Raw genomic sequence first — 57,671 nt, 5'->3', positions numbered from 1 at the left:
CAGTGCGTGCGCCAGCCCCCGCTCCTCCCGGTCCAGCAGCCCCCGCAGCGCCCGCAGCCCCCGGCCCTGGAGCTGGCGCACCCGCTCCAGCTCCTCCCCGACGTCCGGGACGACCTTCTTCGCCGCGTCCGTGGGCGTCGAGGCCCGCAGGTCCGCGACCAGGTCCAGCAGCGGGGAGTCCGGCTCGTGCCCGATCGCCGAGACCACCGGCGTACGGGCCGCCGCGACGGTCCGTACGACCTCCTCGTCGGAGAACGGCAGCAGGTCCTCCACGCTGCCCCCGCCGCGCGCCACGATGATCACGTCCACCCCGGGCAGCGCGTCCAGCTCCTTGACCGCCCGCACCACCTGGGGCACCGCGTGCACCCCCTGCACGGCGACGTTGCGGACCTCGAAGCGGACCGCCGGCCAGCGCCGCCGGGCGTTCTCCAGCACGTCCCGCTCGGCCGCCGACGCGCGCCCCACGACCAGCCCGATCAGCTGAGGCAGGAACGGCAGCGGCTTCTTGCGGTCCAGCGCGAACAGCCCCTCCGAGGCCAGGGACCGCTTGAGCCGCTCCAGCCGCGCCAGCAGCTCCCCGATGCCGACCGGCCGGATCTCCGTCACCCGCAGGGACAGCTGCCCGCGCGGGGCGTACCACTCCGGCTTCGCCAGGACGACGACCCGCGCGCCCTCCGTCACCGCGTCCGCGACCTCCTCGTAGACCTGGCGGAAGCAGGTCACGCTCACGGAGATGTCGTGCGACGGGTCGCGCAGCGTCAGGAAGACCACCCCCGCACCCGGCCGCCGGGACAGCTGCGTGATCTGCCCCTCCACCCACACCTGACCGAGCCGGTCGATCCAGCCCCCGATGAGCCGGGACACCTGACCGACCGGCAGCGGCGCATCAGCCGACGTATTCAGAGCCATGCACGCAGGCTAGCCGCCGGGGCCGACACCGGTACCGGGCCCGTCGGACCGGTCCGCGGCGCGTCGGCCACGCTGGGCCACCAGCACGCACAGCCCCACCACCAGCCACACGGCCCCCACGACCTGAGCCTCCCACGAGGCCTCGACGATCACCGCCACGGTCACCGCCGCCCCCAGCACCGGCGCCACCAGGTGCTTCCACCAGTTCGGCGGGCCCTCCGCGCGCCGCACCACGAACCAGCCGACCACCGAGGCGTGCAGCAGGGTGAACGCCACCAGCGCCCCCACGTCCACCACCGACACCAGGTGGTCGAGCCCGTCGTCGCGCCGGGCCGCCCACACCGCCGCCACCAGCGTCACCGTCGCCGCCACCAGCAGCGCGGCCCGCGGAGTGCCGTCCGAGGTGCGCGCCAGGAACCGCGGCAGCCGCCGCTCCCGGGCCATCGCGAACAGCAGCCGCCCGGCCGCCGCCTGCCCGGCGAGCGCCGCGAAGGCCGCCCCGATCGCCTTGCTGACCGCCACCAGGTCGTGCAGCCACGTCCCGGTCGAGGACTCGACGGTGTCGTAGAACGCGGGCCCCTGGAGCGCCGGGTCCGCGGCCAGCTCCGCCGAGGACACCGGCGCCAGCAGCGCCGCCAGATAGGTCTGCGCGACGAACAGCACCCCGGTCAGCGCCAGACAGAACAACACCGCCCGCGCCACCCGCGCCGAGCCGCCCGTCACCTCCTCGGCGAACGAGGCGATCGCGTCGAAGCCCAGGTACGACAGCACCGCCACCGACACCGCGCCCAGCACGGCCGCCGCCGAGAAGCCGAGCGGGCCGTCACCGGTCAGCGGCGAGAGCCAGCCGCGCCGTGCCCCGCCGTCCGCCAGCGCCACCACCGCCGCGACCAGGAACACGAGCAGGACCACGATCTCCATCGCCAGCACGGCGAACCCCACCCGCGCGGCCGCCCGTACGCCCCACAGGTTCAGCAGGGTCGTGATCACGACGGCGAGGGCCGTCCACACCCACCGCGACACCTCCGGGACCAGCGCGTTCATCGCGATCCCGGAGAACAGGTACGCCACGGCCGGGATCAGCAGGTAGTCGAGCATCGCCATCCACCCGGCGATCAGCCCCGGCCCCTCCCCGAGCCCCTTGCGGGCGTACGTGAACACCGAACCGGCCTGCGGGGCCACCCGCACCATCTGGGCGTAGCTGAAGGCCGTGAAGGCCATCGCGACCGTCGCGACGAGGTAGACGAGCGCGACCGCCCCCTGCGACTTCGCGTCCAGGGTCCCGAAGACCCCGACCGGCGCCATCGGGGCGATGAAGAGCAGACCGTAGACGACCAGGTCCCGGAAGCCGAGGCTCCGCCGCAGGGCGGTGGGCGCGGGCGTACCGGAATCCGTGACGGACGCCATCCGTCCTCCGAGGGATAGGCGGGACAGGCTTTCGGGCAAGTGTGTGCCGGACGGGGGACGTACGGCCTGCTGGAGCCCCCCGTACGATGGAGGACATGACTGCACCCGCCCCCGCTCCCGCATCCCGCCGCGTCCTGCTCGCCGCCCCCCGCGGCTACTGCGCGGGCGTGGACCGAGCCGTGATCGCCGTCGAGAAGGCCCTGGAGCAGTACGGTGCGCCGGTCTACGTACGCCACGAGATCGTGCACAACAAGTACGTCGTCCAGACCCTGGAGAAGAAGGGCGCCATCTTCGTCGAGCGGACGGAGGAGGTCCCCGAGGGCTCCATCGTGATGTTCTCCGCGCACGGCGTGGCCCCCGTCGTCCACGAGGAGGCGGCGCGCGGCAAGCTCGCGACGATCGACGCGACGTGCCCCCTGGTCACCAAGGTGCACAAGGAAGCCATCCGCTACGCGAACGAGGACTTCGACATCCTCCTCATCGGCCACGAGGGCCACGAGGAGGTCATCGGCACCTCCGGCGAGGCACCGGACCACATCACCATCGTGGACGGCCCCGACGACGTCGCGAACGTGACGGTGCGGGACGAGTCGAAGGTCGTCTGGCTGTCGCAGACCACCCTCTCCGTCGACGAGACGATGGAGACGGTCGACGCCCTGAAGACCAAGTTCCCGCTCCTCGTCTCCCCGCCGAGCGACGACATCTGCTACGCCACCTCCAACCGCCAGGCCGCCGTCAAGGTGATGGGCGCCGACTCCGACCTCGTCATCGTCGTCGGGTCGAAGAACTCCTCGAACTCCATCCGCCTCGTCGAGGTCGCCCTCGACGCGGGCGCGCGCGCCGCCCACCTGGTCGACTTCGCGAGCGAGATCGACGAGGCCTGGCTGGAGGGCGTCAGCACCGTCGGCCTCACCTCGGGCGCCTCCGTGCCGGAGGTCCTGGTCGAGGAGGTCCTGGAGTGGCTGACCCAGCGCGGCTACGCGGACGTCGAGATCGTCAAGACCGCCGAGGAGTCGATCGTCTTCTCGCTCCCGAAGGAACTGCGCCGCGACCTGCGCGCCGAGGCGGCGGGGCTGGTGGCCGGCGGGCCGGACGCCTGACGGCCTGACCCTGACGGCCGGGAGCCGGACCGACTGACGGCCTCGCCCCGGCTCGCGTGGTCCCGGCCCCGGCCACTGGCTCGCGCGGCGGCTCGTTCGTTTCGTACGGTGATTCCATGCAGATCTTCGGTGTGGACATCGGCGGTTCCGGGATCAAGGGCGCTCCCGTGGACCTGGACCGCGGCGAGCTGGCGCAGGAGCGCCACAAAGTACTGACACCGCAACCGGCCACCCCCGAGGGGGTGGCCGACTGCGTTGCCGAGGTGGTCGGCGCCTTCTCGTGGACGGGGCCGATCGGGGTCACCTTCCCCGGCGTGGTCACGCACGGCATCACCCGGACGGCCGCCAACGTGGACAAGGGATGGGTCGGCCTCGACGCGGCGGCCCTGCTGTCCTCCCGGCTCGACGGCCGCAAGGTCACCGTCCTCAACGACGCCGACGCGGCCGGGATCGCGGAGATCACCTACGGGGCGGGGCGCGGGGTCGCCGGCACGGTCATCCTGCTCACCCTCGGCACGGGCATCGGCAGCGCCGTCTTCCGGGACGGGCGGCTCGTACCGAACACCGAGCTCGGCCACCTCGAACTGAAGGGCCACGACGCGGAGACCCGCGCCTCCGTCAAGGCCAAGGAGGACGAGGACCTCAGCTGGCACCACTGGGCGCGGCGGCTGGAGAAGTACCTGGCCCACGTCGAGATGCTGTTCTCCCCGGACCTCTTCGTCCTCGGCGGCGGCGTCAGCCGCAAGCCCGAGAAGTTCCTCCCGCTGATCGAGGGCGTCCGGGCGGAGATCGTCCCGGCGAAGCTCCAGAACGACGCCGGGATCGTCGGGGCGGCCATGGCGGCCCGCGACGACCAGGCGGGGTAGCCCCCGCGCACTCGGGGGAGCGGCTAGTACGCCGCCGTGCTGCGGCGGGCGGCGCGCCGGCGTCCGCTCAGCGCGGCGCGCCGCGCCAGCGCGATGAGGGCGGCGACCAGGGTGCCCGCGTAGAGCCACCCGGCGTGCAGGGAGAGCGCGGAGACCACCCCCATGAGCTGCCCGGCGAAGCCGCTGGAGCCGCCCGAGACGGGCCACACCCCGGCGGCGAAGGCGATGGGGACGGAGACCGGCGCCGTGATCAGGTCGGCGGGCCGCACCCACAGGGCCGTCGCGGCGGCGACCGGCAGGAAGAGCAGCCCGTACACGAAGAGCGAGGAGCCGAAGAGCAGCCAGGAGATCCCGGCGGCCAGCAGCATGCCGGTGCACGCGAGCAGCCCGCCGCCCAGCCCGGTCAGCCGGGGCCGGGGCATCCGGCGGGCCATCGGCGGGCGGGGCCGGGGCCGCTGGGCCTGTGCGGGTACGCCGCCGCCCGGGACCGGGCGGCGGGGCGCCTGGGGCGACTGGGGCGCCTGAGGGTGACGTACCGAACGCATCCTGTATTGCTCCACCCCACCAAACTAGGCGGGAGGCCCCCCGTACGGGGCCCTGGACACGCGTACATCCAGTGCCACTCATCTGAAAGTAAACTGTCCGGTGGCCCACTCCGGGCCGCCGCCCCCTCCAGCTACGGGAAGTCGCCAACGTGTCGCTCACGATCGGAATCGTCGGCCTGCCGAATGTCGGCAAGTCGACCCTGTTCAACGCCCTGACCAAGAACGACGTGCTGGCGGCCAACTACCCGTTCGCCACCATCGAGCCGAACGTCGGCGTCGTCGGCGTCCCGGACCCGCGCCTGGCCGTCCTCGCCGGCATCTTCGGTTCGCAGAAGGTCCTCCCGGCGACGGTCGACTTCGTCGACATCGCGGGCATCGTGCGCGGCGCCTCCGAGGGCGAGGGCCTGGGCAACAAGTTCCTCGCGAACATCCGCGAGTCGGACGCGATCTGCCAGGTCATCCGTGCCTTCAAGGACGAGAACGTCGTCCACGTCGACGGCAAGGTCTCGCCGAAGGACGACATCGAGACGATCAACACCGAGCTGATCCTCGCCGACCTCCAGTCCATCGAGAAGGCGGAGCCGCGCCTGACGAAGGAGTCCCGCCTCCAGAAGGAGAAGGTCGCGGTCCTCGCGGCCGTCGTCGAGGCGAAGAAGATCCTCGAAGCCGGCGACACCCTCTTCTCGAAGGGCATCACCAAGGGCACCGAGCGCGGCGACCTCCTGCACGAGCTGCACCTCCTCACCACGAAGCCGTTCCTGTACGTCTTCAACGTGGACGAGGACGAGCTCACGGACGAGGCCTTCAAGGACGAGCAGCGCGCGCTGGTCGCCCCCGCCGAGGCGATCTTCCTGAACGCCAAGCTGGAGCAGGAGCTCATCGAGCTGGAGGACGACGAGGCCCTCGAACTCCTCCAGTCGGTCGGCCAGGAGGAGCCCGGCATGGCCACCCTCGGCCGCGTCGGCTTCACGACCCTCGGCCTCCAGACGTACCTGACGGCCGGCCCGAAGGAAACCCGCGCCTGGACCATCAAGAAGGGCGCCACCGCCCCCGAGGCCGCGGGCGTCATCCACACCGACTTCCAGCGCGGCTTCATCAAGGCCGAGGTCATCTCCTTCGCCGACCTGGTCGAGTGCGGCTCGGTCGCCGAAGCCCGCGCGAAGGGCAAGGCCCGCATGGAGGGCAAGGAGTACGTCATGCAGGACGGCGACGTGGTGGAATTCCGCTTCAACGTGTAGTCGATTCGTTACTGCATGTTAGCCAAGTTCGTCAAACGTGCAGGTCAGAAGGGGTCGGACTCGTCAGAGTCCGACCCCTTCCGCATTCCCGTGCTGACTTGGTGCTGACTTTCAGCCGCTTCGGGGCGGCGTGAGCTTGTCGAGGTCCAGGTTGATCGCGAAGGGCACCGGGCGCTGGAGGGTGCCGCGAAAGATTCCGGTGGGGGCGTAGGCGCCGGTGGGTTCGTCGAGCTCGTAGACGTGGACGACGGGTGCCCCGTCCTCGTCCTCGATGCGCCAGTAGTGCGGGATGCCGGCCTCCGCGTACTTGCGGAGCTTCACTGTGCGATCGCGATGGGCGGACTCGGGTGACACCGCCTCCACAACGAGCTTCACGTCCTCCGGGGCGTACCAGGTGCGGTCGGGGTCGTAGGGCAGGTTCGTCAGCAGGAGGTCCGGCTCGGGGCGGTTGCGGGCGTCGAGGCGGATCGTCATCTCGCGCTCAACCTCGAAGCCGGCCGGTGCCTGCGCCATGAGCGTGGTGGTCAGGGCGGTGACGAGGCGGCCGTGCCACGACCGCTGGGGCGACATCATGAAGACGAGGGCTCCGTCGATCAGCTCGGTGTGGCGGGGCGCCTCGGGGAGGCGGTCGAGGTCCTCCGCGAACCAGCCTTCCGCGCGCGGCGGGCGCATCCAGTCGGGCAGTGCGGTCATGGCTTCACGGTAGCGCCTGTTGCGGCCCAAGTCGGTGGACCGGTGTCCGGCATGAACGACCCAGACCGCCATCTCTCCGTTGTCGAAGGTGTAGACGACGCGGTCACCTGCCTGGCGTGTGGTCGCGGCGGATCGACGACGAGCAGCGCCTCGTCTACCTGGTGACAGAGAAGGAGATGGTCGTTCTCGCGGCTCGGTACCGCGTCGTCACCGGCCACCCGCCTGGCATCCGGCCGTGGGCGGCTCATCGGTCTCGGGGCCGGGCGGGCCGCGGCGCCGGGCTGCTCGACGGGTGGTGGATGTCCGCGTGCCCTTTCCGGTGGGGGGTGGGGGAGGATGTGCGTACCGAAAGGGCCGCCGGTCGGGGGTGGTTGGCAAGGGTGGAGGGGGGAGCGCGGTGTCGGGAACGTCCGTGTCGCGACGTGCGGTCAAGAAGTGCGAGCAGGCTTGGTCGGAGGGCGTGGAGTACCTGAGGCGGGGGAACCGGCCCGCCGCGGCCGGGGCCTTCGACGCGGCCGTCGGGCACAACCCGCTGGAGGCCGACGCCTGGCTGGGTCTCCATGCCGTCGGCCGGCGCCAGGGCGAGGCAGTCGAGGCGATGTACGGGGACTCGCGCTCCTTCGGGGCCCTGCGCACGAGGCTCCGGACGCCCTTGGCCTCCCGCTTCCAGATCGGCGGGTACGTGAACTTCCGCCTGGAGTCGTCCCGGGACCTGTGGCTGGCGAAGGCGGCGAAGCTGCTGGACGAGGACCGGCCCGACGAGGCGTGGCGCATGCTGTCCTCCGCCGTGCTCGACTGCGACGAGACCCGGTTCGTCCTGGCGCGGTACGCCTTCACGAAGCGGGACTGGCCCCTCCTCCTGCGGTTCGCCCAGGGCATCGGCGACGCCTTCCTGCTGGACGAGTCGCAGCTCTACGTGGCCGCCGGCCTGGTGGCGCAGGGCGTGTGCCACGAGGCGCTCAACGTGCTGCACCCACTGCCGCACGCGCTCCGGGACAACGCGGGCTTCCTCGGCGAGGTCGCCTACCTCCGCGGGCGTGCGTACGAGGAGACCGGTCGGGCCGAGGAGGCCCTCAAGCAGTTCCAGCGGGCCTTCCGGTACAGCCCGGGGCTGGTCGACGTCGCCGAGCGGGCCGGGGCGGCTGTCCCGGCCGGTGCTTCCGTGCCGGCCCAGGCGACCGCCGCTCCGGACCGGGTGCGGCAGCAGGCGGCAGAGGACGCCCCGGGCGGCGCCGCGGGTCTCAGCGACGACGAACGTACGGCGATGCTCGATGCGGCGATGGCGGAGCTGGACGGCATGGTGGGCCTGGCGCCGGTGAAGCGCCAGGTGCGCACCCTGTCCGCGCAGCTGCGCATGGCCGCCGCGCGCCGGGCGCAGGGGCTCGGGGCGGCGCCGTCCCCGGTCCACCTGGTGTTCGCGGGGCCTCCCGGTACCGGGAAGACGACGGTCGCGAGGATCGTCGGCCAGGTCTTCGCCGGGCTCGGCCTGCTGGAGCGGGGGCACGTCGTCGAGGTCCAGCGGGCCGACCTCGTGGGACAGCACCTCGGCTCCACGGGCCTGAAGACGACCGAGGCCGTCAACAGGGCACTGGACGGGGTCCTCTTCGTCGACGAGGCGTACGCCCTGGTCAACGCGGGGTACTCGGGCGGGGACGCCTTCGGGCAGGAGGCCCTCCAGGTGCTGCTGAAGCGGGCCGAAGACGACCGGCACCGCCTGGTAGTCGTCCTCGCCGGGTACCCGGAGGAGATGCGCGACCTCCTCTCCGCCAATCCCGGTCTCGCCTCCCGGTTCAACACGCGGGTGGACTTTCCGGCCTACTCGCCCGACGAGCTGATGCTCATCGCCCGGTCGTTCCTCCGGGTCCAGGGCGATGTCCTCACCGAGGACGCGGAGGCCGGGCTCCGGGCGGCGTGCGGACGCGGCGTGGCCGACGGGACGGTCGAACGGCTCGGCAACGGCCGCTTCGCCCGGGAGGTCGTCCGGAAGGCGGCTGCCCTCCGGGACCTGCGGATCTCCGAGCTGCTCGGTGGCCTGGACCCTTCTCCGGACGAGTTGACCACGATTCACGTGGCCGACATCACGGACGCCTACCGGGACCTGACGGAGGGGCTCCCGCTCACCCCGTGACGCCGGGAGGCCGGGCCGGCGGTGGCAGGAGTGCAGCTCACCCGGTCGGCCCCCGGTGTCAGAGGCCGCGGACCGAGGCCACCGTGAAGGTGGTCGGGGTGCCCGTGGAGGGGGTCAGGGGGCCGCCCTTGTCGAACTGGGAGCGGACCACCAGGGTGCGGCCCGGGCGGTGGGTCAGGGTGGTGGGGATCTGGAGGGACGGGTCCGTCAGGGTGCGGGTCAGACGGGCGCGGGTGCCGTCCGGGGTGAGCTGCCAGCGCGTCAGGGTGTTCGGGGTGTTGTGGGCCACCCGCAGGGCGCCGTCGGCGGAGAGGTCGAGCCCGTCGGCGGCCTTGAGGTCCCCGCCGGTCAGGGTGACGCGGCTGACGGCTCCGCCGCGCAGGTCGACGCGGTAGAGGTCGCCCTCCGGCATGTCGACGGCGAGGAGGTAGCGCCCGGCCGGGTCCGACACGATGCCGTTGAGGCTGAAGGCGCCCGCCGGACGGGGGCGCAGGGCGGGCGTCAGGTCGTACGCGGTGAGCAGCGGGCCGTCGCCGGCGGCCAGCTGGGCGGGGGTGACGCGGTAGATCACCCCGCGCACGCTGTCCGTCAGGTAGGCGGTGCCGTCGGGGGTGACGGTCAGGTCGTTGACGAAGCGCGGGGCGTCGCCCGGGATCTCGAACCGGGCCAGGCGGGAGCCGGTCCGGGTGTCGTACACCGTGACGCCCTTGGTGGAGTCGGTGACCCACAGGCGGCCCCGGGCGTCGACGCGCAGGCCGTTCGCGGTGGTGCGGCCGTCGGCGCCGGCCGGCAGGAAGACCTCGGCCGTACGGGCGCCGGGGCGGGCGCGGTAGACGGTGCCGTCCGCGTACGAGCCCACGTAGACCGTGCCGGTACGGGCGTCGGCGGCTATGCCCTCGGGGTAGACCTTCGCGCCGGGCAGCGTGAAGGCGGTCGCGACGCGGGCGTCCGTGCCGGGCTGTGCGGCGCCCAGCGACAGTGCCGCCGCGGTCAGCGTCAGGGTGAGGGGCAGGAGCTTCGACAGCTTCGGCATGGGTGTTCCCTTTCGATCAGGTGTAGGCGAAGAGTAGTTAGAGCTCTAATGATTGGCAAGGGTCGTAGGATGCCCGCATGACCTCCATGCCCGCCGAGGAGCGCATCGGCTCGCACATCAAGCGCGCCGAGCAGGCGCTCCTCGCGGCGAAGAACACCGCCTGCAAACCGGCCGCAGTAACGGTTCCGCAGTACGCCGCCCTGCTCTGGCTCGGCGAGAAGCCGGGCATTTCGGCGGCTGCCCTCTCCCGGCTCTGCGGGGTCACCCCGCCGACCATGAACACCGTGCTGAAGAACCTCCAGGAGCGCGGGCTCATCGAACGGACGCCGCACGAGTGGCACCGCAACGTCCTGGAGACCCGCCTCACCGAGGAGGGCCGGGCCGTGATGGAGCAGGCCGACGCCGGCGCCGTACGCGTCGAGCGGGCGCTCGCCGCCGCCTTCTCCGCGGAGGAACGGGAGCGGCTCATCGAGCTGCTGGGGCGCTGCGCGGAGGTGCTCGACGCCCTGAAGTGACCGCCCGCGGCCGCGGGGCGCCCGGGGGCGGTCCGCGTGGGCGTCCGGGAGGCGTCCGGGCCGGCACCAGAGGTTCAGCGCAAGTTTTTGCCGTGTTTTGGAACTCCCCGGGGCGTTCGCCCATCAGGACTAAGGGGATGTCCAGCCGTTCTGTCCCGCCCGGGACAGGCATGACCGTTCGGAGCGAAGTCCGTGCACCAGTACCCGCAGCAGCCGTCCAGCCGCGAGCCCGGGCGCGCGCCCAGGCGGTCCCGGCGCGCGGTGTGGATCAGCGCGGGCGTCGCCTGCGCGCTGCTCGCCGGCGGCGGTGGCTTCGCCGCCTGGAAGTACGAGTGGTTCTCCGGGAACGGGGAGGCCGTCAGCTTCGGCAAGAACCCGGCGCCCGCCGCCGACACCGGGGCCAAGAAGAAGTCCCCGGAGACCGCGGCCACGCCCACTCCGAGCGGCGACCCGGACGTGCTCATGCCCTCCGGACCGAAGTCCGCCTTCAAGCAGACCGCCAAGCTCGACGACGGCACGGTCATCGCCAAGACCCGGCTGACCGGCGCCAAGTCGGGCTTCGAGGGGGACGTCTGGGTGTGGGCCCCCAAGGAGTACGACGACCCCAAGTACGCCAAGAGCGCCTTCCCGGTCCTCATCGCGCTCCCCGGCGGCAACGGCTACCCGGCGAACTACTGGTCCGACCGCAGCCTGGGCCTCCAGAAGGCCGTCAGCGAAGGCGTCAAGGCCGGCACCAGCCTGCCGTTCATCCTGGTCATGCCCGTCCTGAACCCGGACGCCAAGTACTACTACGACGGCTCCGACATACCCGGCCAGGCCAAGATGGGCACCTGGATGGCCGAGGACGTGCCGGACTTCGCCCGCGCGAACTTCCGTACGTACAAGTCCCGCGACGGCTGGGCCTTCATGGGCAACTCCTCCGGCGCCTTCGTCGGCCTCAAGCACGTCATGCAGCATCCGGACAAGTTCAAGGCCGTGATCGCCAACGGCGGCGAGATCGTCCCGGACTCCCCGCTGTGGAAGGGCCACCAGGCGGAGATGGACGCCAACAATCCGGAGAAGCTGGCCCAGAAGCTGATCGACACCAAGGGCCCCGAGGTCCTCGTCGCCTTCCAGTACGGGACCAAGGAGGGCGGCCGCGCCCGCCTGGACAAGTTCCAGCAGCAGTTCGGCAAGGGGCCCGTCAAGGTCACCATCCACGAGATCGTGGGCGGCGACCACAACGGCTGGGACTACGTCCGCGGCATGAAGGAGAGCGCCTTGCAGGAGGTCAGCAAGGTGCTGAAGGCTCCGAAGCCCGACGCGGGCTGATCCGGGACCCGGCCCGGCCGGACCGTCCCGCCCCCGTTCCCGCCCCGTTCCCGCCCGGGGCCACGTGGCCCTCGCCACGTCGCCCCGGTCCCAGGCAACCCATACGGTCGTTCACACCTCTGTCAGGTGTGTAAGGGGGACCTATCGGTCCGACTCGCGCCCAACCAGGGCGCCGGAGAAGGAACGGGAACAATCCGTGCAGCATGACCAGCAAGGCGACGAAGGCCCCGCGACCGGGGGCCACCGTCGCCCGAAGCGCCTGCGTCCGCTCCTGATCGGCGGACTCGTCTTCGTCCTCGCCGCCGGGGGCGGCGCGGCGGCCTACAAGGCGGGCCTCTTCTCGGACATAGGGGATCCGGTGTCCTTCGGGAAGATCCAGGAGTCGGCGGCGGCCGAGGACATCCGGCCGGGGGTGCTCATGCCCACCGGCCCGAAGGCCGAGTTCACGCGCGCCAGCCGGCTGCCGGACGGCACGCAGATCGCGATGACCACGCTGACCGGGGCGAAGTCCGGTTTCACCGGTGACGTGTGGGTGTGGGTGCCGAAGGAGTACGACGAGCCGCGGTACGCCAAGAGCGGCTTCCCGGTGCTGATCTCCCTGCCCGGAGGCCGCGGCTACCCCAAGAACTACTGGGGCACCGGGCCCGGCCTCGGCCTCCAGCAGGCCGTGATCGACGGGGTCAAGGACGGCACCAGCCTGCCCTTCATCCTCGTCATGCCAGTGATCAACGCCGACACCAAGCACCACTTCGACGGCTCGGACATCCCCGGCCAGCCGAAGATGGGCACCTGGATGGCCGATGACGTCCCGGATTTCACGAAGGCCAATTTCCGCACCTTCACCTCCCGCGACGGCTGGGCCTTCATGGGCTCCTCCTCGGGCGGCTTCGGTGCCTTCAAGCACGTCCTGAAGCACCCCGAACGCTTCAAGGCGGCCATCGCGAGCGGCGTCGACATCGTCCCGGACTCCCCGCTGTGGAAGGGGAACCGGCAGGCCATGGACGAGAACAACCCCGAGAAGCTCGCCGAGAAGCTGATCAGGGCGGGCGGCCCGGACGTCTACGTCAACTTCCAGATCGGCACCAAGGAGAGCGGCCGGGACCTCGCCGAGAAGTTCATGAAGGAGTACGGGAAGGGCCCCGTGCACACCCGGCTCCAGGTGATCCAGGATGGTGAGCACAACGGAAAGTCGTACGTACGCGGCATGAGGGAGGGTTCGCTGGCGTGGATCAGCAAGGTGTTGCAAGCGCCGACCCCCGACCCCGCCGTGCCCTGAGCCCGGTGCTGAGGGGCGCTTCGGCGGCCGCCGCCGCGGGGATCGCGGCGGTGGCGGGACTCGTGCTCCTCAAGGCGTCCGAGGACCGGGCGGTGCATCCGTTCCCCACCGTCGGCGTGCTCATGGCGGGCGGGGAGCACTGGTGCACGGCGAGCGTGGTCGACAGCCCCGAGGGCAACGTCGTCGCCACCGCCGCGCACTGCGTGGCCCCGGCCGGTGAGGACGGTCAGCCGGGCGAGGTCGCGCACGACGGCCTCGCCATCGGCGAGCTCGCCTTCGCCCCCGCCTTCTCGGGCGAGGGCGCCGGCACCCAGCCGCTCGGCGTGTGGAAGGTCCGCTCGATCCACGTGGACGAGCGCTGGACGAAGTGGGGCGAGGACACCGCCGACTTCGCCTTCCTCACCGTCGAACCGGACGAGGACGGCCGCAGCGTGCAGGAACGGGTCGGCGGCGGCGAGGCGCCGAAGCCCGACTGGACCTCCGGGTACGAACGCGAGGTGACCGTCGTCGGCTACCCGGAGTCCGAGCACAACCCGCAGAACAAGCCGGTCTCCTGCACCACCCAGACCCGCCACGACGACGAGGACCCCGACATGCTGTACATCAGCTGCTCGGGCTTCTGGACGGGCACCAGCGGCAGCCCCTGGATCGCCGACCGGGGCGGCACGGGCCAGCCCGGCCGGCTGATCGGGGTGCTCAGCGGCGGCGACACGGACGTGGACTCCACGGCCGCGCTGTACGACGAGCGCGCCAAGGCCCTCTACGAGCGGGCGGCCCGGGGCTGAGCCCCGCCGTCCCCGGCGCCCGCCGCTACTTCTTGCGCTCCGTGCTGACGATCACGCCGACCGCCGCCACCACGATGCCGCCGCCGAGCAGGATCGGCCAGGTCAGCGCCTCGTCGAGGATCAGCGCCCCGAGCGCGACGGCGACGACCGGATTGACGTACGCGTACGTGGACACCAGCGACAGCGGCGCCGCCTGGAGCAGCCACGCGTACGCGGTGAAACCGACCACCGACCCGATCAGCACGAGGTAGGCCAGCGCCAGCCAGGAGGCGGTGGAGAAGGAGCCGGGATCCAGGCCGCGCTGTTCGCCGCGCAGCAGGCCGACGACGACCCCGCCGACCCCGCCCGCGAGCATCTGGTAGGCGCTGCCCGTGAAGGGGTTGCCCGGCAGCGGCAGCTTCGACGCGGAGAACGAGCCCAGGGACCACAGCACCGCCGCCACGACGACCAGCAGGACGCCCGACAGCCGGACGGCGCCGGTGAGCCCGGGACCGGTCAGCACCGCCAGCCCGGCGAGACCGACCAGTACGCCGCCCAGGGTCCGCGCCGGCGGCCGGTCCCCGGTGGCCGTCCGCAGCAGGACCACCCACATCGGCACGCTCGCCACCAGCAGGGCGGCCAGCCCGGACGGCACGCTGGTCTCGGCCAGCACCACCAGGCCGTTGCCGCCCAGGATCAGCAGCAGGCCGACCAGGACCGCCGAGCGGACCTGCGCGCCGGTGGCCTTGAGGGCGGCCGGCCCGAACCGCCAGGCGACGATCCCGGTCAGCACCAGGCCGGCGGTGATGAAGCGGGCCCCGGCCGAGAGGAACGGCGGCATGGTCTCGACGACGATCCGGATGCCGAGGTAGGTCGAGCCCCAGACCACGTACACGAGGGCGAGCGCGGTCCAGACGGCGCCGGTGATCTTGCGGTGCGGGGGCGCGGCGGGGCCGCTCTCGACCGGGGTTGAGGTGCGCATGTCCGGATCCTAGGGTCGTTGGCCCTTGCAGGCTTCTGGATTTCTCAGCCCTTGAGCAGGCCGTTCAGCTCGCCGTACGGGAGGGCGTCCGCGAGCGGACCGTACGTGCCGCCGGCCAGCAGCTCCTCGGTGGCGCGGCGGACCAGGGCGTACGCGGCCTCCGCGACCCAGGACCCGAGGCTGACCCGCGCCACCCCGAGGGCGCCGAGCTCGGCCACGGACGGCGCGGCGGGGCCGACGAGGACGTTGAGCGGGGCGTCGATGCCCTTGGCGAGTTCGGCGACGGTGGCCGGGTCGACCACGCCGGGCACGAAGATGCCGGAGGCCCCGGCTTCGAGGTACGCGGCGGCGCGGGCCAGGGTCTCGTCGAGCCGGGTCTCGGGCGCGCCGAGGCCGAAGAGGTAGGTGTCGATGCGGGCGTTGACGAAGAGCGGGACCCCGGCGGCATCGGCGGCGGCGCGGGCCGCGGCGAGGCGCTCCGCGTGGTCGGCGGGGGCGCGGTTGCCGTCCTCGATGTTGACGCCGACCGCGCCGGCGGCGAGGACCCCGGTGACGGTCTCGCCGACGGCGGCGGCGTCGGCTCCGAAGCCGCCCTCGATGTCGGCGGTCACGGGGACGGACACGGCGCCGGCCACGCGGGCGATCAGGTCGAGGGCGCGGTCGCGGGCGAGGGCGTCGCCGTCGGGGGAACCGAGGGACCAGGCCACGCCCGCGCTCGTGGTGGCCACGGCGCGGGAGCCGGCGGCCTCGACGACGCGGGCGCTGGCGACGTCCCATGCGTTGGCGAGGGCGAGCGGGGAGGCGGGGGTGTGCAGCGCGGCGAAGGCGGCGGCGCGGGCGGCGAGGTCACGGGAGTCGGTCATGGGTGCAGTCCATCAGACCGCCCCGCCCGGGGCTGGCGAATTTCCGACACCATGTCACCTGGCCCCCGCCGGCGCCGCTGGTGCGGACCGTCCACCGGGGTCCCCCGCCCGGGCTCTTGCCCGACCCGCCGACCCGCCCGGCCCTCTGCTCGGGCCGCCGGGCCGCCCGCCCGCCCGCCTGGGCCGTCTGTCCGCGCGTGCCCCGGCCGGAGACCCTCTCCCCGGTGCCGCCCCGGCAGGGGTTACGTGGCCAGGCCCGTCTTCGCGCCCGCGCCGCACAGGGGGAGGACCGCGGTGCGGCCCTGGAGGGGGTCGCCGGGGGCGCCGGGGCGCACCGCCGCCCAGCAGGCCGCGGCGGTCGGCTCGACGAAGAGGCCGCGCCGGGCGAGGTCCCGCTGGGCCTCGCGCAGCCGGTCGTCGGGGACGGTCAGGAAGGTGCCGCCGGACTTCCGTACCGCCGCCAGGATCTGCCGGGCCCGCGGCGGGGCCGGGATCGCGATTCCCTCGGCCAGGGTCGGCAGCTGGGGCACCGGCCCCGCGTCCTCGGCGCCCGCCGCGAACGCGGAGGCCAGCGGGGCCACCGCCGCCGACTGCACCGCGATCAGCGCGGGCGGCCGCACCCCGCGCCGGGCCAGCTCCTCCACCGCCAGCGCGGCGCCGAGCAGCAGCGTGCCGTTGCCGACCGGGACGACCAGTACCTCGGGCAGCCGTCCGGCCATGGCCTCCCAGACCTCGTACACGTACGTCTTCGTGCCCTGGAGGAAGTACGGGTTGAAGACGTGGCTCGCGTAGAAGACGCCGGGTTCGTCGGCGGCGGCCCGGGCGGCCGTGGCGGCGGCCTCGCGGCCGCCCGGCACGATCCGTACGGCGGCCCCGTGGGCCCGCATCTGCCCGGTCTTCTTCTCCGAAGTGCCCTCGGGCACGAAAACTTCACAATTCAGTCCGGCCCGCGCGCAGTACGCCGCGACGGAGGTTCCGGCGTTGCCGCTGCTGTCCGCGACCACCCGCTCCGGGGCCAGCCGCCGGGCCACCTCGGCGAGCATCACCGCGCCCCGGTCCTTGAACGACAGCGTCGGCATCAGGAAGTCGAGTTTGGCGTGAACGCGCTCCGCCAGCGGCACCAGCGGGGTGTGCCCTTCGGACAGCGTCACCGAGAATGCCCCCGGCAGGGGCAGTGCGGCCGCGAAACGCCACAGGGAGTGGGGTCCCGCGGACGGTTCCAGGGCGGTGGCCGGATCAGGTGCGAAGTCGAGGTCCCAGGGGCCACCGCAGACCGGACAGCACCACGGGGCGGTCCGCACGTCCGCGCGCGTGCCGTCCTCGGGGCAGAGGTAACCAGGGAGTGCGTGCGTCATGTGCGGAACGCCTTTGCTCAATCATGGCCGTTGTATGGCACGGATGTTACGCGTCCGTTGTCCTCTTGTCGGATGCCGCACAGGTGGGTCAACCTTTCGGGAGCGACGACCTGTTGGGCACCGCTCATTGTCATGAGCATGCCTTTTGGTGCCTTCGTGCGCCGTCGCACACCCCCCGCAGCGCACCACCTATGAGGAGGAACCCTCACATGTCCGTGATGCGTCACACCCGCCGGAAAATCGCCGGCATCAGCGCGACCGCCGTCGTGGCCCTCGCGCTCGGCGCGGCCGCCGCCTTACCCGCCTCGGCGGCCGACCACGGCGCACTGGGCGTCATCCAGAACGCAGGCGCCGAGGGAGCGATCCCGGGCAGCTACATCGTGACCCTGAACGACTCCGCCGCCCGCTCCACCGCGGACAGCGGCAAGGCCGTGGCCAAGCGGTACGGCGCGAAGATCGACCGGACCTACAGCGCCGCCCTCAACGGCTACTCCGTCGAGGTCTCCGAGGCGCAGGCCAGAAAGCTCGCCGGCGACCCCGCCGTCAAGTCGGTCGTGCAGAACCGCCTCTTCACGGTCGACGCCACCCAGCCCAACCCGCCGTCCTGGGGCCTGGACCGCATCGACCAGCGCTCGCTCCCGCTGGACAACAGCTACACGTACCCGGACAAGGCCGGTGAGGGCGTCACCGCCTACATCATCGACACCGGCGTCCGCATCACGCACCAGGACTTCGGCGGCCGCGCCTCCTACGGCTACGACGCCATCGACAACGACAACACCGCCCAGGACGGCCACGGCCACGGCACCCACGTCGCGGGCACCGTCGGCGGCACGGCGCACGGCGTCGCCAAGAAGGCCAAGATCGTCGGCGTCCGCGTGCTCAACAACCAGGGCTCCGGCACCACGGCCCAGGTCGTCGCCGGCATCGACTGGGTGACGCGCAACGCCGTCAAGCCGGCCGTGGCCAACATGTCGCTCGGCGGCGGGGCGGACCCCGCGCTCGACACCGCCGTACGCAACTCCATAGCCGCCGGAATCACCTACGCCGTCGCGGCGGGCAACGAGTCGACCGACGCCAGCACCAAGTCGCCGGCGCGCGTCGCGGAGGCCATCACCGTCGGCTCCACCACCAACACCGACGCCAAGTCCAGCTTCTCCAACTACGGCAGCATCCTGGACATCTTCGCGCCGGGCTCCAACATCACCTCGACGTGGGGCACCGGCGACACCGCCACGAACACCATCTCGGGCACGTCGATGGCCTCCCCGCACGTGGCGGGCGCGGCCGCGGTCTACCTCTCGCAGAACCCGGCCAGCACCCCGGCCCAGGTCTCCGCGGGCCTGGTCGCCGCGGCCACCCCGAACGTGGTGACCGGTCCCGGTTCCGGTTCCCCGAACCGGCTGCTGAACGTGGGCGGGGGCACCACCCCGCCGAACCCGGGCACCCGCTTCGAGAACCTGAACGACTACGCGATCAACGACAACGCCACCGTCGAGTCGCCGGTCACCGTCAGCGGGATCTCCGGCAACGCCCCGGCCACGCTGAGCGTGCCGGTCGACATCAAGCACACCTACGTCGGTGACCTCAAGGTCGACCTGGTCGCGCCCGACGGAACCGTCTACAACCTGCGCAACCGCACCGGCGGCAGCGCGGACAACATCGTCCAGACCTTCACCGTGAACGCCTCCTCCGAGGTCGCCAACGGAGTCTGGAAGCTGCGGGTCGCCGACCTCGCGAACGCCGACGTCGGCAAGATCGACTCGTGGGCGCTGCAGTTCTGACGACCCCCCGGGAGACCGGGAGGCAAGGGGCGCGATAGCAGGCTGGATCGCGCGATGAACGCGGGGGCGACCGAGGACTCGGTCGCCCCCGCTGCGTACTATTCGCGCATTCGTTCGCGCCCCCCGTGATGGAGCACCTCACCCCGTGAGCACCCCGCCCCCGCCGCGGCCTCCCGCCGGCCCCGGCCACCACTGGCCTCCGCCGTCCCCGCAGCCGCCGTGGGGGCCGCCCGCCCGGGCGCTGCCGCCCGTGCTCAACGGGTTCGCCCTGGCCTCCCTGCTGGTCGGGCTGCTCTGCTTCCCGCCGCTGGGCATCGTCTTCGCCGGAGTGGCGCTGGTGCAGATCGCGCGCAAGGGGGAGCGCGGCAAGGCCCTGGCGGTCGTGGGCCTGGTGGTCTCCGTGGTGATGACCGCCGCCGTCGTGGCCGGCGCCGGGGCGTACGGCAGGGAGTTCCTCGACCGGCTGGGCCCGTCCCGCTCCCCCGAGGTGACCGAGGGCGAGCTGACCGTCATGGAGGAACTCCGGGCGGGGGAGTGCTTCAACGTCCCCGGCGGCGACCTCCTCGACGAGGACCCCCTGGTCTACCGGATCGGCTGCGCCTCGGTCCACGACGCCGAGGTGACCTCCGCGACCCTGCTCGGCACGGACTCCTTCCCGGGCACGCAGGAGCTCCAGCGGTCCGTCACGGACATGTGCTGGAAGGCGCAGGACGCGTACGCGATGGACACGTGGGCGCTGCCCGGGTACGCGGAGATGTTCTACTTCGCGCCCTCGCGCGAGTCCTGGCGGGCGGGCGACCGGCGTCTGATCTGCGTGATCGGAACCTCCGAGGAGGAGCACGAGGGGAGCCTGCGCCGGGACGAGGGGATGCTGACGCCCGAACAGGTCACCCTGCTGCGCGCGCTGAACGCCGCGGACCAGGCGCTGGGGCGCGGACCGGACGCCGAGGTCGCCGACGCCCTGCCCGAGTACCGGGCGTGGGCGCGGGAGGTCGAGGAGTCGCTGGGCGCGGAGGAGCGGATGCTCCGGGACGTGACGCGCCGCCCGGGGACGGGTCCGGCGGCGGCCGCGCAGCTGAAGGAGGTCGAGGCGGCGCGCAAGGCGTGGCAGCGGGCCGCGCGGGCGACGAAGCCGGCCGAGTTCCAGGCCGCGTGGGACGGGGCACTGGCGGCGATATCGGTCGATACCGAACAGGCGCTGCGTGGCGCCTACGGTTTGGCGACCGTGGTTCCGGAGTGGCTGGAGGACTACCCGGGGGATGCGGGCGAGGATTCCGGGGGCGGACCCTCGGCGGAATCCGTCTGAGGCCTTGTGGGTAACGCGCGGTAACGGGTTTGAGTGACCTGCCTTCATCACTTCGGGTGAAACTCTGGCCCGTGCTTGCGCTGCACAACCGTCGGTTGCCAGGGTGTAGCTGTCTGTCAACCTGATGGGAGTGGCCAGTGACTTTCGGTGAGCAGCCGGCCTATCTGCGCGTCGCCGGGGATCTGCGACGGAAGATCGTCGATGGGTCCCTGCCCCCGCACGCCCGGCTGCCTTCACAGGCCCGGATCCGCGAGGAGTACGGGGTCTCCGACACGGTGGCGCTGGAGGCCCGCAAGGTCCTCATGGCGGAGGGGCTGGTCGAGGGCCGCTCCGGCTCCGGCACGTACGTGCGCGAGCAGCCCGTACCGCGCAGGGTCGCGCGCTCCGGCTACCGCACGGGCGGCTCGTCGACGCCGTTCCGGCAGGAGCAGGCGGAGACGGGCGCGCGCGGCACGTGGGAGTCGAACAGCGAACAGGCGGAGGCGCCGACCGAGATCGCGAAGCGGCTCGGCATCGAACCGGGGGACCGGGTCATGCGCACGCGGTACGTCTTCCGCGACGCGGGAGAGGCGATGATGCTCTCCACCTCCTGGGAGCCCCTCGCCGTGACCGGCCGGACCCCGGTGATGCTGCCGGAGGAAGGGCCGCTCGGCGGCTCCGGGGTGGTCGACCGGATGGCCGCCATCGACGTCGTCGTGGACAACGTGGTCGAGGAGGTCGGCGCGAGACCGGGGCTGGCCGAGGAGATCATGTCGCTCGGCGGGGTCCCGGGGCACGTGGTCCTCGTGGTGAGCCGCACCTACTTCGCCTCCGGACGGGCGGTGGAAACGGCCGACGTCGTCGTCCCGGCCGACCGCTACCGCCTCGCGTACCACCTGCCGGTGAAGTGACCCCGCCCCGCCCGGCCCGGCGGTGTCCCCGGGGGCCCGCGCCCCGGGCCGACGCGGCCGGGGCCGGGTACCGCTGAGCGGACGGGGGGTCGCGGGGGAGTTCACACCGCGGTGACGCGGGGCGGGCGGGCGTTACGCCCGGGCAACGCCGGGGAGTGACGGGCCGTCACGTGGCGGCCCTACCGTCGGGCGCCATGACCGACACCGCCACCACCCCCGCTCCCGCGCCGCCGGCCCGCAGCTACGCCAAGCTCGCCGCCGACGAGAGCCGCGAGGACTATTCGCTGAGGTACGCCCCGCACGCGTTCCGCCGGTGGGGACCCGGCACCGTCGCCGGCACCGCCCTCGGCGGGATCGCCTACCTCGCCGACTTCGCGATCGGCGCGTCCATCGTCTTCGCCTACGGCTTCACCAGCGGCGCCGCCGCGATCCTGGCCGCCGCGGCCGTCATCTTCCTGACCGGCATCCCCATCGCGCGCGCGTGCGCGACGTACGGGCTGGACATGGACCTGGTGACGCGCGGCGCCGGCTTCGGGTACTTCGGGTCGACCCTGACCTCGCTCATCTACGCCTCCTTCACCTTCATCTTCTTCGCCCTCGAAGGCTCGATCATGGCCCAGGCCATGCACCAGGCCTTCGGCCTGCCGGTCGAGATCGGCTACCTGGTCACCACCCTCATCGTGATCCCGGTCGTCTTCCGCGGCATGGGCGCCCTCGCGAAGGTGCAGGCCTGGACCCAGCCGGTCTGGCTCGTCGGGCTGGCGCTGCCCTTCCTGGTGCTCGCCTTCGAGGCCCCCGGCAGCTGGGGCGCCTTCACCCACTTCGGCGGTACGGAAGGAGCCGGCCCGGGCTTCTCCTGGATCGGCTTCGGCTTCGGGACCGGCATCGCCCTCTCGCTCATCGCGCAGATCGGCGAGCAGGCCGACTACCTGCGCTTCATGCCCGCCAGAACCACCGCCAACAGCCGCCGGTGGAACCTCGCCGTGCTCGCGGCGGGCCCCGGCTGGGTGGTCATCGGCGCCGCCAAGCAGCTCGGCGGCGCCTTCCTCGCGTTCGTCGCACTGGAGGCGGTCGGCAAGACCCACGCCCTGGAGCCGATCGCCCCTCAGATCGAGGCGCTGCGCCCCTGGCTCGGCGGGTTCGCGCTGCCCGCCGCCGCGCTGTTCGTGATCGTCTCCCAGATCAAGATCAACGTCACCAACGCCTACAGCGGCTCGCTCTCCTGGTCCAACTTCTTCTCCCGCATCACCCACCGCCACCCCGGCCGGGTCTGGTACATCTTCCTCAACCTCGGCATCGCGCTGACGCTGATGGAGCTGAACATGTTCGCGATGCTCGGCAAGCTGCTGGGCTTCTACTCCAACGTCGGCATCGCCTGGATCGCCGCCGTGGCCGCCGACCTCGTGATCAACAAGCGGCTCGGACTGAGCCCGCCGTACATCGAGTTCAAGCGGGCCTACCTCCACGCCGTCAACCCGGCGGGTTTCGGCGCGATGGTGATCGCCTCCACGGTGTCGATCCTCGCCTTCTTCGGACTCTTCGGGACGTACGCCGAGGCCTTCTCCACCTTCATCGCGGCCGGACTCGCACTCCTCCTGTGCCCGTTGATCGCCTGGGCGACCCGCGGGAAGTACTACCTGGCCAGGCCGAACACCGTGAACGGCCCCGGCGTGGAGGTCGCGGACGTCACCGCCACGCACACCTGCTCGGTGTGCGAGACCGCGTACGAGCTCCCGGACATCGCCGACTGCCCGGCCCAGGCCGGACCGATCTGCTCGCTGTGCTGCTCCCTCGACGCCACCTGCGGCGACGTCTGCCGCAAGGCGCCGGAGGCCGGGGCGGTGATCCTGCCGATGCCCTCCGTACGCCGGGTCTGAACCGGCGTACGCGGCCCGTTCGTACGCCTGGCCGGATGCGTACGCCCCCTAGGTACCTCTTCGTGAAAAACCGTATCCGCTCAGTAAAGGTCGGGCGTAAGCTCGGGCATATGCGCAATGCGGTTTCCTGGGCAGGTACATCGGCGGAGGGTGAAGCGCGATGAACGACAGCGGTGCCCTGCTCCCATGGCTGGTCATACGTCAGGACGACAACGGCAACCGCTACCGGGTGGGCCGGTACCCCACCCGGGCCGAGGCCCAGAAGGTGGTCGACAGCCTCGACGACCGGGGACACAAGCAGCTCTACTGGGTCGAGCGGATCGGACAGGGCAGCCAGACGGCCACGACGAACTAGGCCGGGCGGCCGGGCGGCGGAGACCGGGCCGCCGGAACGCCGGCAGCACTGGCATAGGCTCCGCCCATGACTGAACGCGTGGTCGTGGGCGGAGCCCTTTGTCATGACGGGCGCCTGCTCGCCGCCCGGCGCAGTGCGCCTCCCGAGCTGGCCGGCCGGTGGGAACTGCCCGGCGGGAAGGCCGAGCCCGGCGAATCCGTCCCCGAGGCGCTGGTGCGCGAACTGCGCGAGGAGCTCGGCGTCGAGACCGAGGCGCTGGAGCGCATCCCGGGGGAGTGGCCGCTGAAGCCCGGTCTCGTGCTGCACGTGTGGACGGCCCGGCTGGTGTCGGGGGAGCCCGCACCGCTGGAGGACCACGACGAGCTGCGCTGGCTGGGGCCCGGGGAGCTCGACTCCGTCGACTGGCTCGACCAGGACCGGCCCGCCGTCGCCGAGGCCGGGCGCCGACTGCGCGCCGCGACGCCACCGGAGCCGCACGACGGGGCGCACCGGGGCGCGTGAGGCTCCCGCTGTAGGCCGTCTGCGCCACAGTGCGCCGGTGCGTGGGGGATCGAGTGGTACGACGCCCCGAATATCGGGTATGTCGCTATTAATCCCTATCTCGTCCCCCTTTCGTCACCGACGAACCGGACTGGGGTCGCTGCTGGCCCGGGAAGTGATCGGCGTGATCGACGCAGACGGTGAACGTGCCGAATGGGCCTTCCCCGCCGAACCCGGTGCCGTCCGCACCGCCCGCCACGCCGTGCGCGGCACCCTGCGCTCCTGGGGCCTGGACTCCGTCGGCGACGTGACCGTCCTGCTGGTCAGTGAGCTGGTGACCAACTCCCTGCGCTACGCCTCCGGCCCCATCGGGGTCCGTCTGGTACGGCGCAAACCGGCCGCCGGGGACCAGCCCGGCGCCGACGCGCTGCTCGTGGAAGTTTCCGATCCGCTTCCGGATCCGCCCCGCGAGCGGGTCGCGCAACCGGACGACGAGGGGGGCCGGGGACTGCACCTCGTGGCGGTCTCCGCACAGCGCTGGGGAACCCGGCACGGGAAATCGGGCAAGACTGTGTGGTTCGAGTTGGCTCTTCCTGGTGAGTAACAAGGTGAAGGGTGGCCGACGATCACCGGACGTGGCTCGAAAACAACGGGACCTTTTTGTGATCGTGAACGCCGTGCCGTCCGGGGCCGTGGTGCTGAATACTTCGGTCCATGGCCGGTCCGGTTGCGGTGAGCTGGAGGGGACGGTCGCGTGAGCGAGATACCTGCGCAGGCACATCAGGCCCGAGTGCCCAGGGAGACATGGCACGACTCCTTGTGGCACAGCAGCCCGCCTGGCTCGATATATGACTACATAAAGGTCGCGTCGTTCTCGATCGGTCCGGACGGGCTCGTCGACCAATGGAGCCTGCGCGCCGAGGAACTGTTCGGGCTCACCGCCGCCCAGGCGGTCGGGCGCGATCCGGTCGAGGCCTTCATGCCGCCCGAGCTGCGGGCCGACGGGCACCGCAAGGTCGCGGAGATCCTCGACGGCAAGGAGTGGACGGGCCTGATCCCCTTCCGGATCCCGGACGGGGACGGCGCGCACGGCGTGGCCGAGATCTACGTGATGCCGACCCTGACCGAGACCGCCGAGCGGGCCGCGCTGTGCGTCGTCGTCGACGTCCGCGCGCTGCGGCGGATCGAATCCGATCTTGCCGCCTCGCAGGCGATATTCGGCCAATCTCCTTTCGGCTTCCTGCTCTTTGGTACGGACTTCACCGTGCAGCGCGCGAACCGCCGCTTCGCCACCGTCTTCGGCGGCGCCGTGGAGGAGCACCGCGGCCGCACCGTGCACGACTACCTGCCGCCCCACGAGGCCGACCGGATGGCCGAAGCCCTGCGCCGGGTCCTGGAGACCGGCGAATCCGTCACCGACCTGCGGATCACCGGCGCGGCCCCGGGCAGCCGCGAGAAGCGGCACTGGTCCATCAACCTCTACCGGGTCCACGGCGGCACCGGCCTGCCCATCGGCATCGCCGGCCTCGGCACCGACGTCACCCGCCGCCACCTCGCCGCCCGCGAGGCCGCCGGGGTGCGCCGCAACCTCGCCCTCCTCAACGAGGCCGGGCACCGGATCGGGAACTCCCTCGACCTGGAGACCACCGCCCGGGAACTCCTCGACGTCACCGTCCCCGGCTTCTGCGACCTGGCCGCCGTCGACCTCTACCAGGGGCTGCTGCTCGGCGACGACGACCGGCCCGCACGCCCGCAGGGCCCCGGGGTGCCCTCCCTGCCCGGCCAGGGCGCCGGGCGGGCGCCGTCCGCCCCGCTGCGCCGGGTGGCCTTCGCCTCGGCCGTGTCGGACGCCCCGCTGTCGGGGCCCGGCGCGCTGGTCTCCGTAGGGGAGATCCACCGCTATCCGGCCGCCTCGCCGGGCGCGCTGGCCCTGCGCACGGCACGGCCCCGGCTCGCCCCGGCCGCCGGACCGGACGACCTGGTGCAGTCCACGCTGATCGTGCCGATGGTCGCCCACGACACGGTGGTGGGCCTCGCCCAGTTCTCCCGAACCAAGGGCAGCGAGCCCTTCGGGGAACGGGACCGGGCCGTCGCCGTGGAACTGGCCGCACGGGCCGCCGTCTGCATCGACAACGCCCGCCTCTACCGGCGGGAGCACGAAAGGGCACTGATACTGCAACGCAGCCTGCTTCCCCCCGGCGACCCGGAAGCCGCCGGACTCGACATCGCCTGCCGCTACCTGCCGGGGAACGCGGCGACCGAGGTCGGCGGCGACTGGTTCGACGTCATCGAACTCCCCGGGCACCGCACGGCGCTCGTCGTCGGCGACGTCATGGGCCGCGGACTGCGGGCCGCCGTCGCCATGGGCGAGCTGCGGACCGCCGTGCGCACCCTGGCCCTGCTGGACCTCGAACCGGCCGAGGTGCTCACCGCCCTCGACGAGGTCGCGCGCGGCCTCGGCGCCCCCGGCGGCTCCCAGCAGGCCTCCCGGGCCGCCCTGCACTCCCGGGACGCCGACCGCTCCGAGGTGTACCTCGCCACCTGCGTGTACGCCGTCTACGACCCGGTCACCCGACGCTGCACCATCGCCAACGCGGGCCACATGCCGCCCGTGCTGGTCGAACCGGCGGAGGAGGGCGGCACCCCCCGACCCGGACTGCTGCTGGAGATCCCGACCGGGATGCCCCTCGGCGTCGGCGGGGAGCCGTTCGAGGAGGTCGAGGTGGAACTGCCGGAGGGCGCGCTGCTGGCCCTGTACACCGACGGACTGGTCGAATCCCGCGACCACCCGCTGGAGGAGGGGCTGCGCGGACTCCGCGACGCCCTCGCGGACCCGGTGCGCCCGCTGGAGGACGTCTGCGACCACGTCCTCAACACCCTGGACACCCGGCACGGCGAGGACGACATCGCCCTGCTCATGGCCCGCGTCCAGGGGCTGCCCGTCGACGCCGTCGGCGACTGGCAGCTGCCCCGCGAGGCCCGCTCGGTGGGCCGCGCCCGGGAACTGGCCCGGGCGAAGCTGCCGGCCTGGGGGCTGGAGGGACTCCTCGACACCACGGAACTGCTGGTCAGCGAGCTGGTGACGAACGCCCTGCGGTACGGAGAGGGCGAGATCAGGCTGCGCCTGCTGCTGGACCGGACCCTGGTGTGCGAGGTGTGGGACGCGAACCTGGCCCAGCCGCGCCGCCGCCGTGCCCGCGACACCGACGAGGGCGGGCGCGGACTCCAGCTGGTCGGCCTGCTCTCCGCGGGCTGGGGCACCCGGCGCACCCACCGGGGCAAGACCGTCTGGTTCGAACTCCCGCTGCCCATGCCGGGCGGTGTGGGAGAGGCCGTCACCGAACTGTCCGCGGAGCAGCTCCTCGGCATGTACGGGTAGCCGGCGCCCGGGGGTGCGCGGCCGGTCGCGGCCGGCGCACCCCCGGGGCCGGGCCTCAGGCCGCCCTGCCCGCCCCGCTCGCCCCGCCCGCCTTCAGCGCGGCCAGGCGGGCCTCGATCTCCGAGGTCTTGCCCAGGTCCTCCAGCGATTCGAACTGCGCGTCCAGCGAGGACGCCGCCAGTTCCTGCTTCCCCATCGCCATGGCCTCCTCCCGCCGGACCTTCTCCTCGAATCGGTTCAGGTCGCTGGTGGGGTCCATGACGTCGATGTTCTTCACCGCGTCCATCATCGTGTTCTGCGCCTGCGCCGTCTTCGCCCGGGACACCAGCTCGTCCCGCTTCGCCTGGAGCTCCGTCAGCTTGTTCTTCATCGAGTCCAGGCCCGACTTGAGCTTGTCCACGACCTCCGTCTGGGCGGCGATCGTCGGCTCCGCCGTCCTCGCCTCCTTCTCCGACTGGAGCTGCCGGCCGAGGGCCACCTTCGCGAGGTTGTCGAACTTGTCGGCGCTGTCGGCGTCACCCGCACCCGACGCCCGCAGCTCGTCCGCCTTCCGGCTGGCGGCCAGCGCCTTGCCGCCCCATTCGGCGGCCGCGTCCACGTCCTCCTTGTGGTCCGCCTCCAGCATCCGCAGGTTGCCGATGGTCGTGGCCACCGCCTGCTCGGCCTCCGAGATGTTGTTCGTGTAGTCGCGGATCAGCTGGTCGAGCATCTTCTGCGGATCCTCCGCCTGGTCCAGCAGCGCGTTGATGTTCGCCTTCGCGAGCTGGGTGACACGGCCGAGGATGGTCTGCTTGCTCATGTGGGTCTCTCCTGGTGAGGGAACGTCGGGTGCGGCCGGGCCGCCTCGTCGGTCAGAAACGGCCGCCACCGCCCATCCGGCCGCGCGTGCCGCCGCCGCCGAAGGAACCGGGGCCGCGGCCACCCCCGCCTCCGCCGAAGCCGCCCCCGCCGCCGAAGCCGCCGCCGAAACCGCCCCCGCCGCGTCCGCCGCCCCGCAGGATCTCGCCGAGGATGATCCCGCCGAGTACGGCGCCGCCCCGGCCGCCGCCGGCGCGCGGGCCGGAGTACGGGTTCTGGTAGCCGCGTACGTCCTGTTCCGCCAGCTGCTGCGCCTGCCGGGCCAGGGAGTCCGCCTGCTGGGCCTCCGACAGCGCGCCCGCCGGGTCGGTCCCGGCCAGCGACACCGAGCGCTCCAGGTGCCGCTGTGCCTCCGCCAGCCGGGTCCGGGCCTGACTGCCGACCGCGCCCCGGCTGGTGGTGACGTAGTCCGTCGCCGCGCCGATCGCGCTGCGGGCCGACAGCAGGGCCTGGTCCAGCAGGGCCGCCGCGCGCCGCCGGCCCGTCTCCTGCTCCCGCGCCCCGGCCAGGGAGTCGTCGAGGGCCGCGTCGGCCTCCTCCACGCGGCGCAGGGCGTCGATCGGGTCGTACCGTCCGGCCGCCTGCTCCTGGCGCACGTCCGCCAGTACGGCCTCCGCCCGGCCGATGCGGCCGCGCAGGTCCGCCGTCGAGGTGCCCTCCGTGGTGCCCGTGAGGAGCCCGCGGGCGTCCGCGAGGTCGGTCTCCGTCTCCGTCAGCGCGCCCGGCAGCTTCCCCGCGGCCTCCGCGAGCTCCTGCGCCCGCCGCTCGACCGCGTCCACCAGCGTCGCCGCCTGGTCCACCGCGCCCTCGGCCGCCCGTACGTGCACGGCCGCCCTGCCGTTCTCCCCGTCGTGCAGCGCCGCCCGGGCCTCGCCGAGGTGGGTCGTCGCGAACAGCAGCCGGTCCTTGGCCTGTTCCGGGTTGGAGGCCACCGGCGCCGCCGCCGAGTCCGCGTACCGCCCGGTCAACGCCGTCACGGTCGCCGTCGCCGTCGTCGTACGTCCGGTCAGCTCCCGGAAGTGCGCCTCGACGGTCTCCACCGCCTGCGGGGCGTTCTTCTCCAGGTCCCGGAGCCGGTCGAAGGCCTCCGACTCGGCGTCGAGGCGCCGGTTCGCCTCCGTGCACCGGGACACGATCTCGTCCAGCATCCGGCGTCGCGTCGCGTCGTCCTCCGGATAGGCGTCGTCGAGCTGCTGGCGCAGCCGGAACGCGTGCGTCAGCTCGTCCTTCGCGTACGCCACGGCCTCCGTGAAGGTGCCGACGGCCTCGTCGCCGAACTGCGCCGAGGCGAAGCCGAGTTCCTCGGTACTGGTGCGGACCGCGTCGTCCGTCGCGACCAGCAGCGCCTTCGCCCGGGCGTCGAGCGCCGGCAGCGGCTCCGGTTCCGCCCTCCGGCCGTCCCAGCCCGTGTGCGTCGTCTCCGTACCGCGGCCGCCGCCCTTGCCGCGCTTGCGGCGCCGGTACGCGTACGCGCCCAGCGCCCCGGCCGCGCCGACGGCGACCACCGGCAGCACGAAGTCGCCCGCGCCGCTCTCCCCGCCCGTCCCGCCCGGGTCGGCCTCGCCGGGGGTGATGGCCGGTACCGGGACCGGCTGCCCGCCGAGCACCGCGGCGTACCCGTCGGCCGCGCCGATCGCGGCGCCCGCCCAGTCGTTCTGCTTCAGGGCGGGCTCGATGGCCGTCCGGGCGACGTCGTCGAGCTGCTGCTGCGTGAAACCGGACTGGGTGTCGGCCGAATAGGCGTACTGCCGGGCCCCGGTCGCCACCGCCAGCAGGACGTCGTTCTGACCGAGGCCGTTCTTCTGCGCCGTGGCGTCCGCCCAGCTCTGCGCGGAGCGCCCGGAGAAGTCGCGCACGTACGTCACGAAGAGCTGGATCCGCCGCTGCGCGTACAGCTCGTCCAGCGCGGCCGTCACCGCGGGCAGCCGGTCGCCCAGCGCGCCCACGCGGTCGGTGACCTGCCCCTGCTGCGACAGGGTGACGGGATCCTCGGCGCGGACCGCGGGCGCCCCGGCCACGCCCCACCCGCCGAACGCCAGCAGCGCGGCGGCCAGGACCAGTCCGGTGCGCAGGGATATGCGGGCGGCGGAGCGCCTCGTCGTCCTGCAGGGGGGCGGAGTCACATTTCGGAGATTATGGGCGGATCGGCGTGCCCGCACCCGGAGTCACGGCCTACGGGACCGCCACCGCCGTCAGTTCCGGGAGCGCCACGGCGACGGCGTCGGCGGTCAGTACCGCGCTCCCGAGAGCGGCGTGCTCCCACTGCCACCGCAGCTCCCCGCTCGCCGCGTCCAGCCCGGCCAGGAACGGCGGCCGGGGCGTGCGGCCGAGCAGCCCGCCGCGGCCGCCGTCCGCGGACCTCACGTACAGCAGGTCCCGCCGGACCCCCAGCAGTTCCACCGCGCAGGACGGGCCCTGACGCCGCACCAGGGGGCGGCGCCACCGCACCGCGCCGCTCTCCGCGTCCAGCGCGGACACCGTGTCCCAGCCCTCCCGGGCGCGGTGGGCGGCCACGTGGACCGTGCCGTCCAGGCAGAGCAGCCCGGTCGGCGCCGGAGTGCCCGCCTCGACGTGCCAGACGACGTGCCCCTCGCGCCGGTGCAGCGCGCGCACCGTCTTCCCGTCCGTCACGTGCACGGGACCCCCGGGCAGCCCCGGCGCGTCCCGGTACGGGTTGCGCGGCCAGGCCCACAGGGGCCGCCCGGTAGCCAGGTGCAGGGCGGTGAGCAGCAGCCCGTCGGCCAGGACCAGGCAGTCCCCCGAGACGGTCGGCCTGCGGGAGCCCGCGCCCTGGACCGGGTACCGCCACACGGTGTCCCCGGTCGCCCCGTCCAGCGCGGTGAGACCGCCCCGCGCCCCGTACAGCACCAGCCCCCCGGCCACGGTCAGCGGCGGGGTCCGCCCGGCGGGGGGTTCCGGCAGGTCCCGCCACCAGCGCACGCGGCCGTCCCCCGCCTCCCGGGCCAGCACCCGCACGCCCCCGCCCTCCTGCCCGGCGACGGCGACGTACACCGAGCCCGCGTCCGCCGCGCAGGACACGGCCGCGGCGGCGGGCCGCCCGGAGGCGGGCACGCCCTCGTCGGCGCGGGCCGTCCACAGGGCCGCCCCCGTGCCGGCCCACACCGAGCCCACCTCCTGGCCGGCCCGCCACACCACGCTGTCCCCGGCGGCGTACAGGGCCTGCGGCCGGACGGGGGACCGCCACAGCCGCTCCCCGGGTGCGACGGCGGTCCGCGGGGCCCCGGCCGTGCCCCCTCGGCCGGAGCGGCCCCCCACGGTGGCCCCCACCCGGTCCCGCGCCGCCGCCGTACCCCCGCCCAGGCCGGGCCCCGCCGGGTCCGCCCCCTCCCGGCCGGGCCCCGCCGACTCCGTCCCGCCCCGGTCGGGCTCCGCCCGGTCCGCGCCCACCCGAACCGGCGTCGGCCGCGCTCGTGTCGGGGGCGCCGCCGTGAGGCCGTCGACGTCGGGGCTCTCCCCGGCGGGGTCCCCTCCGGCAGGGGTCGCCCGTACGGGGTCGCCGGGGGAGCCGCCGGGGGACCCCGGGTCAGGTCCCCCGGGGGCCCGGCCCGCCCCCGGCGCCTGCGCCGGGTCCGCGTCAGCCGCGGGCCCCGCCGGGTCCCCCGCCCACGCGGCGGCCCCCGCCGCCAGCGCCCGCAGGGCCCGGGCCACCTCCGCCGCCGACCCCGGCCGGTCCGCCGGGGCCTTCGCCAGCAGTGACCGCGCCAGCGCCGCCAGCCGCGGCTCCACCCGCAGCTCCGGCGGCGCCTCCTCGACGTGCCGGAGCATCAGGGCGTACGGGCCCTGCGCCGAGCGGAAGGGCGGCGCCCCGCGCAGCAGCGCGTACAGCACGCACCCCAGCGCGTACAGGTCGCACCGGGCGTCCACCGGCTCGCCCCGCCACTGCTCGGGCGCCATGTACTCCGGGGTGCCGAACACGCGGCCCGTGACCGTCCAGCCCGCCGTCGCGTCCGAGGAGTGGGCGATGCCGAAGTCGCAGATCTTGAGCCGGCCGCCGGGCAGCAGGAAGAGGTTGGCCGGTTTCAGGTCCCGGTGGACCACCGCCTGTTCGTGCGCGGCGGCCAGCGCCTCCGCCGTCTGGGCCGCCAGGTCGACCGCCCGCGCCGCGGGCAGCCCGCCCGGCGCACGCGCCAGCGCCGACGCCAGGTCCTCGCCGGGCAGCAGCTCCATCACGATGAAGAGCCGCCCGTCGTGCACGCCCACGTCGTGCACTACGGTGATCCCGGGATGCTGGAGCCGCGCCCCGATGGTCGCCTCGCGCCGGAACCGCGCGGCCACCTCGTCGTTCGCCGCCGCCTCCAGCAGCAGCTTCACCGCCACGGACCGCCCCAGGCTCAGGTCGTGCCCGCGCCACACCTCGCCCATGCCGCCCTGGCCGAGCCGCCGGTCCAGCCGGTAGCGGCCCGCCAGATGATCCCCCACACGCACCGCGCATGCCCCCTGACTCCACGTCAACGCGTCCCAGGGGGCATTGTGTACGGCGAAGTGAACTACAGGGGGTCGGAGCGGCGGCGGATCCTGCTGCCCAGCCACACGAGCGGGTCGTACTTGCGGTCGACGGCCCGTTCCTTCAGCGGGATGAGCGCATTGTCGGTGATCTTGATGCCTTCGGGGCACACCTCCGTGCAGCACTTGGTGATGTTGCAGTAGCCGAGCCCGTGCTCCTCCTGGGCCGTGCGCTTGCGGTCCAGGCCCGTCTCGGCGGCCGCGTCCAGGGGGTGCATGTCCAGTTCCGCGACCCGCATCAGGAAGCGCGGACCCGCGAAGGCCTCCTTGTTCTCCTCGTGGTCGCGCACCACGTGACAGGTGTCCTGGCACAGGAAGCACTCGATGCACTTGCGGAACTCCTGCGAGCGTTCCACGTCCACCTGCTGCATCCGGTACGCGCCCGCCGCCACCCCCCGCGGCGGTACGAACGCCGGAACCTCCCGCGCCTTCGCGTAGTTGAAGGACACGTCCGTGACCAGGTCGCGGACGACGGGGAAGGCCCGCAGCGGGGTGATGGTGATCGTCTCCGACCGCTCGAAGGTCGACATCCGCGTCATGCACATCAGCCGGGGCCGGCCGTTGACCTCGGCGCTGCACGAGCCGCACTTGCCCGCCTTGCAGTTCCAGCGCACCGCGAGGTCGGGGGTCTGGGTGGCCTGGAGCCGGTGCACGATGTCCAGGACCACCTCGCCGTCGTGGACCTCGACGGTGAAGTCCCGCAGTTCCCCGCCCTCCGCGTCGCCGCGCCAGACCCGGAAGGCGGCATCGTAGGTAGTCACTCGTAGAGCTCCTCTTCGGCGAGGTACTTGACCAGCTCTTCCTTCTCGAACAGCGCGAGCAGGTCGGGCCGGATGGGGTCCGTGCGGGTGCGTACGAGGGCGATCCGGCCGGCCGCGGGGTCCGCGGGCTCCGGGTCCACCGGCCGGCACAGCAGGTTCACGGGCCGCCAGCTCCGCTCCATCGCCGGGCAGTCCTCGCGGGTGTGCCCGCCCCGGCTCTCGGTGCGTTCCAGGGCCGCGCGGGCCACGCATTCGCTGACCAGCAGCATGTTGCGCAGGTCCAGCGCCAGGTGCCAGCCCGGGTTGAACTGCCGGTGCCCCTCGACCCCGGCGCGCGCGGCCCGTACGCGCAGTCCCGCGAGCTTCTCCAGCGCCTCGGCCATCTCCCCTTCGCGGCGGATGATCCCGACCAGGTCGTTCATCGTCGTCTGGAGCTCCTGGTGGAGCGTGTACGGGTTCTCCGCGCCCCCGTCGGCGTGGAAGGGGGCCAGCGCCTCCGCCGCGGCGGCGTCGACCTGCGCCTGGGAGACGGCCGGACGCGCGGCGGAGGCCGCGGCGTGCTCCGCCGCGTGCAGCCCGGCCCGCCGGCCGAAGACCAGCAGGTCGGACAGGGAGTTGCCGCCGAGCCGGTTCGAGCCGTGCATGCCGCCGGCGACCTCGCCCGCCGCGAACAGGCCCGGTACCCCGACCGTCGCGGCGGTGTCCGAGTCGACGGCGATCCCGCCCATCACGTAGTGGCAGGTCGGGCCGACCTCCATCGGCTCGGCGGTGATGTCCACGTCCGCCAGCTCCTTGAACTGGTGGTACATGGAGGGCAGGCGCCGCCGGATCCGTTCCGCCGGCATCCGGGTGGACACGTCGAGGAACACCCCGCCGTGCGGCGAGCCGCGGCCCGCCTTGACCTCGGAGTTGATGGCCCGGGCCACCTCGTCGCGGGGCAGCAGTTCGGGCGGCCGCCGGTTGTGGTCCGGGTCCTCGTACCAGCGGTCGCCCTCCTCCTCCGACTCGGCGTACTTCTCCTTGAAGACGTCCGGGACGTAGTCGAACATGAACCGCTTGCCCTCGCTGTTGCGCAGCACCCCGCCGTCGCCGCGCACCGATTCGGTGACGAGGATGCCCTTGACCGAGGGCGGCCAGACCATGCCGGTCGGATGGAACTGCACGAACTCCATGTTCAGCAGCGGTGCGCCCGCGAGCAGTGCCAGCGCGTGCCCGTCGCCCGTGTACTCCCAGGAGTTGGAGGTGGTCTTGAAGGACTTGCCGATCCCGCCCGTGGCGAGCACCACCGCCGGGGCCTCCAGGACGAAGAAACGGCCGGACTCGCGTTCGTAGCAGAAGGTCCCCGAGACGCGGTCCCCGTCCTTGAGCACCCGGGTGACCGTGCACTCCTGGAAGACCTTGAGCCGGGCCTCGTGGTCCCCGTACTCCTTGAAGTCCTCCTGCTGGAGGCCGACGATCTTCTGCTGGAGGGTGCGGATCAGCTCCAGGCCGGTGCGGTCGCCGACGTGCGCGAGGCGCGGGTACTCGTGCCCGCCGAAGTTGCGCTGCGAGATCCGCCCGTCGGGGGTGCGGTCGAAGAGCGCGCCCCAGGTCTCCAGCTCCCAGACCCGGTCCGGGGCCTCCTTGGCGTGCAGTTCGGCCATCCGCCACTGGTTGAGGAACTTGCCCCCGCGCATGGTGTCGCGGAAGTGGACCTGCCAGTTGTCGTGGTCGTTGACGTTGCCCATGGAAGCCGCGATGCCGCCCTCGGCCATCACCGTGTGGGCCTTGCCGAAGAGGGACTTGCAGATCACGGCCGTACGGGCGCCCCGCTCGCGGGCCTCGATCGCGGCCCGCAGCCCGGCGCCGCCCGCGCCGACCACGACCACGTCCCACTGCTGCCGGTCGACTTGAGCCATGTCAGAAGATCCTCGGGTCGTCGAAGGTGCCGGTGGCCAGCAGGTACACGTAGAAGTCGCACAGCGCCACGCTGATCAGGGAGGCCCAGGCCAGCTGCATGTGGCGGGTGTTGAGCCGGCTGACCCAGCCCCACAGGCGGTAGCGCACCGGATGCTTCGAGAAGTGCTTCAGGCGGCCGCCCATGATGTGCCGGCAGGAGTGGCAGGACAGGGTGTACGCCCAGATCAGCACGGTGTTGACGAGGAACAGCAGCGTTCCCAGGCCCATGTGGCCCCAGTCGTACCGCGCGTCGCGGAAGGTCAGCACCGTGTCGTAGGTGAGGATCGCCGCGACCGGCACCGCCGCGTAGAAGAAGTAACGGTGGGCGTTCTGAAGGATCAGCGGGAAGCGGGTCTCACCCGTGTACGAGGCGTGCGGCTCGGCGACGGCGCAGGCGGGCGGCGAGGCCCAGAAGCCGCGGTAGTAGGCCTTCCGGTAGTAGTAGCAGGTCAGCCGGAAGCCGAGCGGGAAGACCAGGATCAGCAGGGCGGGGGACAGGCCCCACCAGCTTCCGAAGAGGTCGAGGTTGGGGCCGCCGCGCATCCGCTCGCAGTTCTCCGCCAGACAGGGGGAGTAGAAGGGGGACACGTACGGGGCCGCGTAGTAGTGGGCGTTGGCGAAGGCCCGCCAGGTCGAGTAGGCGATGAAGGCGAGCAGCCCGGCCGCGGTGCCGGCGGGCGACAGCCACCACCGGTCGGTCCGCAGGTGCCGGGCCGCGATCGCGGCCCGGGAGGGGCCGTGGACCCCGCCGGGCCGCTGTTGGGGTGGTTCCGTGCCTGTGGCCAAGGAGAACTCCGGGTGGAGTGTCGAGGGGTGGCCCAGGAGACCCGGCGCCGCGCGTACGGGCGCCGCCGGGCCAGATGGGGTGGGTACGGGGTACGGGGTACGGGCGGTCCGGCGGCGCGTCAGGGAGCGCGGCGGTCGCGGGCTCCGAGGCCCTCGTCGTCGGAGTCCGTCCAGAGCGTGCTGTCGTACGGGGTGTCCGGGACGGTGACCATCGCGGACCGGTCGGGCTGCCTGGAGGCGGCGGCCGGACCCTGCCGGGCCACGTCCCGCTCCAGCCGCTCCACCGAGCGGACGAGCTCGTCCAGGTTGCGTCGTACGGCGCTCAGATCATCTTGCAGGGACATGATGTGCCCTCACTTCCGCGGGTACGGTGACCGTGACCGTGCTCATGGGCGCCTGAGAGTGTCGCGCCTCCCGTCCCCGGTTGTGAAGAGACGTGCAGCGATTCCGGGCGTGCAGGCGTGAACCGTGCGCCCCCTCCCCGACCCCGTTTTCATCCCTCGTGCGGGGGAACGCCGCTCGCGCCGCAAGCCGGATTGGTCCGCCCGGGTGGGGTTCGCGGCGTGGCGCGCTCCGGCTGCGGGGCACCCGGGGGGCCGTCTATTTCAGTGGGTTTCGGCACCAGTGTGATCAGCTCCATATACCGCCGAACGTGATCTTGACCCCCATCTTTCGCGTCCCACCACGCCCCGCTCCGGAGGTACCACCCATGTCCCAGAGAACGCGCAGGTCCTTGGCGCTCCTGACCTCGGGCGTCCTCGCACTGCCGCTCCTCGCGGGCTGCGGCGCGGGCGACGAGGAAGGCGGACCGGCCGCAGCGGGACCGGACATCGCGACGACGGCCCGTGACCGGGTCACCGACGGCGGCGTTCTGCGCTGGGCCGTGGACGGCCTCCCGGACACCCTGAACACCTTCCAGGCCGACGCGGACGCCACCACCTCGCGGATCGCCGGCGCCGTCCTGCCCCACCTGTTCGTCCTGGACGGGAAGGGCCGCCCCGTGGCCAATCCCGACTACCTGGAGAAGGCCGAGGTCGTCGAGCGGGAGCCCAAGCAGGTCGTCCTGTACAAGCTGCACCAGCAGGCGGTCTGGAGCGACGGCCGGGAGATCGGCGCCCCCGACTTCGTGGCCCAGTGGCGGGCCCTGAACGGCAAGGACTCGGCGTACTGGACGGCCCGCAACGCCGGCTACGACCGGATCGAGAAGATCGAGAAGGGCAAGACCGACCTGGAGGTCAAGGTCACCTTCTCCAAGCCCTACGCCGACTGGCGCTCCCTGTTCAGCCCGCTGTACCCGAAGCAGGTCACCGGCTCCCCGGACGCCTTCAACGAGGGCGCCCGCGGCACCCTCAAGGTCACCGCCGGGCCCTTCGCCCTCGGGGCCATCGACAAGAAGACCGGCACCGCCGCGCTGACCCGCAACCCGCGCTGGTGGGGCCACCCCGCGAAGCTCGACACCCTCGTGCTGACGGCGGTGCCCCGCGCGGAGCGGCCGGCCGCGCTGGCCGCCGGCAAGATCGACCTGGGGGAGATCGACCGGGCCGGCGCCGACCGGATCGCCCTGGCCCACCGCGACGCCGGGCGCGTGAACGGCTCGCACGGCCCCGGCGCGGCCCTGACGCCGGCGCAGGCCACCCTGTCCTGGGCGCTGGCCCACGGCGCGGACGAGACCAAGGCCCGCGAGGAGCAGGAGCTCCGGCAGAAGAGCGCCGACGCCACCAAGAAGTACGCCGACGAGCAGGCCGCCCTGCGCACCTTCAAGGTCCGCAAGTCCCTGGAGCCCGTCTACACCCAGCTGGCCATGAACGGCGCCTCCGGCCCGCTGTCGGACGAGCGGGTCCGGCGCGCGGTGGCCCGGGCCCTGGACCGCAAGGCGCTGGCCGAGGCCGTGCTCAAGCCGCTCGGCCTGCCCGCGAAGCCGGTCGGCAGCCACCTGGCCCTGGCCGGGCAGCAGGCGTACGCCGACAACAGCGAGGCCCTCGGCGGCCAGGACCCCCAGGCCTCCCAGGCCCTCCTCGCCGACGCGGGCTGGCGCCGGGGCGGCAAGCTCACCGAACCGGCCGGAGCGAAGGCGGGACCGGAGGTCTCCGGACAGGACGACTCGAAGACCCCCTCGACGTCCTCGGGCCCGGGCACCGGCAACGACGGCCTCTACATCGTCGGCCAGGACGACGGGCGCAACGGCGACCTGCGCTCGGCGACCGCGCAGCTGGCGGCCCGCGCCCGGCTCCGCCCGGCCCAGGCCGCCCCCGGCGACCACGAGGCCGCCCACGGCAGGCCCGGTGGCCCCGCCGCGGACCTGCCGGCGCTCCCGGACGGATCCGCGTACGGCCTCGACGGGGAGATCGTCGACGCCGACGCCTTCGCCCCGGGAGGGCCCGGAGCCGAGGGAGCCCCCGGCGCCCCCGGGAGCCGGCCCGCCGCCGCCCTCGCCCCGGCCTCCCTCGCAGCCCAGCAGGAGAACGCGCTGCTGGCTCAGGCCGAGGCCGTCGACGACGCCAAGAGCACCGCGGACGCGGAGGCGGACGGCGACGCCGAGGCCACCGACGACGGCAAGGAGCCCGCCGAGGCCAGCCCGGCCCCCGCCCCCGTCAAGCAGACGGCGCGGACCTCGGGCCGCATGCTCGCCAAGGACGGCAAGCAGCTCACCCTGCGCTTCGTCCTCCCGGCCGGACCGGGCTCGGAGTCCCTGCGCACGGTCGGCGAGCGGATCGCCCAGATGCTCCAGAAGATCGGCGTGGGCACCGAGATCACCAAGGTCGCGGACGAGAGCTTCTTCAAGGACCACATCGCCTCGGGCCAGTACGACCTGGCCCTGTACTCCTGGCCCGCGACGGCCTACCCGGCCACCGACGCCCGGCCGATCTTCGCCAAGCCGGAGCCGGCCGCCGACGGTTCTCTCCTCGTCGAACAGAACTACACCCGCGTCGGCACGGACCACATCGACCAGCTCTTCGACCAGGCCCTGGGCGAACTGGACGAGAAGCAGGCCCGCGAGCTGATGCGCAAGGCCGACGCCCGCATCTGGGCCGCCGCCGGATCCGTACCCCTCTACCAGCGCCCCGAGCTGGTGGCGGCCAAGCCCGGCCTGGTCAACGCCGGCGCCTTCGGCCTCGGAGCGCCGAGGTACCAGGACATCGGCTGGAAGAAGCCCGCCTCGGCGAAGGACAAGAAGAAGTAGCGGACTGCGGCGGACGTACCTTCGCAGAATGCGTACCTTCGGAGAAGAAGTGGTGACAAAGGGGTGGAGTACCGGGTGACCCACGGGTCACAAGCTCAGAAGTGACTCAAGTCCCTTGCCCGCCGGAGACCCGGCGGGCAAGGTCGTGGATACCCGTTGACCCGCATGAACACAGGCTCCACCGACAGCCGGGACTCCCCACCCCACACCCGGCCGTCCTCAGTCGTCCGGCCTCTTGACAGACCCCCCGGCAGGCGGTTCCCGCCAGCCGACGTACGATGGGGTAAGGCCGTGGCAGGTTTTCGCCCGGTCGAGGCGCGCGTGCCAGGCCGTACGCGACGCCATCCACGATCCCGGGAGAAGCGCCGAAGTGCCCACGCGCCACGACATCCGTAACGTCGCCATCGTCGCCCACGTCGACCATGGCAAGACGACCATCGTCGATGCCATGCTCAAGCAGGCCGGTGCCTTCGCCGCCCACCAGCACCTCGACGACCGCATGATGGACTCGAACGACCTGGAGCGTGAGAAGGGCATCACGATCCTCGCCAAGAACACGGCGGTGAAGTACCACCCCAAGGACGGCGGGGCGCCCATCACGATCAACATCATCGACACCCCCGGCCACGCCGACTTCGGTGGTGAGGTCGAGCGCGGTCTGTCGATGGTGGACGCCGTCGTCCTGCTGGTGGACGCCTCCGAGGGTCCGCTGCCCCAGACCCGCTTCGTCCTGCGCAAGGCCCTGCAGGCGAAGATGCCGGTCATCCTCTGCATCAACAAGACGGACCGCCCGGACTCCCGGATCGACGAGGTCGTCAACGAGACCTACGACCTGTTCCTGGACCTGGACGCGGACGAGGACCAGATCGAGTTCCCGATCGTCTACGCCTGCGGCCGTGACGGCGTGGCCTCGCTGACCAAGCCGGAGGACGGCACCGTCCCCGCGGACAGCGACAACCTGGAGCCGTTCTTCTCCACCATCCTGGAGCACGTCCCCGCCCCGGTGTACGACGACGAGGCGCCCCTCCAGGCCCACGTCACCAACCTGGACGCCGACAACTTCCTCGGCCGCATCGCGCTGCTCCGCGTCGAGCAGGGCGAGCTCCGCAAGGGCCAGACCGTCACGTGGATCAAGCGCGACGGCACCCAGTCCAACGTCCGCATCACCGAGCTGATGATGACCGAGGCGCTCACCCGCAAGCCGGCCGAGGTGGCGGGCCCCGGTGACATCTGCGCCGTCGCCGGTATCCCCGACATCATGATCGGCGAGACCCTGGCGGACCCGGAGAACCCGATCGCGCTGCCGCTGATCTCGGTGGACGAGCCGGCGATCTCCATGACCATCGGTACGAACACCTCCCCGATGGTCGGCCGCGGCGGCAGCGGCAAGGGCGCGGACGCCAAGTCCGCCGTCAAGGACCGCAAGGTCACCGCCCGCCAGGTCAAGGACCGCCTCGACCGCGAGCTGGTCGGTAACGTCTCCCTCCGCGTGCTCGACACCGAGCGCCCGGACGCCTGGGAGGTCCAGGGCCGTGGTGAGCTCGCGCTCGCCATCCTGGTCGAGCAGATGCGCCGCGAGGGCTTCGAGCTGACCATCGGCAAGCCGCAGGTGGTCACGCAGGAGATCGACGGCAAGGTGCACGAGCCGGTCGAGCGCATGACGATCGACGTCCCCGAGGAGCACATGGGCGCGGTCACGCAGCTCATGGGCGTCCGCAAGGGCCGCATGGACAACATGTCGAACCACGGCTCCGGCTGGGTCCGCATGGAGTTCGTCGTCCCGTCGCGCGGTCTCATCGGTTTCCGTACCGAGTTCCTGACCGGTACGCGCGGCACGGGCATCGCCCACTCGATCCACGAGGGCCACGAGCCGTGGTTCGGCCCGCTGGTCACCCGCAACAACGGTTCGCTGGTCGCCGACCGCGCCGGTGCGGTCACGCCGTTCGCCATGATCAACCTTCAGGAGCGCGGCGTCCTGTTCACCGACCCCGGCACCGAGGTGTACGAGGGCATGATCGTCGGCGAGAACTCGCGCTCCGACGACATGGACGTGAACATCACCAAGGAGAAGAAGCTCACCAACATGCGTGCGGCTTCCGCGGACAACACCGAGAACGTGGTGCCGCCGCGCAAGCTCTCCCTGGAGCAGTCCCTGGAGTTCTGCCGCGACGACGAGTGCGTCGAGGTGACCCCGGAGGCGGTCCGCATCCGCAAGGTCGTCCTGGACCAGAAGGACCGTTCGCGCACCGCGTCGCGCGCCAAGTCCGCCAAGTAGCGGGCGGGGCCCGCCAAGTAGCGGGCGAGGTCCGCCGAGTGGCGGGCGAGCAGGACCAGTAGGACCCCAGCGGGACCCGAGCGGGACCCGAGGGTGCTCCGGTACCGTCGGCGCGGTACCGCAGCGGGAGCGCGGCCGCCCGATCGACTGTCGAAAAGTCGTACGGCTGGAAACGGCCCCTCCCCATACCGACACGGTGTGGGGAGGGGCCGTTCGCGTTTGTCAAGCGGATTGTTGCGTTCTGGTGTCCGCATACCGACCGTGACACTCCGGAAGGTGAGCTAACCGTCCGTTTCGCACGTGTCTGTCTCCTATCCGTTTGTCCGGATTTCGGGTTTTCGCCATGCGGTGATGTTGTGAAAACGAGACCACTTAAGTGTGGTTTACGGTCTGGGCGTCCCCGAGGATGGCTCCATTGAGCTCGGGTCAATGGGTCACACGCTGTGGGGAGCGTCGACTCACGAGCACACACGATGGGACCGGATTTCGCTGTCAGGGGTGTCAGCGGAGCCGGGTCCTTCACGAATCGACAGTGACTCCTGAGGAGGCAATTACCCATGCGCGGAGCAACGAGCGCCAAGTGGGTCGCGGGTGCCGTCATCGTGGCGATGGCTGCCACGGCCTGCAGCACCAGCAAGGACAACGCGGGCGGCGCCGGTGGCAACATCACCGTGCTGCTCGGCGAGCCGCAGCACGGCCTGGTGGGTCAGAACACCGCCGAGTCCGAGGGCGCCGAGGTCCTCAACGCGCTCTTCACCGGTCTGGTCGACTACGACAACAAGACCAACGAGCCGAAGCTCGCGGTCGCGGAGTCCATCGACACCACGGACTCGAAGACCTGGACCGTCAAGATCAAGGACGGCTACACCTTCCACAACGGCGAGAAGGTCGACGCGCAGTCGTTCGTCCGCGCCTGGAACTGGGGTGCCAACCAGGACAACGCCGCCGAGGGCATGCCGTTCTTCTCGAAGATCGAGGGCTCCGAGGAGCTCGCGCCGGGCAAGGACAAGAAGCCCACCTCCAAGGAGCTCAAGGGCCTCAAGGTCGTTGACGAGAAGACCTTCACCGTCACGCTGAAGGAGCCCTTCTCCCAGTTCAAGACCATGCTGGGCTACAACGCCTTCTACCCGCTGCCCAAGGCGTTCGAGGCCGACCCGAAGAAGTTCGGCGAGAACCCGATCGGCAACGGCGCCTTCCAGATGGACGGCGCGTGGGAGCACAACAAGCAGATCAAGGTCAAGCGGTACGACAAGTACCCGGCCGAGGGTCGCGCCAAGCTGGCCGGCGTCACCTTCAAGATCTACGACAACCTGGACACGGCGTACAACGACCTGCGCGCCGACAACCTCCAGATCGTCGACAAGCTCCCGATCTCCGCGATGGCCAACGTCTCGCAGGAGTTCGGCGACCGCTACCTGTACAAGCCCGAGTCGGGCGTCGGCTACCTCGGTCTCCCGCTGGAGCAGAACCCCGAGACGTTCGGCAAGCTGGAGATCCGTCAGGCCATCTCCATGGCCATCGACCGGGACGCCATCACGAAGACCATCTTCAACGGCACCCGCAAGCCGGCCGACGACTTCATCAGCCCGATCATCCCGGGCTACCGCAAGGGCGCCCTGGGCGAGTTCGGTACGTACAACCCGACCAAGGCCAAGGAGCTCTTCGAGAAGGCCGGCGGCGTTCCCGGCAACAAGATCGAGCTCGGCTACAACGCCGACGGCGGTCACAAGGAGTGGATGGAGGCCGTCGCGAACCAGCTGAAGGCCAACCTCGGCATCGAGGTCACCACCAAGCCCTACGCCAAGTTCGGCGAGATGCTGGACGACCTGGGCGCCTCGAAGTACAAGGGTGCCTTCCGCATGGCGTGGTCCATGGACTACCCGGCGGCGGAGAACTACCTGCGTCCGATCTTCTCGAAGGTCGCGATCGACAACGGCTCCAACTACGGCCACTACAAGAACGAAGAGTTCGAGAAGGTCATGGCGGAGGCCGACAAGGCCACCGACGCCGCCGAGGGCCTGAAGCTGTACCAGAAGGCCGATGACATCATCATCAAGGACCTTCCGTACATCCCGGTGTTCACGTACATGTCTTCTGCGGCCTACTCCCAGTCCGTGAAGAACGTCGAGGTCGACGCCCAGGGCCGCATGGACCTGGCGAACGTCGAGCTCAACAAATAACACCCCTCTTCACTAAGGGGATTCAGGGGGCGGGCAGGCGGAGGCAGGTCTCCGCCTGCCTGCCCTTTCCCCCTGTTCTTTGCTGGAGGTCTGATGGGCCGCTACCTCATCCGCCGACTCATACAGGCGATCCCTGTTCTGATCGGTGCCACGTTCCTCATCTACTGGCTGGCGTTCAAGCTCCCCGGTGACCCGATCCAGGCTCTCGCCGGAGAGAAGAAGGCCGACCCGATCGTCGCGGCGATGCTGCGCGAGAAGTACCACCTCAACGACTCGTTCCTGTCGCAGTACTGGAACTACATAACCAACCTCTTCCAGGGCAACTTCGGCGAGACCCTGACCGGCCGCTCCGTCTGGGACAAGATCACCGAAGCCTTCCCCTACACGATGAACCTCGCGATCGTCGCGTTCGTCATCGAGGCCGTCGTCGGTGTCCTCGCCGGCATCATGGCCGCCCTGCGCCGGGGCAAGTTCCTCGACCAGCTCGTCCTGCTCTCCACCCTGCTCGTCATCTCGATCCCGGTCTTCGTGAGCGGTTTCGTCCTCCAGCTGACGCTGGGCGTGCAGCTCAAGAAGAGCTGGGGCATCGACTTCTTCTCCGTCTCCTTCAACGAGAACGACGGCATCCGCGCCTACCTCCTCCCGGCGCTGGTACTCGCTTCGACCTCGCTCGCGTACGTGGCCCGACTGACCCGTACGTCGATGATGGAGACCATGCGCGCCGACTACGTGCGCACCGCGACCGCGAAGGGCCTGCCCCGCCGGCGCGTCGTCGCGAACCACGCGCTGCGCAACGCGCTCATCCCGATCGTCACCTTCCTCGGCGCCGACCTCGGATCCCTGATGGGCGGCGCGGTCATCACCGAGAAGATCTTCAACATCCACGGGATCGGCGGCCTGCTGGCCGAGTCGGTGTACCGCAAGGAGGGCACCGTGATCGTGGGCGTCGTCTCGCTCCTGATCATCGTGTACCTCGTCGCCAACCTGATCGTGGACCTGCTCTACGCAGTGCTCGACCCGAGGATCCGCTATGCGTGACACAACTACGGTGGGGGATGAGTTGACCGACACCCAGACCGCCGAAGCTCCCTCCGCGAGCGGACCGGCCGCCGCCAAGCCCGGCAAGCCGAAGAAGGAGCGCGAGGCCAGCCTCTGGTCCGACGCCGTCTCGGACCTCCGGCGCAACCCGATCTTCCTGATCGGCGGCACGCTCGTCGTCATCCTGCTCGTGCTCTCCGCGGTCCCGCAGTGGTTCACGCCCGGCAGCCCCTTCGACGCCGCCGCCTGCAAGCTCGAGGACTCGCTGAAGACCCCGAGCTCCGACCACTGGTTCGGCTTCGACGTCCAGGGCTGTGACGTCTACACGCGTACGGTCTGGGCCGCCCGGAACTCGATCATCGTCGGTGTCGTCACCACCACCCTGGTGCTCCTCGTCGGCGGCGCGCTCGGCCTGGTCGCCGGCTGGGTCGGCGGATTCATCGACAGCGTCCTGTCCCGCTTCACCGAGATCTTCTTCGCCATCCCGCTGCTCCTCGGCGGCATGCTGATCATGTCGGGCCTCGGCAAGGGCAACGCCTGGACGGTCTCCGTCGTACTGGCCACCCTCGGCTGGCCGCAGATCTTCCGCATCATGCGTTCCTCGGTGCTGCAGAACAAGAACAACGACTACGTCGTCGCCGCCCGCGCCCTGGGCGCCGGCACGATGCGCATCACGCTGCGGCACATCCTGCCCAACGCGATCGCGCCCGTCATCGTGGTCGGTGCGATCAGCCTCGGTGTGTACATCGGCGCCGAGTCCGCGCTGTCGTACCTCGGCATCGGCGTCCAGCCGCCCGGCATCTCCTGGGGCCTGATGGTCAGCGACGCCTCCGTCCGCTGGCTCCAGGCACCTCACGTGCTCCTCTTCCCGGCCGCCGCGCTGAGCATCACCGTGCTCGCGTTCATCATGGTCGGCGACGCGGTGCGCGACGCCCTCGACCCGAAGCTGCGCTGAGGAAGGGCGTACGTTGACCATCATCGACAAGACCTCGAACGTCCCCGCGCCCCGCTCGGCGCCGGAGGGCACCACCCCCCTGCTGGACGTGCGGAACCTGCACGTCGAGTTCCACACCCGCGACGGCGTGGCCAAGGCCGTCAACGGCGTCTCGTACTCGGTGAACGCCGGCGAGACCCTTGCCGTCCTCGGCGAGTCCGGCTCGGGCAAGTCCGTGACGGCGCAGGCCATCATGGGCATCCTCGACATGCCCCCCGGCAAGATCCCGCACGGCGAGATCCTGTTCCAGGGCACCGACCTGCTCAAGCTCCCCGCCGAGGAGTTCCGCAAGATCCGCGGCTCGAAGATCGCCATGATCTTCCAGGACGCGCTCTCCTCGCTGAACCCCGTGCACACCGTGGGCGCCCAGCTCGGCGAGATGTTCCGCGTCCACCGCGGGATGTCGAAGAAGGACGCCACGGCCAAGGCCATCGAGCTCATGGACCGCGTGAAGATCCCCGCCGCCAAGGCGCGCGTGGGGGACTACCCGCACCAGTTCTCGGGCGGCATGCGCCAGCGCATCATGATCGCCATGGCGATGGCCCTGGAGCCGGACCTGATCATCGCCGACGAGCCGACCACGGCCCTCGACGTGACGGTCCAGGCCCAGGTCATGGACCTCCTCGCGGAGCTCCAGCGCGAGATGAACATGGGCCTGATCCTGATCACCCACGACCTCGGCGTCGTCGCCGACGTCGCGGACAAGATCGCCGTCATGTACGGCGGCCGGATCGTCGAGAACGCCCCGGTCCACGAGATCTACAAGCGCCCCGCGCACCCGTACACCCGCGGCCTGCTCGACTCGATCCCGCGCCTGGACCAGAAGGGCCAGGAGCTCTACGCGATCAAGGGCCTGCCGCCCAACCTGCTCAACATCCCCTCGGGCTGCGCCTTCAACCCGCGCTGCCCCAAGGCTCAGGACATCTGCCGCACGGACGTGCCGGTCCTGCACCAGGTGACCGAGCAGGACGGCACCGAGCTGCCCGGCCGCGGCAGCGCGTGCCACTTCTGGAAGGAGCAGATCCATGGCTGACCTCACCAAGCCCAAGGGCGAGCCGATCCTTCAGGTGCGCAACCTGGTCAAGCACTTCCCGCTGACCCAGGGCATCCTGTTCAAGAAGCAGGTCGGCGCGGTCAAGGCCGTGGACGGCGTCTCCTTCGACCTGTACCAGGGCGAGACCCTCGGCATCGTCGGCGAGTCCGGCTGTGGCAAGTCCACCGTCGCCAAGCTGCTGATGAACCTGGAGAAGGCCACCGCCGGCGAGGTCCTCTACAAGGGCCAGGACATCACCAAGCTGTCCGGCAAGGCCCTCAAGGCCGTCCGCCGCAACATCCAGATGGTGTTCCAGGACCCGTACACCTCGCTGAACCCGCGCATGACGGTCGGCGACATCATCGGGGAGCCCTTCGAGATCCACCCCGAGGTGGCTCCCAAGGGCGGCCGGCGCCGCAAGGTCCAGGAACTCCTGGACGTCGTGGGCCTGAACCCGGAGTACATCAACCGCTACCCGCACCAGTTCTCCGGCGGCCAGCGCCAGCGCATCGGCATCGCCCGCGGCCTCGCGCTCAACCCGGAGATCATCATCTGCGACGAGCCGGTCTCCGCGCTCGACGTGTCGGTGCAGGCGCAGGTCATCAACCTGATGGGCAAGCTCCAGGACGAGTTCGACCTGTCCTACGTGTTCATCGCGCACGACCTCTCGATCGTCCGGCACATCTCGGACCGCGTGGGCGTCATGTACCTGGGCAAGATGGCCGAGATCGGCTCCGACGCCGAGATCTACGAGCACCCGACCCACCCGTACACCCAGGCACTGCTCTCCGCCGTGCCGGTGCCGGACCCGGAGGTCCGCGAGGCCCGCGAGCGCATCATCCTCACCGGTGACGTGCCGTCCCCCGCCAACCCGCCGTCGGGCTGCCGCTTCCGCACCCGCTGCTGGAAGGCCGAGGAGCGCTGCGCCACGGAGGAGCCGCTGCTGGCGATCCCGACGCGCTTCCAGGGCGTGACCACCCCGGCCGCGCACGAGTCGGCGTGCCACTTCGCGGAGGAGCGGGCCGTCCTGGCCGTCTGATCCCCGCCGTACGACGCCCAGGGCGCCCGGTACCGGAAGTTCCCTCCGGTCCGGGCGCCCTGGCGCGTGTACGGGCCCGACCCGCGCCGCCCGCCCCCCGCCGTGCGGGGAAAGCCGGTTGCGGCGGCCCCCGGCGCCGCCGAGAGTGGCCGGATGACCGACTTGCTGACCGTCCGTCCGGCGGGGCCCGGGGACGCGTCCGACATCTGCGCACTGCTCAACGCCGTCGACGTCATCGAGATCGGCAGACCGGAGACGGACCTCGCCGCCGTCGAGGCCGACCTGCACCACCCCGACGTGGACCTCGCGACCGATTCCTGGCTCGCCTTCCGCGGCGGCCGCCTCGTCGCCTACGCCCTGGTCTGGGCCGACTCGGGACCCGGCCGCGTCGACGGCGACCACTACGTCCTGCCCGGCGAGGACGAGGCCGCCCTGCGGCTGCTGACCCTGATGGAGGCCCGGGCCCGGGCCCTCGCCGCCGGCGCCCCCGGGGCCCGGCTGCGCATCCAGCTCAACGTCGAACCCACCCTCGACCTCACGCTGCTCACCGGCCGCGGCTACCGCACCGTCCGCCGCCACCAGGTCATGACCCGCGCACTCGCCCCCGGCACGGACCTGCCGCCCGCCCCGCCCGCCGGGCTCGTCCTGCGCGACTGCGCCGCCGACGAGGCCGACCGGCGCCGGGCCCACGCCCTCGTCGAGGAGACCTTCGCCGCGCACTTCGGCCACGTGGAACGCGCCTACGAACCGTGGCTGGACCACATCGACGCACGCGCCCTCGACTGGTCGCTGGTCTGGATCGCCTCCCTGCCGGCCGAGGGAGACGTCGCCGTCCTCCTCACCCGGGACGACCGCACCAGCATGGGCTGGCTCAGCCACATCGGCGTCCGCGCCGACGTCCGCGGCCGGGGCATCGGCGGCCACCTGCTGCGCCACGGCTTCGCCGTCTTCGCCGCCCGCGGCCGCCGGTCGGTGGGGCTGGGCGTGGACACCCTGAACGCGACCGGCGCGCTCGGTCTGTACGAGGCGCACGGCATGGCCCTGCACTACGCGGTGGACACCTGGGAGCTGCCTTTGCACTCGCAGGGGTGACAGCGGCGTGACGCGCGGGTGCAATCGGGCCAACCGGAGTGTGGGGGACCGCTCAAAGGGTGACATTGGCCCCTAAGCGAGTCCAGGGACCCCTAGGAGGCACTCCATGCGCGGAGCCACCCACGCCAAGTGGGCCGCATGCGCGGCGGCCGTCGCCCTCGCGGCGACGGCCTGCGGCGGCGGCAGCGACAGCGGCGCGGACGCCGGCGGCGGCGCGGGGGTCGTCAGCTCCTCGTGGGGTGACCCGCAGAACCCGCTGGAGCCCGCCAACACCAACGAGGTGCAGGGCGGCAAGGTCCTCGACATGCTCTTCCGCGGTCTCAAGCGCTACGACGCCAAGACCGGCGCGGCCGAGAACATGCTCGCGGAGAAGATCGAGACCACCGACAGCCAGAACTTCACCGTCACGCTGAAGGACGGCTGGAAGTTCAGCAACGACGAGCCGGTCACCGCCCAGTCCTTCGTGGACGCCTGGAACTACGGCGCCGACGTGCGCAACAAGCAGAACAACGCACCGTTCTTCTCCGACATCGTCGGCTACGACGACGTGCACCCCGCCTCCGGCGAGCCCAAGGCGAAGACGATGTCCGGGCTGGTCGTCAAGGACCCGAAGACCTTCACCGTCGCCCTCAAGGAGAAGTTCTCCACCTGGCCCGAGACCCTCGGCTACCAGGCCTTCTCCCCGCTGCCCAAGTCCTTCTTCAGCGACCACTCCGGCTGGCTCGCCAAGCCCGTCGGCAACGGCCCGTACACGGTGGACTCGTACACCAAGGGCACCGGCATGAAGCTGCGCAAGTGGGAGGGCTACCCGGGCGCGGACAAGGCGCAGAACAGCGGCGTCGACCTCAAGGTGTACACCGACAACAACACGGCCTACACCGACCTGATCTCCGGCAACCTCGACCTCGTCGACGACGTCCCGGCGCAGCAGCTGAAGAACGTCAAGAACGACCTCGGGGACCGGTACATCAACCAGCCGGCCCTCATCATCCAGACCCTCACCTTCCCGATGTACGACCCGCAGTGGGGCAAGGAGGGCATGGAGAAGGTCCGCCGGGGCATCTCCATGGCGATCAACCGCGACGAGATCACCAAGCAGATCTTCCGCGAGACCCGCACCCCGGCCAAGGACTGGACCTCCCCGGCCCTCGGCGCCCAGGGCGGCTTCTCCGCGACGGCCTGCGGCGACGCCTGCGTCTACGACCCGGCCGAGGCCAAGAAGCTCATCCAGGAGGCCGGCGGCCTGCCCGGCGGCAAGGTCACGCTGACCTCCAACGTGGACACCGGCTCGCACCGAGACTGGATGGACGCCGTCTGCAACAGCGTCAACAACGCGCTCGGCGAGGGCCCCGTCTGCACGGTCAACCCGGTCGGCACCTTCGCGGACTTCCGCAACCAGCAGAGCTCCTTCAAGCTGACCGGCCCGTTCCGTTCCGGCTGGCAGGCCGACTACCCGCTGATCCAGAACTTCCTGGAGCCGCTGTACTACACCGGCGCCTCCTCCAACTACGGGAAGTTCAGCAACAAGGACTTCGACAAGCTCGTCGACGACGCCAACCAGGAGAGCGACGCGGCGAAGGCGACCGGGATCTTCCAGGAAGCCGAGAAGATCCTCGCCGAGCAGATGCCCTCCATCCCCCTCTGGTACCAGAACGGCAGCGCCGGCTACTCCGAGCGGCTCACCGACGTGACCCTGAACCAGTTCAGCGTCCCGGTGTACGACGAGATCAAGGTCAGCTGACCGATCCCCACGGAACGAAAGCACGGAGCAGTCCATGGGACGTTACGTGATCCGGCGGCTGCTCCAGATGATCCCCGTGTTCATCGGCAGCACGTTCCTGATCTTCTTCATGGTGTACGCGCTCGGGGATCCGGTGGCCGCCCTCTTCGGGGACAAGGCGCCGGACCCCGCCACCGCGGCCCGCATCCGCAAGGACCTGTACCTCGACCAGCCCCTGTGGAAGCAGTACCTCCACTACATGGGGCAGATCTTCCAGGGCGACTTCGGCACGGCCTTCAACGGCCAGCCCGTCACCGAGCTCATGGCCAGCGCGTTCCCCGTCACCCTGCGCCTGACCATCGTCGCGATCGTCATCGAGGTCCTCGTCGGCATCACCCTCGGCGTGGTCAGCGGCCTGCGCCGGGGGAAGTCCGTCGACACCGGCGTCCTGGTGCTCACCCTCGTCGTCATCTCGGTGCCGACCTTCGTGACCGGCTACCTCCTCCAGTACCTCTTCGGCGTCAAATGGGGCTGGGTCCGGCCCACCGTCTCCCCGGACGCCCCCTTCAGCGAACTGATCCTGCCCGGCATCGTCCTCGCCCTCGTCTCCCTCGCGTACGTCACCCGCCTCTCGCGCACCTCGATCGCCGAGAACACCAAGGCCGACTACGTCCGCACCGCCACCGCCAAGGGCCTCCCACGCCACAGGGTCATCACCCGCCACCTGCTGCGCAACTCCCTGATCCCGGTCGTCACCTTCATCGGCACCGACATCGGCGCCCTCATGGGCGGCGCCATCGTCACCGAGCGGATCTTCAACATCCACGGCGTCGGCTACCAGCTCTACCAGGGCATCCTGCGCAACAACTCGCCCACCGTGGTCGGCTTCGTGACCATCCTCGTGATCGTCTTCCTGCTGGCGAACCTGCTCGTCGACCTGCTCTACGCGGTCCTGGACCCGAGGATCCGTTATGCCTGAGCCCGAGCACCCGGAGCGCCCCGAGCACCCCGACAACCCCGGCGGGTACGACCCCGTCGGCCCCCGAGGGGAAGAGGCCATGTCACCCACCGGCCAGGGCGGCGCCATGGACCTCGCGCTACAGGAGGCCGAGAGCGTCGAGGGCGTCGAGCAGGACGCCGGCCCCGAAGGCCCCCGCGAGAAGGCCCGCTCCCTGTGGTCCGACGCCTGGCACCAGCTGCGCCGCAACCCCGTCTTCGTCGTCTCCTCGCTGCTGATCCTCTTCCTCGTCGTCATCTCCATCTGGCCGCAGCTCATCGCGAGCGGCGACCCCCTCCAGTGCGACCTGTCCAAGTCCCAGGAGGGCTCCTCCCCGGGGCACCCCTTCGGCTACGACACCCAGGGCTGCGACGTCTACACCCGCACCGTCTACGGGGCCCGCGCCTCCATCACCGTCGGGATCTGCGCGACCGTCGGAGCCGCCCTGCTCGGCTCCGCACTCGGCGGCCTCGCCGGATTCTTCGGCGGCTGGGGAGACTCGCTGCTCTCCCGGGTCGCCGACATCTTCTTCGGCATCCCCGTCGTCCTCGGCGGCCTCGTCTTCCTGTCCGTGGTCACCAGCACCACCGTCTGGCCCGTCGTCGGCTTCATCGTGCTGCTCGGCTGGCCGCAGCTCGCCCGCATCGCGCGCGGCTCGGTCATCACCGCCAAACAGAACGACTACGTCCAGGCCGCCCGCGCCCTCGGCGCCGGCAACGGCCGGATGCTGCTGCGGCACGTGGCCCCCAACGCCGTCGCCCCCGTCATCGTCGTCGCCACCATCGCGCTGGGCACCTACATCGCCCTCGAAGCCACCCTGTCGTTCCTCGGCGTCGGCCTGCGCCCGCCGACGGTCTCCTGGGGCATCGACATCTCCAACGCCGCCCCGCAGATCCGCAACGCCCCGCACATGCTGCTCTACCCGGCGGGCGCGCTCAGCATCACCGTGCTCGCCTTCATCATGCTCGGCGACGCGGTGCGCGACGCCCTCGACCCCAAGCTGCGCTGAGGAGAGTGCCGTCAGATGCTGCTCGAAGTCCGCGACCTGCACGTGGAGTTCAAGACCCGCGACGGCGTCGCGAAGGCCGTCAACGGCGTGAACTACTCGGTCGACGAGGGCGAGACCCTCGCCGTCCTCGGCGAGTCCGGCTCCGGCAAGTCCGTGACCGCCCAAGCCGTGATGGGCATCCTCGAAACCCCTCCGGGCCGGATCGCGGGCGGCGAGATCCTCTTCCAGGGCAAGGACCTGCTGAAGATGAAGGAGGACGAACGGCGCAAGATCCGCGGCGCGCGCATGGCCATGATCTTCCAGGACGCCCTGTCCTCCCTCAACCCCGTCCTCAGCGTGGGCGCCCAGCTCGGCGAGATGTACGAGGTGCACCGCGGGATGTCCCGCAAGGCCTCCCGGGCCAAGGCCGTCGAGCTGATGGACCGGGTGAAGATCCCGGCCGCGAAGGACCGGGTGGGGGACTACCCGCACCAGTTCTCGGGTGGCATGCGCCAGCGCATCATGATCGCCATGGCGCTGGCCCTGGAACCCTCCCTCATCATCGCCGACGAGCCGACCACCGCCCTGGACGTCACCGTGCAGGCCCAGGTCATGGACCTGCTCGCGGAGCTCCAGCGCGAACTCAACATGGGCCTGATCCTGATCACCCACGACCTCGGCGTCGTCGCCGACGTCGCCGACAAGATCGCCGTCATGTACGCGGGCCGGATCGTCGAGGCCGCCCCGGTCCACGAGATCTACCGCGCCCCCGCGCACCCGTACACCCGCGGCCTGCTCGACTCGATCCCGCGCCTGGACCAGAAGGGCCAGGAGCTCTACGCGATCAAGGGCCTGCCGCCCAACCTGCTCGCCATCCCGCCCGGCTGCGCCTTCAACCCGCGCTGCCCGATGGCCCGGGCCGCCTGCCGGGCCGAGGTCCCGCCGCTCGCCGCGGTCGCCCCGGACCGGACGAGCGCGTGCTTCTTCTGGAAGGAGTGCCTCGGTGCCTGAAGCCATCCTGGAGGTCCGCGACCTCGTCAAGCACTACCCGCTGACCCAGGGCGTCCTCTTCAAGAAGCAGGTCGGCGCGGTCAAGGCCGTCGACGGGGTCTCCTTCGGCCTGGCCCAGGGCGAGACCCTCGGCATCGTCGGCGAGTCCGGCTGCGGCAAGTCCACCGTCGCCAAGATGCTGGTCCACCTGGAACGCCCGACCGCCGGATCCATCGCGTACAAGGGCGAGGACCTCACCAAGCTGTCCGGCAAGGCCCTCAAAACCGTCCGCCGCAACATCCAGATGGTGTTCCAGGACCCGTACACCTCGCTGAACCCGCGCATGACGGTCGGTGACATCATCGGCGAGCCCTACGAGATCCACCCCGAGGTCGCCCCGAAGGGCGACCGCCGCCGCAGGGTCCAGGACCTCCTCGACGTGGTCGGCCTGAACCCGGAGTACATCAACCGCTACCCGCACCAGTTCTCCGGCGGCCAGCGCCAGCGCATCGGCATCGCCCGCGGCCTCGCCCTCCAGCCGGAGATCATCGTCGCCGACGAGCCCGTCTCCGCCCTCGACGTCTCCGTCCAGGCCCAGGTGGTCAACCTGCTGGAACGCCTCCAGGACGAGTTCGACCTGTCCTACGTGTTCATCGCGCACGACCTCTCGATCGTCCGGCACATCTCCGACCGGGTCGGCGTCATGTACCTGGGCCGGATCGTCGAGATCGGCTCCGACACCCAGATCTACGACCACCCCACCCACCCGTACACCCAGGCGCTGCTCTCCGCCGTCCCCGTCCCGGACCCGCGGGCCCGCGCCCACCGGGAGCGGATCATCCTCTCCGGCGACGTGCCCTCCCCGGCCAACCCGCCCTCGGGCTGCCGCTTCCGCACCCGCTGCTGGAAGGCCCAGGCGCGCTGCGCGTCGGAGGTCCCGCTGCTGGCCGTGCCGGAGGTCTTCGCCTCGGGGCCCGCCGCGCACCCGTCGGCCTGCCACTTCGCCGCCGAGAAGCAGGTGGTTCCGCCCGCCTCCGAACTGCCCCCGCCGCCCGCCCCGCCGCCGGCCGCCCCGCCGCCCGCGAAGGAATAGCGGGGACCGGTCCCGCTCGTGGCGGGAAGTACGGCGGCCGCACCGGGGTGTTCGAACGAATCAGGACGCCCCGGCCGGCTGCCCCGGCGCGGCCGACGGTGCCGGCAGTCCCGGCAGCCCCAGCAGCAGGCCCAGCTGGCCCGTGTGGGCGAGGGAGTCCGCCACCTGCCCGGCCAGCCGGACCCCGACCGGTTCGGCCGTGCCCAGCGTCGGGCTCGGGGCGGTACGGGTGAGGTCCGCGTCCGGGGCGGAGGCGAGGTACGGGGCCACCCGCTGCCCGTGTACGGCCTCCAGGTACGCCAGGAGCAGCGCGGCCGCCGGGGCCCCGGCCCCGGTGAAGGCGGCCGCCTGGGCCGGCGTGTGGCCGTAGCCGGTGTCACCGGGGTCGGCCGGGCGGCCGAAGCGCTCCGCCCAGCCCTGGGAAACGTACAGCTGGGGGAGTCCGGCGATCTCGGACAGGTTCCGGTCCTCGCCGCGCGCCACGTGCCACAGCAGCCAGGCCGGGCTGTTGGCGCCGGGGTGCGGGACCCGGCCCAGCCCCCCGGCCGGGAAGGCCCCGGCCAGGGACCGCAGGTCCTCGTGCGCCCTGCCGAAAAGACATGCCGCCATGTCCCGTCCACCGATCATTTTTGGCCACCCCCGTGCCTCGACTGCCGATCGCGCCCGCGTTACCGCCGTAACGGTAACGCGCTTTACACGGGGGCAACTTGACCGTTTCTGACCCGAGATCCGGTCCCGGCACTCTGAACGGGTGCGGCCGTGCGGGTGCCGACAGTCGGCCGGGGAGGCGCGGAGCCTGCCCGGCCGGCGTTTTCGTGCCCCCGGCCGTGCGCGCCGTGCGCCCCTCGTGCTGCCGGAATTCGATCGATGCGCTGGTACGGATAGTTATGATCCGTAGCGCACGGTGGGTATGACTTCGCCGAGCACGAGTACGCGTACCGATGTCCGCTCGACGTGGAGGTGAAACGCCGTGGCACTCTCGATCTCGGCCGTGGTGCTGCTGGCGATCGTCGTCTTCCTTCTGGTCCGGAGGTCGGGACTGAAGGCGGGCCACGCGTTCGTCTGCGTGCTGCTCGGGTTCTATCTGGCGAGCTCGACGATCGCTCCGACACTCAGCCAGCTCACGTCCAACGTGGCGAGCATGATCAGTGGCCTCAAGTTGTAGGTCCTGCTCGTAGGCTGAACCCCATGAACGGTCTTCCCGCCCGTCGTCTGCTCCTCGTGCACGCGCACCCGGACGACGAGTCCATCAACAACGGCGTCACCATGGCCAAGTACGCGGCCGAGGGCGCCCACGTCGCGTTGGTGACCTGCACGCTCGGCGAGGAGGGCGAGGTCATCCCGGCCGGACTGGCCCACCTGACGGCCGACCGCGACGACGCGCTGGGCCCCCACCGGATCGGCGAGCTCGCCGCCGCCATGAAGGAGCTCGGGGTCGCCGACCACCGCTTTCTCGGCGGCCCGGGCCGCTTCCGGGACTCCGGGATGATGGGCGCGCCCCAGAACGGCCGCCCCGGCGCCTTCTGGTCCGCCGACGTCGACGAGGCCGCCGGGTACCTCGTGGAGGTGATCCGGGAGCTGCGGCCGCAGGTCCTCGTCACCTACGACCCGGACGGCGGGTACGGCCACCCCGACCACATCCAGGCCCACCGCGTCGCCATGCGCGGCGCGGAACTCGCCGCCGACGCCGCGTACCGGCCGGAGCTCGGCGGCCCGCACGCCGTCGGCAAGGTCTACTGGAACCGGGTCCCGCGCTCGGTCGTCGACGAGGGCTTCGCCCGGCTCCGCGCGGCCGGTGACGCGACCCCCTTCCCCGGGCTCGCGAGCCCCGGGGACGTTCCCGGAGTGGTCGCCGACGAGCTGATCACCGCCGAGATCGGCGACGAGGCCGGACAGGAGTTCGCCGCGGCCAAGGCGGCTGCCATGCGGGAGCACGTCACCCAGATCGCCGTGGACGGGCCCTTCTTCGCCCTCTCGAACGACCTGGCCCAGCCCCTGTTCGCCCGCGAGTACTACGAGTTGGCCGCCGGTGAGCCCGGCGCCCCGGCGGGCGTCCGCGAACGCGACCTCTTCGCGGGGGTGGACGCGTGAGCGCCGCCTGGACGCCCGGGCGGATCGCCGTCCTGCTCGGCCTGCTGGTCCTGGGCGCGGTCACCGGCGCGGCCGGCTGGCTCGTGGTGGACCTGTGGTTCCCCGGCGGGCTGCTGCTCGCGCTGCTGGCCCTCTTCGGGCTCTTCCTCGGCGGCCGGATCTCGACCGGCACCGGCATCGGAGTGGGTGCGGCGGCGGTCGGCTGGTTCCTCTCCTACGTGGTCCTCAGCCTGCCGAGGCCGGAGGGCGATTTCGTGCTCGGTTCCTCCGCAATCGGTACGTACGCATACCTTTTGGGTGGGAGTGCGATCGCTGTGATGTGCGCCACGATGCGACTGTCCGCGGACCGTCCCGTTTCGGCCGCGCGGCCGCGCGCTTGACAGGCCGTCGAACTCGGACGGACTCCGATCGGGGACGGCTTGCGCCGGTTTGACGGGCCCTCGGAAGGGGGCGTGCGGGAGCTCAAGAGGAACCATTGATTCCCGGTGGACAGTTGCGCCCGGGCGACGGCCAGTATGGTGGACGGGCCGCCGAGCTGCCCGCGCACGGTATGACGGGCGGCGGAGCCAACCGGGAGAACCTGCCTTGAGTCGTGAAACCGACAGTTCGTCCCCCGGGCCCCAAGGGCACGGTGGAGCCGTCTACCCCTCGGGTACGCCGCCGTACGGAACCGGCCATTACCCGTCCACGGACGCCGCGGCGACCGCCCCGGAGGAGAACCCTGTGACGTCGAACCCGTCCACGCCCGACACCGACGGGCCGAAGACCGAGACCACCCTGACGACCCGTATCCGGATCAACATTCCGGGTTCGCGGCCGATCCCGCCCGTGGTCGTGCGCAAGCCGGTGAAGGACACCGCCCAGCCCGCCGGGCCGGAGCCGACCGAGGCCGCGCCCGCGCCGGCCCCCGCACCGGTGCGGCCCGCGCCGCCCGTGCGCTCGGCCCTGCCCCCGGCGGCCCCGGCGGCGCCCGGACCGGCCCCGGCCGCGCCGGCCCCCGAGCCGGAGGAGGCGGCCAGCAACTGGTTCGCCCCGCG

At 71.8% G+C, this 57,671-nt stretch carries 48 protein-coding genes and 2 pseudogenes (1 of these 50 running past the window's edge); 34 read left to right on the top strand and 16 right to left on the bottom strand.

Features of this window, described 5'->3' with window-relative positions:
- Together xseA and ABZZ17_RS06220 are read right to left on the bottom strand one after the other, a co-directional pair.
- Nucleotides 1-909: the 5' portion of an exodeoxyribonuclease VII large subunit gene (gene xseA, locus ABZZ17_RS06225; RefSeq protein ID WP_356872563.1), read on the bottom strand. 327 nt of this gene lie to the left of the window's left edge; only the first 909 of its 1,236 coding nucleotides appear in the window; its start codon is at nt 907-909; its stop codon lies off the left edge, out of view.
- A gap of 9 nt (nt 910-918) precedes the next feature.
- Entirely contained in the window at nt 919-2,316 is a 1,398-nt protein-coding gene (locus ABZZ17_RS06220) for an APC family permease (protein WP_356872561.1), read from the bottom strand.
- 86 nt (nt 2,317-2,402) lie between these two features.
- On the opposite strand from ABZZ17_RS06220, the gene ABZZ17_RS06215 reads away from it, so the two are divergent.
- Together ABZZ17_RS06215 and ppgK are read left to right on the top strand one after the other, a co-directional pair.
- Nucleotides 2,403-3,416: a 4-hydroxy-3-methylbut-2-enyl diphosphate reductase gene (locus ABZZ17_RS06215; RefSeq protein WP_356872559.1), complete on the top strand. Its 1,014-nt coding sequence runs from the start codon at nt 2,403-2,405 to the stop codon at nt 3,414-3,416.
- 116 nt (nt 3,417-3,532) lie between these two features.
- Nucleotides 3,533-4,282 carry a polyphosphate--glucose phosphotransferase gene (gene ppgK, locus ABZZ17_RS06210; RefSeq protein WP_356872557.1) on the top strand — a complete coding sequence of 250 codons (750 nt, stop codon included), beginning with the start codon at nt 3,533-3,535 and terminating at the stop codon, nt 4,280-4,282.
- A 23-nt stretch (nt 4,283-4,305) separates the two neighbouring features.
- Here the strand turns inward: ppgK and ABZZ17_RS06205 are convergent, their stop codons facing one another.
- Nucleotides 4,306-4,827 carry a DUF6542 domain-containing protein gene (locus tag ABZZ17_RS06205; RefSeq protein WP_356872555.1) on the bottom strand — a complete coding sequence of 174 codons (522 nt, stop codon included), beginning with the start codon at nt 4,825-4,827 and terminating at the stop codon, nt 4,306-4,308.
- A 149-nt stretch (nt 4,828-4,976) separates the two neighbouring features.
- Between ABZZ17_RS06205 and ychF the strand changes: the two genes are divergently transcribed.
- Complete coding sequence (gene ychF, locus ABZZ17_RS06200) at nt 4,977-6,065, top strand: redox-regulated ATPase YchF (protein WP_356872553.1); 1,089 nt, start codon at nt 4,977-4,979, stop codon at nt 6,063-6,065.
- A gap of 111 nt (nt 6,066-6,176) precedes the next feature.
- On the opposite strand, the gene ABZZ17_RS06195 is transcribed toward ychF, so the two are convergent.
- Nucleotides 6,177-6,758 carry a Uma2 family endonuclease gene (locus tag ABZZ17_RS06195; RefSeq protein WP_356872551.1) on the bottom strand — a complete coding sequence of 194 codons (582 nt, stop codon included), beginning with the start codon at nt 6,756-6,758 and terminating at the stop codon, nt 6,177-6,179.
- A gap of 98 nt (nt 6,759-6,856) precedes the next feature.
- Here ABZZ17_RS06195 and ABZZ17_RS06190 point away from each other — a divergent pair.
- Nucleotides 6,857-6,958 (top strand): annotated as a pseudogene (locus tag ABZZ17_RS06190) (type II toxin-antitoxin system YoeB family toxin); the annotation flags it as partial.
- Between the two features lie 212 nt (nt 6,959-7,170).
- Nucleotides 7,171-8,886, top strand: coding sequence for an AAA family ATPase (locus ABZZ17_RS06185; RefSeq protein ID WP_356872549.1), 1,716 nt, complete (start codon nt 7,171-7,173; stop codon nt 8,884-8,886).
- A 58-nt stretch (nt 8,887-8,944) separates the two neighbouring features.
- Here the strand turns inward: ABZZ17_RS06185 and ABZZ17_RS06180 are convergent, their stop codons facing one another.
- Entirely contained in the window at nt 8,945-9,919 is a 975-nt protein-coding gene (locus tag ABZZ17_RS06180) for an SMP-30/gluconolactonase/LRE family protein (protein WP_356872547.1), read from the bottom strand.
- 77 nt (nt 9,920-9,996) lie between these two features.
- Here ABZZ17_RS06180 and ABZZ17_RS06175 point away from each other — a divergent pair, with 77 nt between their 5' ends.
- The 4 genes from ABZZ17_RS06175 to ABZZ17_RS06160 all read left to right on the top strand — a co-directional run bounded on the left by ABZZ17_RS06175 (nt 9,997) and on the right by ABZZ17_RS06160 (nt 13,806).
- Nucleotides 9,997-10,434: a MarR family transcriptional regulator gene (locus ABZZ17_RS06175; protein ID WP_356872545.1), complete on the top strand. Its 438-nt coding sequence runs from the start codon at nt 9,997-9,999 to the stop codon at nt 10,432-10,434.
- Between the two features lie 192 nt (nt 10,435-10,626).
- On the top strand, nt 10,627-11,745 hold the full coding sequence (locus tag ABZZ17_RS06170) for an alpha/beta hydrolase-fold protein (protein WP_356872543.1): 1,119 nt from the start codon (nt 10,627-10,629) through the stop codon (nt 11,743-11,745).
- A gap of 196 nt (nt 11,746-11,941) precedes the next feature.
- Nucleotides 11,942-13,021 carry an alpha/beta hydrolase-fold protein gene (locus tag ABZZ17_RS06165; RefSeq protein WP_356872541.1) on the top strand — a complete coding sequence of 360 codons (1,080 nt, stop codon included), beginning with the start codon at nt 11,942-11,944 and terminating at the stop codon, nt 13,019-13,021.
- A gap of 5 nt (nt 13,022-13,026) precedes the next feature.
- Nucleotides 13,027-13,806 carry a trypsin-like peptidase domain-containing protein gene (locus tag ABZZ17_RS06160; RefSeq protein WP_356872539.1) on the top strand — a complete coding sequence of 260 codons (780 nt, stop codon included), beginning with the start codon at nt 13,027-13,029 and terminating at the stop codon, nt 13,804-13,806.
- A gap of 25 nt (nt 13,807-13,831) precedes the next feature.
- Here the strand turns inward: ABZZ17_RS06160 and ABZZ17_RS06155 are convergent, their stop codons facing one another.
- From ABZZ17_RS06155 to ABZZ17_RS06145, 3 genes are all read right to left on the bottom strand, one after another.
- Nucleotides 13,832-14,767: an EamA family transporter gene (locus ABZZ17_RS06155; protein ID WP_356872537.1), complete on the bottom strand. Its 936-nt coding sequence runs from the start codon at nt 14,765-14,767 to the stop codon at nt 13,832-13,834.
- A 44-nt stretch (nt 14,768-14,811) separates the two neighbouring features.
- Nucleotides 14,812-15,630 carry an isocitrate lyase/phosphoenolpyruvate mutase family protein gene (locus tag ABZZ17_RS06150; RefSeq protein ID WP_356872535.1) on the bottom strand — a complete coding sequence of 273 codons (819 nt, stop codon included), beginning with the start codon at nt 15,628-15,630 and terminating at the stop codon, nt 14,812-14,814.
- A 242-nt stretch (nt 15,631-15,872) separates the two neighbouring features.
- Nucleotides 15,873-16,985, bottom strand: coding sequence for a pyridoxal-phosphate dependent enzyme (locus ABZZ17_RS06145; protein WP_356872533.1), 1,113 nt, complete (start codon nt 16,983-16,985; stop codon nt 15,873-15,875).
- A 209-nt stretch (nt 16,986-17,194) separates the two neighbouring features.
- Between ABZZ17_RS06145 and ABZZ17_RS06140 the strand changes: the two genes are divergently transcribed.
- The 8 genes from ABZZ17_RS06140 to ABZZ17_RS06105 all read left to right on the top strand — a co-directional run bounded on the left by ABZZ17_RS06140 (nt 17,195) and on the right by ABZZ17_RS06105 (nt 27,056).
- On the top strand, nt 17,195-18,769 hold the full coding sequence (locus tag ABZZ17_RS06140; RefSeq protein ID WP_356872531.1) for a S8 family peptidase: 1,575 nt from the start codon (nt 17,195-17,197) through the stop codon (nt 18,767-18,769).
- A 145-nt stretch (nt 18,770-18,914) separates the two neighbouring features.
- Nucleotides 18,915-20,075, top strand: a complete 1,161-nt coding sequence (locus ABZZ17_RS06135; protein WP_356872529.1) for a DUF4190 domain-containing protein — start codon at nt 18,915-18,917, stop codon at nt 20,073-20,075.
- 137 nt (nt 20,076-20,212) lie between these two features.
- Nucleotides 20,213-20,965 carry a GntR family transcriptional regulator gene (locus tag ABZZ17_RS06130; protein ID WP_356872527.1) on the top strand — a complete coding sequence of 251 codons (753 nt, stop codon included), beginning with the start codon at nt 20,213-20,215 and terminating at the stop codon, nt 20,963-20,965.
- 194 nt (nt 20,966-21,159) lie between these two features.
- Nucleotides 21,160-22,842, top strand: a complete 1,683-nt coding sequence (locus tag ABZZ17_RS06125) for a hypothetical protein (RefSeq protein WP_356872525.1) — start codon at nt 21,160-21,162, stop codon at nt 22,840-22,842.
- Between the two features lie 160 nt (nt 22,843-23,002).
- Nucleotides 23,003-23,197 (top strand): SPOR domain-containing protein, encoded by a 195-nt coding sequence (locus tag ABZZ17_RS06120; protein ID WP_267012425.1) that lies wholly within the window; start codon nt 23,003-23,005, stop codon nt 23,195-23,197.
- A gap of 66 nt (nt 23,198-23,263) precedes the next feature.
- On the top strand, nt 23,264-23,698 hold the full coding sequence (locus ABZZ17_RS06115; RefSeq protein ID WP_356872523.1) for a (deoxy)nucleoside triphosphate pyrophosphohydrolase: 435 nt from the start codon (nt 23,264-23,266) through the stop codon (nt 23,696-23,698).
- 154 nt (nt 23,699-23,852) lie between these two features.
- Nucleotides 23,853-24,281, top strand: a complete 429-nt coding sequence (locus ABZZ17_RS06110; RefSeq protein ID WP_356872521.1) for an ATP-binding protein — start codon at nt 23,853-23,855, stop codon at nt 24,279-24,281.
- A 213-nt stretch (nt 24,282-24,494) separates the two neighbouring features.
- Nucleotides 24,495-27,056 (top strand): SpoIIE family protein phosphatase, encoded by a 2,562-nt coding sequence (locus ABZZ17_RS06105; RefSeq protein WP_356872858.1) that lies wholly within the window; start codon nt 24,495-24,497, stop codon nt 27,054-27,056.
- A gap of 55 nt (nt 27,057-27,111) precedes the next feature.
- Here ABZZ17_RS06105 and ABZZ17_RS06100 read toward each other — a convergent pair whose 3' ends face one another.
- The 7 genes from ABZZ17_RS06100 to ABZZ17_RS06070 form a co-directional block, all read right to left on the bottom strand.
- Complete coding sequence (locus tag ABZZ17_RS06100) at nt 27,112-27,855, bottom strand: PspA/IM30 family protein (RefSeq protein WP_356872519.1); 744 nt, start codon at nt 27,853-27,855, stop codon at nt 27,112-27,114.
- 52 nt (nt 27,856-27,907) lie between these two features.
- Nucleotides 27,908-29,968, bottom strand: coding sequence for a TPM domain-containing protein (locus tag ABZZ17_RS06095; protein ID WP_356872856.1), 2,061 nt, complete (start codon nt 29,966-29,968; stop codon nt 27,908-27,910).
- Nucleotides 29,969-30,086: 118 nt separating this feature from the next.
- Nucleotides 30,087-32,354 carry a protein kinase gene (locus ABZZ17_RS06090; protein WP_356872517.1) on the bottom strand — a complete coding sequence of 756 codons (2,268 nt, stop codon included), beginning with the start codon at nt 32,352-32,354 and terminating at the stop codon, nt 30,087-30,089.
- A 68-nt stretch (nt 32,355-32,422) separates the two neighbouring features.
- Nucleotides 32,423-33,199, bottom strand: a complete 777-nt coding sequence (locus ABZZ17_RS06085) for a succinate dehydrogenase/fumarate reductase iron-sulfur subunit (RefSeq protein ID WP_356872515.1) — start codon at nt 33,197-33,199, stop codon at nt 32,423-32,425.
- Nucleotides 33,196-35,097 carry a fumarate reductase/succinate dehydrogenase flavoprotein subunit gene (locus tag ABZZ17_RS06080; RefSeq protein WP_356872513.1) on the bottom strand — a complete coding sequence of 634 codons (1,902 nt, stop codon included), beginning with the start codon at nt 35,095-35,097 and terminating at the stop codon, nt 33,196-33,198. Before ABZZ17_RS06080 ends, ABZZ17_RS06085 begins: the two co-directional genes overlap by 4 nt.
- 1 nt (nt 35,098) lies before the next feature.
- Nucleotides 35,099-35,923: a hypothetical protein gene (locus tag ABZZ17_RS06075; protein ID WP_356872511.1), complete on the bottom strand. Its 825-nt coding sequence runs from the start codon at nt 35,921-35,923 to the stop codon at nt 35,099-35,101.
- Nucleotides 35,924-36,042: 119 nt separating this feature from the next.
- A complete protein-coding gene (locus ABZZ17_RS06070; RefSeq protein WP_356872509.1) occupies nt 36,043-36,267 on the bottom strand; it encodes a hypothetical protein in 225 nt (74 codons plus the stop codon).
- A gap of 365 nt (nt 36,268-36,632) precedes the next feature.
- Here ABZZ17_RS06070 and ABZZ17_RS06065 point away from each other — a divergent pair, with 365 nt between their 5' ends.
- The 13 genes from ABZZ17_RS06065 (at nt 36,633) to ABZZ17_RS06005 (ending at nt 54,543) form a co-directional block, all read left to right on the top strand.
- A complete protein-coding gene (locus ABZZ17_RS06065) occupies nt 36,633-39,104 on the top strand; it encodes an ABC transporter family substrate-binding protein (protein ID WP_356872507.1) in 2,472 nt (823 codons plus the stop codon).
- Between the two features lie 370 nt (nt 39,105-39,474).
- On the top strand, nt 39,475-41,379 hold the full coding sequence (typA, locus tag ABZZ17_RS06060) for a translational GTPase TypA (RefSeq protein ID WP_356872505.1): 1,905 nt from the start codon (nt 39,475-39,477) through the stop codon (nt 41,377-41,379).
- 557 nt (nt 41,380-41,936) lie between these two features.
- Entirely contained in the window at nt 41,937-43,559 is a 1,623-nt protein-coding gene (locus ABZZ17_RS06055; protein ID WP_356872503.1) for an ABC transporter substrate-binding protein, read from the top strand.
- Nucleotides 43,560-43,652: 93 nt separating this feature from the next.
- A complete protein-coding gene (locus ABZZ17_RS06050; RefSeq protein WP_356872501.1) occupies nt 43,653-44,597 on the top strand; it encodes an ABC transporter permease in 945 nt (314 codons plus the stop codon).
- Complete coding sequence (locus tag ABZZ17_RS06045; protein ID WP_356872499.1) at nt 44,590-45,552, top strand: ABC transporter permease; 963 nt, start codon at nt 44,590-44,592, stop codon at nt 45,550-45,552. The genes ABZZ17_RS06050 and ABZZ17_RS06045 overlap by 8 nt, the downstream gene beginning before the upstream one ends.
- A 13-nt stretch (nt 45,553-45,565) precedes the next feature.
- On the top strand, nt 45,566-46,624 hold the full coding sequence (locus ABZZ17_RS06040) for an ABC transporter ATP-binding protein (protein WP_356872497.1): 1,059 nt from the start codon (nt 45,566-45,568) through the stop codon (nt 46,622-46,624).
- Nucleotides 46,617-47,663: a dipeptide ABC transporter ATP-binding protein gene (locus ABZZ17_RS06035; RefSeq protein ID WP_356872495.1), complete on the top strand. Its 1,047-nt coding sequence runs from the start codon at nt 46,617-46,619 to the stop codon at nt 47,661-47,663. The genes ABZZ17_RS06040 and ABZZ17_RS06035 overlap by 8 nt, the downstream gene beginning before the upstream one ends.
- Before the next feature lie 153 nt (nt 47,664-47,816).
- Nucleotides 47,817-48,755, top strand: a complete 939-nt coding sequence (locus ABZZ17_RS06030) for a GNAT family N-acetyltransferase (RefSeq protein WP_356872493.1) — start codon at nt 47,817-47,819, stop codon at nt 48,753-48,755.
- 106 nt (nt 48,756-48,861) lie between these two features.
- On the top strand, nt 48,862-50,496 hold the full coding sequence (locus tag ABZZ17_RS06025; protein WP_356872491.1) for an ABC transporter substrate-binding protein: 1,635 nt from the start codon (nt 48,862-48,864) through the stop codon (nt 50,494-50,496).
- Nucleotides 50,497-50,530: 34 nt separating this feature from the next.
- Nucleotides 50,531-51,454 carry an ABC transporter permease gene (locus ABZZ17_RS06020; protein WP_356872489.1) on the top strand — a complete coding sequence of 308 codons (924 nt, stop codon included), beginning with the start codon at nt 50,531-50,533 and terminating at the stop codon, nt 51,452-51,454.
- Nucleotides 51,447-52,481 carry an ABC transporter permease gene (locus ABZZ17_RS06015; RefSeq protein ID WP_356872487.1) on the top strand — a complete coding sequence of 345 codons (1,035 nt, stop codon included), beginning with the start codon at nt 51,447-51,449 and terminating at the stop codon, nt 52,479-52,481. The genes ABZZ17_RS06020 and ABZZ17_RS06015 overlap by 8 nt, the downstream gene beginning before the upstream one ends.
- A 15-nt stretch (nt 52,482-52,496) precedes the next feature.
- Nucleotides 52,497-53,471 (top strand): ABC transporter ATP-binding protein, encoded by a 975-nt coding sequence (locus tag ABZZ17_RS06010; protein ID WP_356872485.1) that lies wholly within the window; start codon nt 52,497-52,499, stop codon nt 53,469-53,471.
- On the top strand, nt 53,464-54,543 hold the full coding sequence (locus tag ABZZ17_RS06005) for a dipeptide ABC transporter ATP-binding protein (protein WP_356872483.1): 1,080 nt from the start codon (nt 53,464-53,466) through the stop codon (nt 54,541-54,543). The genes ABZZ17_RS06010 and ABZZ17_RS06005 overlap by 8 nt, the downstream gene beginning before the upstream one ends.
- 60 nt (nt 54,544-54,603) lie before the next feature.
- Here ABZZ17_RS06005 and ABZZ17_RS06000 read toward each other — a convergent pair whose 3' ends face one another.
- The gene (locus ABZZ17_RS06000; RefSeq protein WP_356872481.1) at nt 54,604-55,152 is read right to left on the bottom strand and encodes a DinB family protein; all 549 of its coding nucleotides are present in this window, start codon (nt 55,150-55,152) and stop codon (nt 54,604-54,606) included.
- Between the two features lie 361 nt (nt 55,153-55,513).
- Between ABZZ17_RS06000 and ABZZ17_RS05995 the strand changes: the two genes are divergently transcribed.
- The 4 genes and pseudogenes from ABZZ17_RS05995 to ABZZ17_RS05980 all read left to right on the top strand — a co-directional run.
- On the top strand, nt 55,514-55,708 hold the full coding sequence (locus ABZZ17_RS05995) for a hypothetical protein (protein ID WP_030226073.1): 195 nt from the start codon (nt 55,514-55,516) through the stop codon (nt 55,706-55,708).
- A 23-nt stretch (nt 55,709-55,731) separates the two neighbouring features.
- Nucleotides 55,732-56,634, top strand: a complete 903-nt coding sequence (mshB, locus tag ABZZ17_RS05990) for an N-acetyl-1-D-myo-inositol-2-amino-2-deoxy-alpha-D-glucopyranoside deacetylase (protein WP_356872479.1) — start codon at nt 55,732-55,734, stop codon at nt 56,632-56,634.
- Nucleotides 56,631-57,014: a DUF6113 family protein gene (locus ABZZ17_RS05985; protein WP_356872477.1), complete on the top strand. Its 384-nt coding sequence runs from the start codon at nt 56,631-56,633 to the stop codon at nt 57,012-57,014. The genes mshB and ABZZ17_RS05985 overlap by 4 nt, the downstream gene beginning before the upstream one ends.
- Nucleotides 57,015-57,357: 343 nt before the next feature.
- Nucleotides 57,358-57,671, top strand: a pseudogene (locus ABZZ17_RS05980) (hypothetical protein); the annotation flags it as partial.

Origin of the sequence: Streptomyces sp. NPDC006512 (assembly GCF_040611935.1) — a bacterium.
Taxonomy (GTDB): Bacteria; Actinomycetota; Actinomycetes; order Streptomycetales; family Streptomycetaceae; genus Streptomyces.
Note: the sequence above shows the minus strand (reverse complement) of the source record. Positions and strands in the feature narration are given on the sequence as shown.

Bases quoted from the DNA above. Each gene is read 5' to 3' on its own strand.
- ABZZ17_RS06220 (WP_356872561.1), bottom strand. From the start codon at position 2,316: ATGGCGTCCGTCACGGATTCCGGTACGCCCGCGCCCACCGCCCTGCGG.
- ABZZ17_RS06215 (WP_356872559.1), top strand. From the start codon at position 2,403: ATGGAGGACATGACTGCACCCGCCCCCGCTCCCGCATCCCGCCGCGTC.
- ppgK (WP_356872557.1), top strand. From the start codon at position 3,533: ATGCAGATCTTCGGTGTGGACATCGGCGGTTCCGGGATCAAGGGCGCT.
- ABZZ17_RS06205 (WP_356872555.1), bottom strand. From the start codon at position 4,827: ATGCGTTCGGTACGTCACCCTCAGGCGCCCCAGTCGCCCCAGGCGCCC.
- ABZZ17_RS06195 (WP_356872551.1), bottom strand. From the start codon at position 6,758: ATGACCGCACTGCCCGACTGGATGCGCCCGCCGCGCGCGGAAGGCTGG.
- ABZZ17_RS06180 (WP_356872547.1), bottom strand. From the start codon at position 9,919: ATGCCGAAGCTGTCGAAGCTCCTGCCCCTCACCCTGACGCTGACCGCG.
- ABZZ17_RS06175 (WP_356872545.1), top strand. From the start codon at position 9,997: ATGACCTCCATGCCCGCCGAGGAGCGCATCGGCTCGCACATCAAGCGC.
- ABZZ17_RS06155 (WP_356872537.1), bottom strand. From the start codon at position 14,767: ATGCGCACCTCAACCCCGGTCGAGAGCGGCCCCGCCGCGCCCCCGCAC.
- ABZZ17_RS06150 (WP_356872535.1), bottom strand. From the start codon at position 15,630: ATGACCGACTCCCGTGACCTCGCCGCCCGCGCCGCCGCCTTCGCCGCG.
- ABZZ17_RS06145 (WP_356872533.1), bottom strand. From the start codon at position 16,985: ATGACGCACGCACTCCCTGGTTACCTCTGCCCCGAGGACGGCACGCGC.
- ABZZ17_RS06140 (WP_356872531.1), top strand. From the start codon at position 17,195: ATGTCCGTGATGCGTCACACCCGCCGGAAAATCGCCGGCATCAGCGCG.
- ABZZ17_RS06125 (WP_356872525.1), top strand. From the start codon at position 21,160: ATGACCGACACCGCCACCACCCCCGCTCCCGCGCCGCCGGCCCGCAGC.
- ABZZ17_RS06120 (WP_267012425.1), top strand. From the start codon at position 23,003: ATGAACGACAGCGGTGCCCTGCTCCCATGGCTGGTCATACGTCAGGAC.
- ABZZ17_RS06115 (WP_356872523.1), top strand. From the start codon at position 23,264: ATGACTGAACGCGTGGTCGTGGGCGGAGCCCTTTGTCATGACGGGCGC.
- ABZZ17_RS06100 (WP_356872519.1), bottom strand. From the start codon at position 27,855: ATGAGCAAGCAGACCATCCTCGGCCGTGTCACCCAGCTCGCGAAGGCG.
- ABZZ17_RS06080 (WP_356872513.1), bottom strand. From the start codon at position 35,097: ATGGCTCAAGTCGACCGGCAGCAGTGGGACGTGGTCGTGGTCGGCGCG.
- ABZZ17_RS06070 (WP_356872509.1), bottom strand. From the start codon at position 36,267: ATGTCCCTGCAAGATGATCTGAGCGCCGTACGACGCAACCTGGACGAG.
- ABZZ17_RS06065 (WP_356872507.1), top strand. From the start codon at position 36,633: ATGTCCCAGAGAACGCGCAGGTCCTTGGCGCTCCTGACCTCGGGCGTC.
- ABZZ17_RS06055 (WP_356872503.1), top strand. From the start codon at position 41,937: ATGCGCGGAGCAACGAGCGCCAAGTGGGTCGCGGGTGCCGTCATCGTG.
- ABZZ17_RS06050 (WP_356872501.1), top strand. From the start codon at position 43,653: ATGGGCCGCTACCTCATCCGCCGACTCATACAGGCGATCCCTGTTCTG.
- ABZZ17_RS06045 (WP_356872499.1), top strand. From the start codon at position 44,590: ATGCGTGACACAACTACGGTGGGGGATGAGTTGACCGACACCCAGACC.
- ABZZ17_RS06035 (WP_356872495.1), top strand. From the start codon at position 46,617: ATGGCTGACCTCACCAAGCCCAAGGGCGAGCCGATCCTTCAGGTGCGC.
- ABZZ17_RS06030 (WP_356872493.1), top strand. From the start codon at position 47,817: ATGACCGACTTGCTGACCGTCCGTCCGGCGGGGCCCGGGGACGCGTCC.
- ABZZ17_RS06025 (WP_356872491.1), top strand. From the start codon at position 48,862: ATGCGCGGAGCCACCCACGCCAAGTGGGCCGCATGCGCGGCGGCCGTC.
- ABZZ17_RS06020 (WP_356872489.1), top strand. From the start codon at position 50,531: ATGGGACGTTACGTGATCCGGCGGCTGCTCCAGATGATCCCCGTGTTC.
- ABZZ17_RS06015 (WP_356872487.1), top strand. From the start codon at position 51,447: ATGCCTGAGCCCGAGCACCCGGAGCGCCCCGAGCACCCCGACAACCCC.
- ABZZ17_RS06010 (WP_356872485.1), top strand. From the start codon at position 52,497: ATGCTGCTCGAAGTCCGCGACCTGCACGTGGAGTTCAAGACCCGCGAC.
- ABZZ17_RS06000 (WP_356872481.1), bottom strand. From the start codon at position 55,152: ATGGCGGCATGTCTTTTCGGCAGGGCGCACGAGGACCTGCGGTCCCTG.
- mshB (WP_356872479.1), top strand. From the start codon at position 55,732: ATGAACGGTCTTCCCGCCCGTCGTCTGCTCCTCGTGCACGCGCACCCG.